This window comes from Bacillales bacterium, from assembly GCA_035700025.1.
Lineage (GTDB): Bacteria > Bacillota > Bacilli > Bacillales > DASSOY01 > DASSOY01.
In genome coordinates this window covers 1-55,175 of record DASSOY010000070.1, presented here as the reverse complement: position 1 = coordinate 55,175, position 55,175 = coordinate 1, and the positions used below count along the sequence as shown (strand labels likewise).

The 55,175-nt window shown below is 50.0% G+C and carries 71 protein-coding genes, 9 tRNA genes, 1 rRNA gene and 2 other annotated features (1 of these 83 running past the window's edge); all 81 genes read right to left on the bottom strand.

What is annotated here, in order from left to right:
* On the bottom strand, positions 1-180 hold the beginning of the coding sequence (locus VFK44_11700; protein ID HET7629025.1) for an Mrp/NBP35 family ATP-binding protein. It extends 876 nt beyond the left edge of the window; 180 of the gene's 1,056 nt are visible here — the first part of the coding sequence; the start codon lies at positions 178-180; the stop codon falls past the left edge of the window.
* Between the two features lie 73 nt (positions 181-253).
* Positions 254-976, bottom strand: coding sequence for an N-acetylmuramoyl-L-alanine amidase CwlD (cwlD, locus tag VFK44_11695; GenBank protein HET7629024.1), 723 nt, complete (start codon positions 974-976; stop codon positions 254-256).
* A 57-nt stretch (positions 977-1,033) separates the two neighbouring features.
* Positions 1,034-1,477: a DUF2521 family protein gene (locus VFK44_11690; protein ID HET7629023.1), complete on the bottom strand. Its 444-nt coding sequence runs from the start codon at positions 1,475-1,477 to the stop codon at positions 1,034-1,036.
* 121 nt (positions 1,478-1,598) lie between these two features.
* Complete coding sequence (gene rpsI / locus VFK44_11685) at positions 1,599-1,991, bottom strand: 30S ribosomal protein S9 (protein HET7629022.1); 393 nt, start codon at positions 1,989-1,991, stop codon at positions 1,599-1,601.
* Positions 1,992-2,007: 16 nt separating this feature from the next.
* Entirely contained in the window at positions 2,008-2,445 is a 438-nt protein-coding gene (rplM, locus tag VFK44_11680; GenBank protein HET7629021.1) for a 50S ribosomal protein L13, read from the bottom strand.
* A 99-nt stretch (positions 2,446-2,544) separates the two neighbouring features.
* The gene (gene truA / locus VFK44_11675) at positions 2,545-3,288 is read right to left on the bottom strand and encodes a tRNA pseudouridine(38-40) synthase TruA (GenBank protein HET7629020.1); all 744 of its coding nucleotides are present in this window, start codon (positions 3,286-3,288) and stop codon (positions 2,545-2,547) included.
* Between the two features lie 19 nt (positions 3,289-3,307).
* Positions 3,308-4,102 (bottom strand): energy-coupling factor transporter transmembrane protein EcfT, encoded by a 795-nt coding sequence (locus tag VFK44_11670; GenBank protein HET7629019.1) that lies wholly within the window; start codon positions 4,100-4,102, stop codon positions 3,308-3,310.
* Positions 4,099-4,971, bottom strand: coding sequence for an energy-coupling factor ABC transporter ATP-binding protein (locus VFK44_11665; protein HET7629018.1), 873 nt, complete (start codon positions 4,969-4,971; stop codon positions 4,099-4,101). The genes VFK44_11670 and VFK44_11665 overlap by 4 nt, the downstream gene beginning before the upstream one ends.
* Entirely contained in the window at positions 4,947-5,789 is an 843-nt protein-coding gene (locus tag VFK44_11660; protein HET7629017.1) for an energy-coupling factor ABC transporter ATP-binding protein, read from the bottom strand. Before VFK44_11660 ends, VFK44_11665 begins: the two co-directional genes overlap by 25 nt.
* Before the next feature lie 105 nt (positions 5,790-5,894).
* Positions 5,895-6,257 (bottom strand): 50S ribosomal protein L17, encoded by a 363-nt coding sequence (gene rplQ / locus VFK44_11655; GenBank protein ID HET7629016.1) that lies wholly within the window; start codon positions 6,255-6,257, stop codon positions 5,895-5,897.
* 88 nt (positions 6,258-6,345) lie between these two features.
* Positions 6,346-7,290 carry a DNA-directed RNA polymerase subunit alpha gene (locus tag VFK44_11650; protein ID HET7629015.1) on the bottom strand — a complete coding sequence of 315 codons (945 nt, stop codon included), beginning with the start codon at positions 7,288-7,290 and terminating at the stop codon, positions 6,346-6,348.
* 125 nt (positions 7,291-7,415) lie between these two features.
* A complete protein-coding gene (gene rpsK / locus VFK44_11645) occupies positions 7,416-7,814 on the bottom strand; it encodes a 30S ribosomal protein S11 (GenBank protein ID HET7629014.1) in 399 nt (132 codons plus the stop codon).
* Between the two features lie 22 nt (positions 7,815-7,836).
* Positions 7,837-8,202 (bottom strand): 30S ribosomal protein S13, encoded by a 366-nt coding sequence (gene rpsM / locus VFK44_11640; protein ID HET7629013.1) that lies wholly within the window; start codon positions 8,200-8,202, stop codon positions 7,837-7,839.
* Between the two features lie 18 nt (positions 8,203-8,220).
* On the bottom strand, positions 8,221-8,334 hold the full coding sequence (rpmJ, locus tag VFK44_11635; protein HET7629012.1) for a 50S ribosomal protein L36: 114 nt from the start codon (positions 8,332-8,334) through the stop codon (positions 8,221-8,223).
* Positions 8,335-8,418: 84 nt separating this feature from the next.
* Positions 8,419-8,637, bottom strand: coding sequence for a translation initiation factor IF-1 (infA, locus tag VFK44_11630; protein HET7629011.1), 219 nt, complete (start codon positions 8,635-8,637; stop codon positions 8,419-8,421).
* An 18-nt stretch (positions 8,638-8,655) separates the two neighbouring features.
* Positions 8,656-8,949 carry a KOW domain-containing RNA-binding protein gene (locus VFK44_11625; protein ID HET7629010.1) on the bottom strand — a complete coding sequence of 98 codons (294 nt, stop codon included), beginning with the start codon at positions 8,947-8,949 and terminating at the stop codon, positions 8,656-8,658.
* A 107-nt stretch (positions 8,950-9,056) separates the two neighbouring features.
* Positions 9,057-9,698 (bottom strand): adenylate kinase, encoded by a 642-nt coding sequence (locus VFK44_11620; GenBank protein HET7629009.1) that lies wholly within the window; start codon positions 9,696-9,698, stop codon positions 9,057-9,059.
* A gap of 58 nt (positions 9,699-9,756) precedes the next feature.
* Complete coding sequence (gene secY / locus VFK44_11615) at positions 9,757-11,052, bottom strand: preprotein translocase subunit SecY (GenBank protein ID HET7629008.1); 1,296 nt, start codon at positions 11,050-11,052, stop codon at positions 9,757-9,759.
* Positions 11,052-11,492, bottom strand: coding sequence for a 50S ribosomal protein L15 (gene rplO / locus VFK44_11610; protein HET7629007.1), 441 nt, complete (start codon positions 11,490-11,492; stop codon positions 11,052-11,054). The genes secY and rplO overlap by 1 nt, the downstream gene beginning before the upstream one ends.
* A gap of 13 nt (positions 11,493-11,505) precedes the next feature.
* The gene (gene rpmD, locus VFK44_11605; GenBank protein ID HET7629006.1) at positions 11,506-11,694 is read right to left on the bottom strand and encodes a 50S ribosomal protein L30; all 189 of its coding nucleotides are present in this window, start codon (positions 11,692-11,694) and stop codon (positions 11,506-11,508) included.
* A gap of 30 nt (positions 11,695-11,724) precedes the next feature.
* Complete coding sequence (rpsE, locus tag VFK44_11600; protein ID HET7629005.1) at positions 11,725-12,219, bottom strand: 30S ribosomal protein S5; 495 nt, start codon at positions 12,217-12,219, stop codon at positions 11,725-11,727.
* Positions 12,220-12,239: 20 nt separating this feature from the next.
* Positions 12,240-12,602 (bottom strand): 50S ribosomal protein L18, encoded by a 363-nt coding sequence (rplR, locus tag VFK44_11595; GenBank protein HET7629004.1) that lies wholly within the window; start codon positions 12,600-12,602, stop codon positions 12,240-12,242.
* Between the two features lie 132 nt (positions 12,603-12,734).
* Positions 12,735-13,271, bottom strand: coding sequence for a 50S ribosomal protein L6 (rplF, locus tag VFK44_11590; protein ID HET7629003.1), 537 nt, complete (start codon positions 13,269-13,271; stop codon positions 12,735-12,737).
* Positions 13,272-13,297: 26 nt separating this feature from the next.
* Entirely contained in the window at positions 13,298-13,696 is a 399-nt protein-coding gene (rpsH, locus tag VFK44_11585) for a 30S ribosomal protein S8 (GenBank protein ID HET7629002.1), read from the bottom strand.
* A 21-nt stretch (positions 13,697-13,717) separates the two neighbouring features.
* The gene (locus VFK44_11580) at positions 13,718-13,903 is read right to left on the bottom strand and encodes a type Z 30S ribosomal protein S14 (protein ID HET7629001.1); all 186 of its coding nucleotides are present in this window, start codon (positions 13,901-13,903) and stop codon (positions 13,718-13,720) included.
* A gap of 20 nt (positions 13,904-13,923) precedes the next feature.
* Positions 13,924-14,463: a 50S ribosomal protein L5 gene (rplE, locus tag VFK44_11575; GenBank protein HET7629000.1), complete on the bottom strand. Its 540-nt coding sequence runs from the start codon at positions 14,461-14,463 to the stop codon at positions 13,924-13,926.
* A 20-nt stretch (positions 14,464-14,483) separates the two neighbouring features.
* Positions 14,484-14,792: a 50S ribosomal protein L24 gene (gene rplX / locus VFK44_11570; GenBank protein HET7628999.1), complete on the bottom strand. Its 309-nt coding sequence runs from the start codon at positions 14,790-14,792 to the stop codon at positions 14,484-14,486.
* A 20-nt stretch (positions 14,793-14,812) separates the two neighbouring features.
* On the bottom strand, positions 14,813-15,181 hold the full coding sequence (gene rplN / locus VFK44_11565; GenBank protein ID HET7628998.1) for a 50S ribosomal protein L14: 369 nt from the start codon (positions 15,179-15,181) through the stop codon (positions 14,813-14,815).
* A 19-nt stretch (positions 15,182-15,200) separates the two neighbouring features.
* A complete protein-coding gene (rpsQ, locus tag VFK44_11560) occupies positions 15,201-15,464 on the bottom strand; it encodes a 30S ribosomal protein S17 (protein ID HET7628997.1) in 264 nt (87 codons plus the stop codon).
* A 17-nt stretch (positions 15,465-15,481) separates the two neighbouring features.
* Positions 15,482-15,685 (bottom strand): 50S ribosomal protein L29, encoded by a 204-nt coding sequence (rpmC, locus tag VFK44_11555; protein ID HET7628996.1) that lies wholly within the window; start codon positions 15,683-15,685, stop codon positions 15,482-15,484.
* The gene (gene rplP, locus VFK44_11550; protein ID HET7628995.1) at positions 15,675-16,109 is read right to left on the bottom strand and encodes a 50S ribosomal protein L16; all 435 of its coding nucleotides are present in this window, start codon (positions 16,107-16,109) and stop codon (positions 15,675-15,677) included. Before rplP ends, rpmC begins: the two co-directional genes overlap by 11 nt.
* Positions 16,110-16,111: 2 nt before the next feature.
* A complete protein-coding gene (rpsC, locus tag VFK44_11545) occupies positions 16,112-16,771 on the bottom strand; it encodes a 30S ribosomal protein S3 (protein ID HET7628994.1) in 660 nt (219 codons plus the stop codon).
* Between the two features lie 3 nt (positions 16,772-16,774).
* The gene (rplV, locus tag VFK44_11540; GenBank protein ID HET7628993.1) at positions 16,775-17,116 is read right to left on the bottom strand and encodes a 50S ribosomal protein L22; all 342 of its coding nucleotides are present in this window, start codon (positions 17,114-17,116) and stop codon (positions 16,775-16,777) included.
* A gap of 20 nt (positions 17,117-17,136) precedes the next feature.
* A complete protein-coding gene (gene rpsS, locus VFK44_11535) occupies positions 17,137-17,415 on the bottom strand; it encodes a 30S ribosomal protein S19 (GenBank protein ID HET7628992.1) in 279 nt (92 codons plus the stop codon).
* A gap of 18 nt (positions 17,416-17,433) precedes the next feature.
* On the bottom strand, positions 17,434-18,273 hold the full coding sequence (gene rplB, locus VFK44_11530; GenBank protein ID HET7628991.1) for a 50S ribosomal protein L2: 840 nt from the start codon (positions 18,271-18,273) through the stop codon (positions 17,434-17,436).
* Positions 18,274-18,371: 98 nt separating this feature from the next.
* Positions 18,372-18,662, bottom strand: coding sequence for a 50S ribosomal protein L23 (gene rplW / locus VFK44_11525; GenBank protein HET7628990.1), 291 nt, complete (start codon positions 18,660-18,662; stop codon positions 18,372-18,374).
* Positions 18,659-19,285, bottom strand: a complete 627-nt coding sequence (gene rplD / locus VFK44_11520; GenBank protein ID HET7628989.1) for a 50S ribosomal protein L4 — start codon at positions 19,283-19,285, stop codon at positions 18,659-18,661. The genes rplW and rplD overlap by 4 nt, the downstream gene beginning before the upstream one ends.
* Before the next feature lie 21 nt (positions 19,286-19,306).
* Entirely contained in the window at positions 19,307-19,945 is a 639-nt protein-coding gene (gene rplC, locus VFK44_11515; protein ID HET7628988.1) for a 50S ribosomal protein L3, read from the bottom strand.
* A 30-nt stretch (positions 19,946-19,975) separates the two neighbouring features.
* Positions 19,976-20,284 carry a 30S ribosomal protein S10 gene (gene rpsJ, locus VFK44_11510; GenBank protein HET7628987.1) on the bottom strand — a complete coding sequence of 103 codons (309 nt, stop codon included), beginning with the start codon at positions 20,282-20,284 and terminating at the stop codon, positions 19,976-19,978.
* 328 nt (positions 20,285-20,612) lie between these two features.
* Complete coding sequence (gene tuf, locus VFK44_11505) at positions 20,613-21,800, bottom strand: elongation factor Tu (protein ID HET7628986.1); 1,188 nt, start codon at positions 21,798-21,800, stop codon at positions 20,613-20,615.
* A 106-nt stretch (positions 21,801-21,906) separates the two neighbouring features.
* Entirely contained in the window at positions 21,907-23,985 is a 2,079-nt protein-coding gene (gene fusA, locus VFK44_11500; protein HET7628985.1) for an elongation factor G, read from the bottom strand.
* Between the two features lie 40 nt (positions 23,986-24,025).
* Positions 24,026-24,496 carry a 30S ribosomal protein S7 gene (gene rpsG / locus VFK44_11495; GenBank protein ID HET7628984.1) on the bottom strand — a complete coding sequence of 157 codons (471 nt, stop codon included), beginning with the start codon at positions 24,494-24,496 and terminating at the stop codon, positions 24,026-24,028.
* 45 nt (positions 24,497-24,541) lie between these two features.
* Positions 24,542-24,955 (bottom strand): 30S ribosomal protein S12, encoded by a 414-nt coding sequence (rpsL, locus tag VFK44_11490; GenBank protein HET7628983.1) that lies wholly within the window; start codon positions 24,953-24,955, stop codon positions 24,542-24,544.
* 97 nt (positions 24,956-25,052) lie between these two features.
* On the bottom strand, positions 25,053-25,307 hold the full coding sequence (locus tag VFK44_11485) for a 50S ribosomal protein L7ae-like protein (protein HET7628982.1): 255 nt from the start codon (positions 25,305-25,307) through the stop codon (positions 25,053-25,055).
* Positions 25,308-25,419: 112 nt separating this feature from the next.
* Positions 25,420-29,055 carry a DNA-directed RNA polymerase subunit beta' gene (gene rpoC / locus VFK44_11480; GenBank protein HET7628981.1) on the bottom strand — a complete coding sequence of 1,212 codons (3,636 nt, stop codon included), beginning with the start codon at positions 29,053-29,055 and terminating at the stop codon, positions 25,420-25,422.
* Between the two features lie 34 nt (positions 29,056-29,089).
* A complete protein-coding gene (gene rpoB / locus VFK44_11475; GenBank protein HET7628980.1) occupies positions 29,090-32,635 on the bottom strand; it encodes a DNA-directed RNA polymerase subunit beta in 3,546 nt (1,181 codons plus the stop codon).
* 192 nt (positions 32,636-32,827) lie between these two features.
* Positions 32,828-33,427: a class I SAM-dependent methyltransferase gene (locus VFK44_11470; GenBank protein ID HET7628979.1), complete on the bottom strand. Its 600-nt coding sequence runs from the start codon at positions 33,425-33,427 to the stop codon at positions 32,828-32,830.
* A 73-nt stretch (positions 33,428-33,500) separates the two neighbouring features.
* On the bottom strand, positions 33,501-33,866 hold the full coding sequence (gene rplL, locus VFK44_11465) for a 50S ribosomal protein L7/L12 (GenBank protein HET7628978.1): 366 nt from the start codon (positions 33,864-33,866) through the stop codon (positions 33,501-33,503).
* 71 nt (positions 33,867-33,937) lie between these two features.
* A complete protein-coding gene (gene rplJ / locus VFK44_11460) occupies positions 33,938-34,438 on the bottom strand; it encodes a 50S ribosomal protein L10 (protein HET7628977.1) in 501 nt (166 codons plus the stop codon).
* 31 nt (positions 34,439-34,469) lie between these two features.
* Positions 34,470-34,603: a sequence feature (ribosomal protein L10 leader region), on the bottom strand.
* Positions 34,604-34,658: 55 nt separating this feature from the next.
* Positions 34,659-35,354: a 50S ribosomal protein L1 gene (rplA, locus tag VFK44_11455; protein ID HET7628976.1), complete on the bottom strand. Its 696-nt coding sequence runs from the start codon at positions 35,352-35,354 to the stop codon at positions 34,659-34,661.
* A 79-nt stretch (positions 35,355-35,433) separates the two neighbouring features.
* Positions 35,434-35,859 carry a 50S ribosomal protein L11 gene (gene rplK / locus VFK44_11450; protein ID HET7628975.1) on the bottom strand — a complete coding sequence of 142 codons (426 nt, stop codon included), beginning with the start codon at positions 35,857-35,859 and terminating at the stop codon, positions 35,434-35,436.
* 103 nt (positions 35,860-35,962) lie between these two features.
* Complete coding sequence (gene nusG, locus VFK44_11445) at positions 35,963-36,499, bottom strand: transcription termination/antitermination protein NusG (protein ID HET7628974.1); 537 nt, start codon at positions 36,497-36,499, stop codon at positions 35,963-35,965.
* A gap of 85 nt (positions 36,500-36,584) precedes the next feature.
* Entirely contained in the window at positions 36,585-36,776 is a 192-nt protein-coding gene (gene secE / locus VFK44_11440; protein HET7628973.1) for a preprotein translocase subunit SecE, read from the bottom strand.
* Positions 36,777-36,803: 27 nt separating this feature from the next.
* Positions 36,804-36,956 (bottom strand): 50S ribosomal protein L33, encoded by a 153-nt coding sequence (gene rpmG / locus VFK44_11435; protein HET7628972.1) that lies wholly within the window; start codon positions 36,954-36,956, stop codon positions 36,804-36,806.
* Between the two features lie 122 nt (positions 36,957-37,078).
* Positions 37,079-37,738: an RNA polymerase sporulation sigma factor SigH gene (gene sigH, locus VFK44_11430; GenBank protein ID HET7628971.1), complete on the bottom strand. Its 660-nt coding sequence runs from the start codon at positions 37,736-37,738 to the stop codon at positions 37,079-37,081.
* Positions 37,739-37,810: 72 nt separating this feature from the next.
* Positions 37,811-38,320, bottom strand: coding sequence for an NYN domain-containing protein (locus VFK44_11425; protein ID HET7628970.1), 510 nt, complete (start codon positions 38,318-38,320; stop codon positions 37,811-37,813).
* Positions 38,321-38,323: 3 nt separating this feature from the next.
* Complete coding sequence (gene rlmB, locus VFK44_11420; protein ID HET7628969.1) at positions 38,324-39,067, bottom strand: 23S rRNA (guanosine(2251)-2'-O)-methyltransferase RlmB; 744 nt, start codon at positions 39,065-39,067, stop codon at positions 38,324-38,326.
* Positions 39,064-39,462, bottom strand: a complete 399-nt coding sequence (locus tag VFK44_11415; GenBank protein ID HET7628968.1) for a ribonuclease III domain-containing protein — start codon at positions 39,460-39,462, stop codon at positions 39,064-39,066. Before VFK44_11415 ends, rlmB begins: the two co-directional genes overlap by 4 nt.
* Positions 39,459-40,850 (bottom strand): cysteine--tRNA ligase, encoded by a 1,392-nt coding sequence (gene cysS, locus VFK44_11410; protein HET7628967.1) that lies wholly within the window; start codon positions 40,848-40,850, stop codon positions 39,459-39,461. The genes VFK44_11415 and cysS overlap by 4 nt, the downstream gene beginning before the upstream one ends.
* Entirely contained in the window at positions 40,831-41,490 is a 660-nt protein-coding gene (gene cysE, locus VFK44_11405) for a serine O-acetyltransferase (GenBank protein HET7628966.1), read from the bottom strand. The genes cysS and cysE overlap by 20 nt, the downstream gene beginning before the upstream one ends.
* A gap of 169 nt (positions 41,491-41,659) precedes the next feature.
* Positions 41,660-41,875: a binding site (T-box leader), on the bottom strand.
* 49 nt (positions 41,876-41,924) lie between these two features.
* A complete protein-coding gene (gene gltX / locus VFK44_11400; GenBank protein HET7628965.1) occupies positions 41,925-43,391 on the bottom strand; it encodes a glutamate--tRNA ligase in 1,467 nt (488 codons plus the stop codon).
* A gap of 14 nt (positions 43,392-43,405) precedes the next feature.
* Entirely contained in the window at positions 43,406-43,885 is a 480-nt protein-coding gene (gene ispF, locus VFK44_11395) for a 2-C-methyl-D-erythritol 2,4-cyclodiphosphate synthase (protein ID HET7628964.1), read from the bottom strand.
* Positions 43,882-44,580 (bottom strand): 2-C-methyl-D-erythritol 4-phosphate cytidylyltransferase, encoded by a 699-nt coding sequence (gene ispD / locus VFK44_11390; protein ID HET7628963.1) that lies wholly within the window; start codon positions 44,578-44,580, stop codon positions 43,882-43,884. The genes ispF and ispD overlap by 4 nt, the downstream gene beginning before the upstream one ends.
* Positions 44,581-44,672: 92 nt before the next feature.
* Positions 44,673-45,761, bottom strand: coding sequence for a PIN/TRAM domain-containing protein (locus VFK44_11385; GenBank protein HET7628962.1), 1,089 nt, complete (start codon positions 45,759-45,761; stop codon positions 44,673-44,675).
* 245 nt (positions 45,762-46,006) lie between these two features.
* Positions 46,007-47,065, bottom strand: a complete 1,059-nt coding sequence (gene disA, locus VFK44_11380) for a DNA integrity scanning diadenylate cyclase DisA (GenBank protein ID HET7628961.1) — start codon at positions 47,063-47,065, stop codon at positions 46,007-46,009.
* A gap of 3 nt (positions 47,066-47,068) precedes the next feature.
* On the bottom strand, positions 47,069-48,439 hold the full coding sequence (gene radA / locus VFK44_11375) for a DNA repair protein RadA (protein HET7628960.1): 1,371 nt from the start codon (positions 48,437-48,439) through the stop codon (positions 47,069-47,071).
* Positions 48,440-48,506: 67 nt separating this feature from the next.
* Positions 48,507-50,954, bottom strand: a complete 2,448-nt coding sequence (gene clpC / locus VFK44_11370) for an ATP-dependent protease ATP-binding subunit ClpC (GenBank protein ID HET7628959.1) — start codon at positions 50,952-50,954, stop codon at positions 48,507-48,509.
* Between the two features lie 18 nt (positions 50,955-50,972).
* Complete coding sequence (locus VFK44_11365; protein HET7628958.1) at positions 50,973-52,058, bottom strand: protein arginine kinase; 1,086 nt, start codon at positions 52,056-52,058, stop codon at positions 50,973-50,975.
* 3 nt (positions 52,059-52,061) lie between these two features.
* Positions 52,062-52,583, bottom strand: coding sequence for a UvrB/UvrC motif-containing protein (locus VFK44_11360; GenBank protein ID HET7628957.1), 522 nt, complete (start codon positions 52,581-52,583; stop codon positions 52,062-52,064).
* 22 nt (positions 52,584-52,605) lie between these two features.
* Positions 52,606-53,070 carry a CtsR family transcriptional regulator gene (locus tag VFK44_11355; protein HET7628956.1) on the bottom strand — a complete coding sequence of 155 codons (465 nt, stop codon included), beginning with the start codon at positions 53,068-53,070 and terminating at the stop codon, positions 52,606-52,608.
* 112 nt (positions 53,071-53,182) lie between these two features.
* The gene (locus VFK44_11350; GenBank protein HET7628955.1) at positions 53,183-53,881 is read right to left on the bottom strand and encodes an MgtC/SapB family protein; all 699 of its coding nucleotides are present in this window, start codon (positions 53,879-53,881) and stop codon (positions 53,183-53,185) included.
* Positions 53,882-54,045: 164 nt separating this feature from the next.
* Positions 54,046-54,121 (bottom strand) — tRNA-Ala (locus VFK44_11345).
* Positions 54,122-54,137: 16 nt separating this feature from the next.
* Positions 54,138-54,214: transfer RNA gene (locus tag VFK44_11340), tRNA-Pro, on the bottom strand.
* Positions 54,215-54,307: 93 nt separating this feature from the next.
* Positions 54,308-54,384 (bottom strand) — tRNA-Arg (locus tag VFK44_11335).
* 21 nt (positions 54,385-54,405) lie between these two features.
* A tRNA-Leu gene (locus tag VFK44_11330) sits at positions 54,406-54,491 on the bottom strand.
* A gap of 10 nt (positions 54,492-54,501) precedes the next feature.
* A tRNA-Gly gene (locus VFK44_11325) sits at positions 54,502-54,576 on the bottom strand.
* Positions 54,577-54,590: 14 nt separating this feature from the next.
* Positions 54,591-54,674 (bottom strand) — tRNA-Leu (locus VFK44_11320).
* Positions 54,675-54,699: 25 nt separating this feature from the next.
* Positions 54,700-54,775: transfer RNA gene (locus VFK44_11315), tRNA-Lys, on the bottom strand.
* A gap of 93 nt (positions 54,776-54,868) precedes the next feature.
* Positions 54,869-54,941: transfer RNA gene (locus tag VFK44_11310), tRNA-Thr, on the bottom strand.
* Positions 54,942-54,948: 7 nt separating this feature from the next.
* Positions 54,949-55,024 (bottom strand) — tRNA-Val (locus VFK44_11305).
* Between the two features lie 10 nt (positions 55,025-55,034).
* Positions 55,035-55,150 (bottom strand): 5S ribosomal RNA (gene rrf / locus VFK44_11300).
* Between the last annotated feature and the right edge of the window lie 25 nt (positions 55,151-55,175).

Below are 55,175 nucleotides of genomic sequence, written 5' to 3'. Positions count from 1 at the left end.
AATTTCCTGCTGCACTTGCATTTGTTCGGCAGTATTGATTTGCGCGAGTGCGATTTTCAAACCGACGTAACCTTCTTTGATCTTGACCTCGCGAATGCCGCCAGTTTCGACGAGGCTTTTATGTAAATCAGGGTCTTGTACACTTTTCAGTTGCTCGCGTACCGTCTCTTCGTTCAACATAGGTACATCCCACCTTTTAGCCCATTGTTTTTTCCGTTAACAGTATAACATAGATAGCCGCCAAAACCCGTTCCTACTGTTCCGGAACGGGTTCTTTGCCGTAATAGCGCATGATGCCTTGATAGATCGACGCGGCCACCTGATATTGATAGTTTTCCGTCTTCAGTAAATCCGTCTCTTCCGGATTGGACAAAAATCCGACTTCGACAAGTGCTGCGGGAACATCGACCGTCTTCAACAAATATATGTTGCTGATCGCTTTTGCATAGCGGTCAGTGTTTTCAAGGTGGTAGCGAAGAGAATCTTGGATGAATTTGGCCACCTTTTCGCTATCCGCCATATGTGGATCAAAAAAAGTCTGCGCCCCTCTCCACCTTGGTGAAGGAATCGCGTTTAAATGAATGCTGATGAGCAAATCGGGCTTCGTTTGTTTCACGAAAGCGACCCTTTGCCGCAAATCGCGAGTTTTTCGCCGGCTATAGTCTTCATTGTTTTCATCGGCCAAGTCTTTGTCGACTTCTCTCGTCATGAGCACGAGCGCACCGGCTTGCTGCAAATAATGTTTCACTTGATGGGAGATCGCCAGAGCAATGTCTTTCTCCGTGACATCCCCTTTGCCTACGGCTCCTCCATCCGGTCCCCCATGACCGGCGTCAAGCACAATCACTTTGCCCGAAAGCGGCGTTTTCCAAGACAAATCGGAATGGGAATCGTGAAACTCCACTTGATAAAAAATAATGAAAACAAGTATGAGTGCCCCTGCAATCATCGCGGTCGGTTTCCAATAGGCTTTCACTGGCCGTCTCCCCTTGTGTGTTTGTACATATATATGGGACAAGGGAGACAAATATGATTAGTGAAGGCGAAGCCGGTAACGTTTTTCGCCGGTTTCGAATCCGTTGCGCCACCATTGATCGACGTACAATTCCGAAGCGGTGTAGATCGATTCGAGCATCAGCTCGTCGGCGTGGCTCCAGTACGTCCAATAGTCATACAAGTCGTCGGTGAGTTTCTTCTTGGCTTCGCGGCTTTTTTTCTCGACCTGTTCGATCGGCTCCCCGTAATAACCGAGCCGGCTGTAAGAGGCCCCGAGCAAAAAAGCTTCCACCGCGTAATCGACGCAAACTTCTTCAAGCGGCGACTGATAGCCCGAAGTCGTTTTTAAATACGGCGAAAACGTCAACTCGACCGTTTTTTCAATTTCGGTAAACGACAAATCGCGCAACACTTTCCGCTCGAATTCCACTTGTTTATGCCGTTGTTTTTCCGTAAAAGACGTGATGACGTTCAATCGCATCCCCTCTCTTTCCTTTTCCCCTTAGTTTCGACAGGTCAGAGAGGTTCATGCACGCAATTTAAATTTCCAAATGAAAAAGACCTTAAATCGATTCGATTTAAGGTCTTGAACAGGACTGGCTTTAACGTTTCGAGAACTGAGGTGCGCGGCGCGCGCCTTTGAGTCCGTATTTTTTACGTTCTTTCATACGCGGGTCGCGAGTCAAGTAGCCTGCGCGCTTAAGCGGAGCGCGGAAGTCAGGATCGACTTCAAGCAATGCGCGGGCCACGCCGTGGCGAATCGCGCCGGCTTGACCGGTGTATCCGCCGCCGTCAACGTTAACGAGGACGTCGTAAGTACCAACCGTTTCCGTTTCAACGAGCGGTTGTCTCACAATCGCGCGCAACGTTTCAAGGTTGAAATATTCTTCGATGTCACGGCCGTTCACAACAATCTTTCCGTCGCCGGGAACGAGGCGTACGCGCGCAACAGACTTCTTACGGCGCCCTGTTCCGTAATATTGTACTTTAGCCAAAGTATGTCACCTTCCTTTATCCGCGAAGTTCGTAAGCTTCAGGTTTTTGCGCCTCGTGGCGATGTTCCGGTCCTGCGTATACGTGCAGTTTCTTCGCCATTTGGCGGCCGAGGCTGTTATGCGGCAGCATGCCTTTGATCGTCAATTCGAGCATTTTCACGGGACGGGTCGTTCTCATTTCGAGAGCCGTTCTTTCTTTCAAACCGCCCGGGTGGCCGCTGTGATGGTAGTATTTTTTGTTTTGCAATTTTTTACCGGTTAAATGAATTTTCTCAGCGTTCACAATGATCACATGATCACCGGTATCGACGTGCGGAGTGTAAGTCGGTTTATGCTTTCCGCGCAAAATCGACGCCACCTCACTAGCGAGGCGTCCGAGGGTTTGACCTTCAGCATCAACCACGTACCACTTCCGCTCGACTTCACTTGCCTTTGCCATGTAAGTCGTGCGCATGAAGATATCCTCCTTATTGCGTGCATTCATCTATTTCATTCCATTCGGGGCGTGGAAAAGAAATACCAAACTATATCTTATTACAGACCATCTCTCATGTCAAGAATGATACGACACTTCCCATAAAAACAAGCCGTGACCCGGGGCGGTTTTCCCGGCCAGCGTCCGGTCACGTCCGTGAAGAATGGCGCTTACCTCGTTCGGCTCGCGCCTTCCCGTTCCAACCTCAAGTAATGTGCCGACGATAATCCGCACCATCTGATACAGAAACCCGTTGCCTTGCAGGCGAAACATCAACTCGTCGCCGTTTTCGATAACGTCAACGGCAAAAAGCGTGCGAATTTTATCGGCGGCCGACGCATTCGCTGCGCAAAACGACGAAAAATCATGCGTGCCGACCAACGAAACCCCCGCTTGTCTCATTCGCTCGACATCAAGCTTATGCGGCATGTATAACGTATAACGGCGGCGAAAGACGTCGGCCTCCGGCGCGAGAAGCACACGGTAACGGTATTCTTTCTTCTTCACATCGAATCGGGCATGAAATTGCGGATCTACAGGCACAACGGAGCGAATCAGCACATCATCGGGAAGCCCTGCGTTCAATGCCCTGCGCCAACCCTCAGCGGGAATGTCCAACTCCGTATCAAAATGAAACATTTGTCCGTGTGCATGAACATGTGCATCCGTTCTTCCCGAACCGTGAATGCGAACGGACCGTCCTTTATGAATGCGTGCAAGCGCGGATTCAATTTCCGCTTGCACCGTCCGAGCGTTCGGCTGGACTTGCCAACCTGAGTATTCCGTACCGTCATAAGCGGTTTTGCATAACATGCGTATCAACCGTATTCACGCCCTTTCATCAAAAGCGCAAGCCGATCAGCGCAACCGTCAAAACGAAGAGTACCGCGAGAACGAGCGTATCGCGCAATTCCCAGCGCAAAAGCCGAATACGCGTCCTTCCTTCGCCGCCGCGGTAACCGCGCGCTTCCATCGCCAGAGCAAGGTCCTCGGCACGTTTGAATGCGCTTATGAACAACGGAACGAGCAACGGAACGAAAGCGCGCACGCGTTCTTTCAACGATCCCGCCGAAAAATCCGTTCCCCGCGCTTGCTGGGCTTTCATGATTTTTTCCGTTTCCTCCAATAATGTAGGAATAAATCGCAAAGCAATCGATATCATTAAAGCAAACTCGTGAACCGGCAAACGCACTTTTTTAAAAGGGGCAAGCAGATCTTCCATCCCGTCGGTGATGTCAATCGGCGTTGTTGTCAACGTCAACAATGTCGTGACAAGGATGAGAAACAAAATTCGCATGGAAATGAACAGGCCGCGAATAATGCCGCCTTCGTAAATGCGAATGATGCCCCAATGAAAAAGCAGTTCCCCTTCATGAGTCATGAACACATGCAAGAAAAACGTCAGCAGCACGATCCAAACAATCGGCCGCAACCCTTTGTATAAGTACGGAAACGGAACCTTGGAAAGCGCCACGGAAACCATCGTGAAAACGGCGAGCAAACCATAAGACCATACATTGTCTGCGAGAAAAACAATCAACACAAACAACATGACGGCAACGAGTTTCGCTCTCGGATCGAGCCGGTGTATGACTGATTGCCCGGGTACGTATTGACCGATGATAAGCGAATTCATTCTCCGACCGCCTCCCCGCGCCAAAGCTGCTCGATCAAGTCGGCCGTTTCTTCGATGGAAAACCGATCTTTCGGCAAGCGCATGCCAAAGCGGGCTTCCAGCTTCTGAATGAACCTCGTCGATTCGGGAACATCAAGCCCTAGAGATTGCAGCTCTTCGGGTTGTGAAAAAATACACTCCGGAGCCCCTTGCCGATAGATCGAACCTTCTTTCATAACGACTACATGATCAGCATAGGACGCAACGTCCTCCATGCTGTGACTGACGAGAATCGTCGTTAATCGCTTGTCGCGATGCAAAGCCGCAAACATCTCCATGATCTCGCGCTGCCCGCGTGGATCCAAACCCGCCGTCGGCTCATCGAGGATGAGCACTTCCGGCTCCATTGCCAGCACCCCGGCGATGGCGACACGCCTCATCTGGCCGCCGCTCAACTCAAACGGCGGCTGATCAAGCAACGAACGGTCGAGACCGACCATTTCGATCGCTTTATGCGCTTTTTTCACCGCTTCTTCCTTTGTATCCCCGAAATTCAGCGGCCCGTAACAAACGTCTTTTTCCACGGTTTCCTCGAACAACTGATGTTCCGGATATTGAAACACCATGCCGACTTTGCTGCGTAACGCTTTCAGCCGTTTTTGCTTTTCTCCCGCCCGTATCGTGAAATCACCGACGGTGATGGAACCCGATGTCGGCTGTAAAAGGCCGTTGATGTGTTGAACCAACGTAGATTTCCCGGAACCTGTGTGCCCGACGAAGGCGACGTAGGTTCCCGAAGGAATCGAAAGATCAATCTCTCGCAAAGCTTCATGCTCAAACGGCGTTCCGACACCGTATCGATGCGCTAATTGCTTGAACGTAATGTCCATAATTCCTCCACCAGTTCCTCTTCGGTTATCGCCTGTTTCGAAACGGGAATCCCTTTTTGAATCAAACGGTTCCGCAAATGAATGGGAAACGGTACGTCCAAACCGATCTGCTGCAATTGTTCTTCTCTTTGAAAGATGTCCCGGGGAGAACCGGAAGCGATCATTTCCCCTTCATTCATGACACAGATCCGGTCGGCTTTCAAAACCTCGCTTAAATCGTGGGTGATCGACAAAATCGTGATGTTCTCATTGCGGTTCAGTTCGCGAACCGTTTCCAATACTTCCATTCTCCCTTTCGGATCAAGCATCGAAGTGGCTTCATCCAAAATGACGATAGAAGGACGCACGGCTAATATGCCCGCGATCGCGACTCGCTGTTTTTGACCTCCGGAAAGCCGATGCGGTTCTTTCATCAAAAAGTCGCGCATGTTGACCTTCTCGATCGCTTCGTCGATCCGGCGAAGCATTTCCTCACGCGGGATGCCGCGGTTTTCCATGCCGAAGGCAATGTCATCGCGGACCGTCGTCCCGACAAATTGATTGTCGGGGTTTTGAAAGACGAGACCGACACGCCTCCGCACTTCCCAAAGCCCATCGTCGTCCGTGGTTTTGAAGCCTTCGACCGTCACCGATCCTTTATCCGGTTGCAACAAACCGTTCAACAACTTTGCCAGCGTCGATTTACCGGAACCGTTATGTCCGACAATCGCCAGCCACTCTCCTTCGTAAACCGACAGATCAACCTCCCGTATCACCCACTCGTCTTCGTGGTGATAACGAAACGAAAGCTGATCGACATCAATCAAGCGTTTTTCCATGCCGCACACCCCAAACGTAGCCACATTACGATATCGGCCGCAAAAGCCATCCTTTCTTCCCATGCAAAAAAAGGCGGTTCCGTTCCGCCCTTTTGCTCACCAGACCTATACGAATTCAATAACAGCCATTTCCGCCGCATCGCCTTTGCGAGGGCCGAGCTTCAGTACACGCGTGTAACCGCCCTGACGATCTTCGTAACGCGGGCCGATCTCGCTGAATAACTTTTGAACCGCGTCTTGCTTCGTTTCCTCGTTGGCGATTTCTTTGCGAATAAATGCTGCTGCCTGACGGCGGGCATGCAAGTCTCCACGCTTGGCGAGAGTCACCATTTTTTCGGCGATCGGACGAAGTTCTTTCGCTTTCGCCACCGTCGTTTCGATCCGTTCGTTAATGATCAAGTCCGTTGCTAAATCGCGAAACAGCGCACGTCTTGCCGCTTTGTCGCGTCCTAATTTTGCATATGCCACGATAAGTCCTCCCTTCGTCTAATCAATTCCCATGCGGTTGCCGAGAAATGCGTCTTCGCAAACTGAACAGGTGCCAAATGATAGCGTCCTAGTCTTCTTGACGCAGCCCCAATCCCAGTTCATGAAGTTTCTCCTGCACTTCTTCAAGGGATTTCCGTCCGAGATTCCGCACCTTCATCATGTCTTCTTCCGACTTTTGCGCAAGTTCGTGAACCGTGTTGATCCCGGCTCGCTTCAAACAATTGTAAGAACGCACGGAAAGATCGAGTTCTTCGATCGTCATTTCAAGAACTTTTTCTTTCTGGTCTTCTTCTTTCTCGATCATAATTTCCGCTTTTTGTGCTTGGTCGGTTAAGCCGACGAAGATATTCAAATGCTCGGTCAAAATTTTCGCTCCGAGTGAAACAGCTTCCTCCGGTTGAATGCTTCCGTCGGTCCATACATCGAGGGTTAGTTTATCAAAGTTGGTGACCTGGCCGACACGGGTGTTCTCCACTTGATAATTCACACGGGTAACCGGTGTGTAAATGGAATCAACGGGAATGATTCCAATCGGCTGATCATCATGCTTGTTAGCCTCTGCAGGAACGTAACCGCGGCCGCGTTTTGCCGTAATTCTCATATGAAGATGAGCATTTTTCGACAATGTCGCAATATGGAGATCCGGATTCAAAACTTCAACATCACTGTCGTGAATGATGTCCGCTGCCGTGACCTCGCCTTCGCCCTGCACGTCGATCTCCAACGTTTTTTCCTCGTCGGAATAAATCTTCATGGCAAGATTCTTGATATTCAAGATGATCGCCGTGACATCTTCCCTAACGCCGTCAATCGTTGAAAACTCATGAAGAACATTGTCAAATTGAACCGCCGTTACCGCAGCTCCCGGTAAGGAAGAGAGCAATATGCGGCGAAGCGAATTCCCGAGAGTCGTTCCGTATCCACGTTCGAGCGGTTCAACAACAAATTTCCCGTAGGAGGCATCATCGCTCGTTTCAACCGTTTCAATTTTTGGTTTTTCGATTTCGATCATTCCACAAACCCTCCTTGAAAACGTCAAAATCCCGGTCAGAAGCCTGTGGTCCCGACCGAAATTCACCTAACGAACACCCGTAACCATTATGGACAGCAAGTTGTGCGGGTATACGAGTGCCGCAATCAGACACGACGGCGTTTGGGCGGTCGACATCCGTTATGAGGAACCGGAGTTACATCACGAATGGCCGTGACTTCCAATCCGGTCGCTTGCAGCGAACGAATGGCGGCTTCACGTCCGGCACCCGGGCCTTTGACGGAAACTTCGACCGTTTTCATTCCGTGTTCCATTGCTGTTTTGCCTGCGGCTTCCGCTGCCGTTTGCGCGGCAAACGGCGTCGATTTCCGGGATCCTTTGAATCCGAGTCCACCGGCGCTTGCCCAGGAAACAGCATTTCCTTGCGTATCGGTGATCGTCACGATCGTATTGTTAAACGTTGAACGGATGTGAGCGATGCCGCTTTCAATATTTTTACGCACGCGGCGTTTTCTCGATTTCGTGTTACGTTGCTGTTTTGCCATGCCTTTTCGACCTCCTCACTTGTTATTTTTTCTTATTCGCAATCGTACGGCGCGGACCTTTGCGCGTACGGGAGTTGTTTTTCGTATGTTGTCCGCGAGTCGGCAATCCGCGACGATGACGCAATCCGCGGTAAGATCCGATCTCGATGAGACGCTTGATGTTCATGCGGACTTCTCGGCGAAGATCCCCTTCCACTTTGTACTGGTTGATTACTTCGCGAATGCGTCCGAGCTCTTCTTCCGTCAAATCACGAACACGCGTATCTTCGGAAACGCCGGCTTCTTTCAATATTTTTTGAGACATCGGTTTGCCAATCCCATAAATGTAAGTGAGCGAAATGACTACCCGTTTGTCTCTCGGAATATCAACACCTGCAATACGTGCCATGCTTGCACCTCCTTAAGTTTACCCTTGCTTTTGCTTATGCTTCGGGTTTTCACAAATCACCATTACAATGCCTTTACGACGAATGACCTTGCATTTTTCACAAATCGGTTTGACCGACGCTCTCACTTTCATTGCGATTACCTCCTTAAGCTCGGACTCTCCGCACATTGCCATGCGTGCCCCCCATGCCGCAGGAGGCTCGGCGATGAAGTCGGATTACTTGTAGCGATACGTAATGCGACCCCGGGACAAGTCGTACGGAGACAGTTCAACCGTAACTTTATCCCCCGGCAATATACGAATGTAGTGCATGCGAATTTTTCCCGAGACGTGAGCCAAAATTTTATGGCCGTTTTCGAGTTCTACACGAAACATCGCATTCGGCAAAGGATCAATGACCGTACCTTCTACCTCAATGACATCTTCTTTTGCCATCGACTCTGGTCTCCTTTCCTAATCAATAGCTTGTTGCTCCAAAAATTTCGCAATCGCGAAACGCAGTTTGCCGTTCGTCACGCGCCCCGCTTCTGACATACTTCGGGTGATTTCCGGAGAAATAAAGTCCAGCAACTCAAGATGGATGACGTTCTTTTTCTTGGCCCGATCATATTTTCGTTGATCACCGTCAGCAATCCGAACGAATCGTTCGCTGAGGACCTCAACAATCACACTATATTGACCGGCATCTTTTCCCCTAAGGATTTTGACGAGTTGTCCGACCCTCGGAGACGGATCCGGATCGCTCAACAGACATCACCTTCATTTTCAGATTGTGCCTATCCATAAAAGTGGCGCACACATTTTACCACGCCGTTCGGCCGCTGTCCAATCATTCACCCGGCAACAGCGGATGGTCAACCGATGAGTTGACGAATGCCGGAAAACACGGCCTTGATTTCACGATCGCCGTTCACGCTGTGCAGCAACCCGCGTTTTTTATAAAAATCGAGCAAGGGCTGCAACTGTTTGTTGTTTACCTGCAAACGGTTTTTCACCGTTTCCTTTTGATCGTCTTCGCGTTGGTACAACGCTCCGCCGCATTTATCGCAAATCCCCTCTGCGCTCGGGGGATTGAATATCACGTGATAGGTGGCTCCGCAATCTTGACAAATCCTGCGTCCGGACAGGCGTTTCAGAAGATTTTCTTCCTTTACGTCAATATACAAGACGTAATCCAACCCGCGTCCGTCATCCGCTAAAATTTGCTCAAGCGCTTCGGCCTGTTCAATCGTACGAGGAAACCCGTCAAGCAAGAAGCCTTCCTTGCAATCATCCTTACCTAAACGTTCCTTTACGATACCCACCGTTACCTCATCCGGTACGAGTTCGCCGGCGTCCATAAACGACTTCGCCTTCAATCCGAGGGCCGTTTCTTCCTTGATCGCGGCCCGAAACATATCGCCCGTCGAAATGTGAGGAATGCCGAATTCGGATGTGATCATTTCCGCCTGCGTACCTTTTCCGGCACCCGGCAATCCCATCAAAATAAGATTCATTCTACCTCTCCTATCTTTCACTCACGTTATCGCACGCCTAAGCGACGAAGAGGTCGACCTAGCGTTTGATAAAACCTTTATAGTGTCGTTTAATCAGCTGGCTCTCGATTTGTTTCATTGAATCGAGGGCAACGCCGACGACGATCAAAAGACTCGTTCCTCCGATTCGGACCGATGCCGGCAATTGCGCGATATTGATGAACAACATCGGCAAAATCGCCACGACGGCCAAGAAAAGTGAGCCGACCGCAGTGAGTCGATAGAGAATCCTCGTGATGTACGTTAGCGTATTGTTGCCGGGTCGGATTCCGGGGATGTATCCCCCTTGTTTTCTTAAATTATCGGCCATTTGTTCAGGATTTACTTGAACAAACGTGTAAAAATACGTAAAGGCAATGATCAGTAAGGCATAAACCACCATGCCGGAGACGGTCGTATAGTTAAAGACGTTTTCGATCCAATTCGTGACCGCGTTCGGCGAAAAGAAACTGGCAATGGTTCTCGGCGTAATCATTAACGAAATGGCAAAAATAACCGGGATTACGCCGGCGGCGTTTACCTTGATCGGCAAGTGCGTTGCCTCTCCGCCAACCGATTTGTTATGGCCGACGACCCTTTTCGCATACTGGATCGGGATCTTGCGCAACCCTTGTTGAACAAAAATGATCCCGACAACCACGGCAACCGTGACCAGCAAGAGCAAGCCGATGACGACGAACGACAAGAACAAGTTGCCTTCGGCTCCTTGAATTTTGGTCGCATAAACCTGGTTTACCATGGATGGAATACGGGCTACGATACCGGCGAAGATCAAAATCGAGATGCCGTTCCCGATCCCATTCGCCGTAATTTGTTCACCCAGCCACATCAAGTATGTCGTTCCTGCAGTCAATACAAGCGCAATCAACAAGTACTTCCAGATCGTAGGGTTCGGGATCAACCCGCGGAACATGTTGTTGAATCCGATCGAAAGACCGATCGCTTGAATAAAACCGAGCCCGACGGTGGCGTAACGCGTCACTTGCGTCAACTTACGCCGGCCCATTTCCCCCTGTTTCGACCACTCCGTAAATTTCGGCACGACATCCATCTGCAGCAGCTGAACGATGATCGAGGCGGTGATGTAAGGCATGATGCCCATTGCAAAAATCGAGAAATTTTGCAGGGCGCCGCCTCCGAACGTGTTAATGATTCCGAACACGTTGTTCTGATCTTGAAAATTTAATGCTTCCGCATTTACTCCCGGTACCGGAACGAAACTTCCGATCCGAAAGACGACAAGCGCAAGAAGTGTGTAAATCACTTTGTTGCGCAAGTCCGGGATTCGAAAAATGTTCGAGATTGTCTGGAACATTAAACCACCTCGGGTTTTCCGCCCGCGTTTTCAATGGCTTCTTTCGCTGAAGCCGAGAACTTGTGGGCTTTTACCGTCAGAGACACTTTAAGTTCGCCGTCGCCGAGAATTTTGATCCCGTCTTTCAGCTTTCTTACAAGGCGCGTCTCCAGCAGCAATTCCGGGGTGACCTCCGTTCCTTCGTCAAAACGGTTGAGCGCCTCGACATTCACCGTTGCATATTCTTTTCTCGTTGGGTTTTTGAAGCCTCTTTTCGGCAAGCGCTTGATCAAAGGCATTTGACCGCCTTCGAATCCAGGGCGCACGCCGCCTCCGGAACGGGAATTTTGTCCTTTTTGACCACGGCCGGACGTTTTTCCGAGTCCCGAACCGTTTCCACGTCCGACACGCTTCCTGTTCTTGCGAGATCCTTTCGCAGGATGCAATTCATGCAGTTTCATTTACGGCACCTCCTTAACCTGAAATTTCCTTCACCGTCACAAGATGAGATACCTTGTTAACCATTCCGCGAACCGCGGGTGTGTCTTGCCGCACGACTTGTTGACGGATCTTTCTCAAGCCCAACGCTTTGACAACATCGCGTTGCGTTTGAGGACGTCCGATGACGCTGCGGGTGAGGGTGATTTCTAATTGTTTGGCCATCTCATTCCCTCCTTCATCTTCAATCGTTCGTTAGCCTAACAGTTCTTCAACCGTTTTGCCGCGCAATTTTGCGACGTCTTCAGCGCGCTTCAGGTTTTGCAAACCTTCCACCGTTGCGCGAACCATGTTGATCGGGTTGTTCGAACCAAGAGATTTCGACAAAATGTCGCCGACACCGGCAAGTTCCAATACGGCACGCACCGGTCCGCCTGCGATGACTCCAGTACCTTCCGATGCAGGTTTCAGCAACACGCTGCCTGCCCCGTATTTTCCCGTAATTTCATGAGGAATCGTCGTCCCGACCATCGGTACGGGAAACAAATTCTTTTTCGCATTCTCAACGCCTTTGCGGATCGCTTCCGGCACTTCCTGAGCTTTTCCAGTTCCGAATCCGACGTTGCCTTTTTTGTCTCCGACTACGACGAGTGCAGCAAAGCGAAAACGACGTCCGCCGCGCACAACTTTGGAGACACGATTTATGGAAACCACGCGTTCTTCAAATTCTTTGTCCATGCGTTGTTGCATCAAGTTCCCTCCTTTATGGGTTAAAATTCGAGACCTGCTTCGCGGGCGGCATCTGCGAGGGCTTTGACCCGTCCGTGATACAAATAACCGCCTCGATCAAACACGACTTTTTTTATGCCGTTCTCAACCGCGCGCTCGGCAATTTTTTGCCCGACTTGACGAGCAGCTTCAACGTTCCCGCCGTTTTCAAGGTTCGCATCTTTTTCGTTCGTCGATGCCGAAACGAGCGTTACCTGCTTATCGTCATCAATCAATTGCGCGTAAATGTGTTTCGATGAACGAAAAACATTCAAACGCGGACGTTCGGCAGTACCGAATACGGAACGGCGCACGTGTTTATGACGTTTTTTACGGATTACGTTTTTGTCCGTCTTCGTGATCATGTATGTCACTCCTCCTTCATACAGAGTCGATGGGTACTCCAGCGCCTACCCGGCTCGGCCGTTGCGCTTAACGCTTCCTTGAGACCATTTGCTCAAGATGCGAGATGGAGCACTCCTGTCGGAAGGTTTACCCTATTTCCCGGTTTTTCCTTCTTTACGGCGTACGCGTTCGTTTTCGTAGCGAATGCCTTTCCCTTTGTAAGGCTCAGGCAACCGTACAGAACGAATGTTGGCCGCGACTGCACCGACGCGTTCTTTGTCGATTCCTTTTACAAGAACCTTCGTATTTTCCGGTACTTCAATATCGATGCCGTCTTCGGCATCAATTTCTACCGGATGGGAGTACCCTACGTTCAAAACAAGCTTTTGTCCTTGTTTGTTAGCACGGTATCCGACACCGACCAATTGAAGGGATTTTTGATAACCATTCGTTACTCCTTCAATCATGTTTCCAATCAGACTGTTCGTCGTGCCGTGCAAGGAACGATGTTTCTTGCTGTCGCTCGGACGTTCTACGGTCACAACGTTATCTTCCAATTTGATTTTCATTTCCGGATCGAATGTACGGGTGAGTTCCCCTTTCGGGCCTTTAACGGATACAGCGTTCTTGTCGATGCTCACCGTCACGCCTTCAGGCACCGTCAGAGCTCTTTTTCCGATACGAGACATGTTGACACCTCCGTTTCACTCAATTTCTACCAGATGTAAGCCAATACTTCTCCGCCGACTTGTTGCTTGCGAGCCTCTTTATCCGTCATCAATCCTTTCGAAGTCGAAACGATTGCGATGCCGAGACCGCCGAGCACACGAGGGAGTTCCTGGGATTTGGCGTACACGCGAAGACCGGGTTTGCTGATGCGCTTCAAACCGGTAATGACGCGTTCTTGTTTCGAACCGTACTTCAGGAAAATGCGAATAATCCCTTGTTTGTCGTCCTCAATGTATTCAACGTCGCGAATAAACCCTTCTTGCTTCAGGATTTCTGCGATTTCTTTTTTAATGTTCGATCCAGGCAGTTCCAACTTTTCATGCCTGACCATGTTTGCATTGCGAATGCGAGTAAGCATATCTGCAATAGGATCTGTCATCACCATTAAACGTACCTCCCTTCCCTATTACCAGCTGGCTTTTTTCACGCCGGGAATTTGACCTTTGTAAGCAAGTTCACGGAAACAAATGCGGCACAGTCCGAACTTACGCAAAACGGAGTGCGGGCGACCGCAACGCTGACAACGCGTATATTCTTGCACTTTGAACTTCTTCTTCCGTTGCTGTTTGGCGATCATCGATTTTTTTGCCAAGGTCATACCTCCTTAATACGTTATTTTTTGAACGGCATGCCGAGCAGTTTCAACAGTTCACGCGATTCTTCGTCCGTGTTGGCCGTCGTTACGATAACGATGTCCATGCCTCGCACTTTGTTCACTTTGTCGTATTCGATTTCCGGGAAAATCAATTGTTCACGAATGCCGAGTGTATAATTTCCACGCCCGTCGAACGACTTGTTGGATACCCCTCGAAAGTCGCGGACGCGTGGCAACGATACAGCGATCAACTTGTCGAGGAAATCATACATCCGTTCACCGCGAATGGTTACTTTCGTTCCGATTGGATTTCCTTCACGCAATTTAAATCCGGCGATCGATTTTTTCGCTTTCGTAATGACCGGCTTCTGACCGGAAATGACGGTCAACTCCTCAACGGCGTCGTCCAGCAGTTTCGCGTTTTGAACCGCTTCGCCGACTCCCATGTTGATGACGACCTTCTCCACCTTCGGTACTTCCATGACCGAGTCATAGTTGAACTTCTCCATCATTGCCGGGACGATTTCTTCTTGGTAATGTTTCTGCAAACGATTCATTCAGGGTGAACCTCCTTTCACTAATCCAGGGCTTTCCCGGATTTTTTCGCAATACGCAGTTTCGTTCCGTTCTTTATTTGATAACCGACGCGCGTCGGTTCATTGGAATCCGGATCCAGCGGCATCACATTGGAAACATGAATCGGCGCTTCTAGATCGATAATTCCGCCTTGCGGATTGTCTTGAGAAGGCTTGGCGTGTTTCTTTACGATGTTCACGCCTTCGACAATCACGCGATTTTGCTTCGGCAGTGCCTGCAAAATGACGCCCTGTTTGCCTTTGTCTTTACCGCTGATGACCTGGACTTTATCGCCTTTCTTCACATGCAACGTCAGTGCACCTCCTTCTTTTATAGAACCTCGGGAGCGAGAGAAATGATTTTCATAAATTCCTTTTCACGAAGTTCACGCGCAACCGGTCCGAAAATACGGGTACCGCGCGGGCTTTTGTCATCCCGTACAATGACCGCTGCGTTCTCATCAAAACGGATGTAAGAGCCATCCGTACGGCGCACACCGCTCTTGGAACGGACGATAACGGCTTTTACAACTTCGCCTTTTTTGACAACGCCCCCTGGTGTTGCATTTTTTACCGTGCAGACAATCATGTCTCCGATATTGGCCGTCTTCCGACCGGATCCTCCTAATACTTTTACGCAGAGAACCTCACGGGCACCAGAGTTATCAGCCACTTTTAATCGGCTTTCCTGCTGTATCATGGACGTACCTCCTTTCGGACTAAATCACGACGGATTCTTCAACGATCTCGACAAGCCGGAAACGCTTATCCTTTGAAAGCGGTCGGGTTTCCATCACCTTGACGATATCGCCGATTTTCGCCTGATTGTTCTCGTCATGCGCTTTGTATTTTTTCGAATACTTCACGCGTTTGTTGTATTTAGGGACAGTTTTGTAAGTCTCGACTTTGACCGTAATGGTTTTATCCATTTTGTCCGATACGACACGGCCGACATACACCTTACGATTGTTACGTTCGCTCACTAGAAAGGCCTCCTTTCCTAACCGTGTTTAATTCCGAGCTCTCTTTCACGCAAAACGGTCTTGGCGCGGGCAATCGATTTCCGTACATCGCGAAGCCGGGCCGGGTTCTCCAATTGACCCGTCGCCAATTGAAAACGCAAATTGAACAATTCTTCTTTCAAAGCTTTGATTTTTTGTTCGACTTCGGCAGTGGTTAAGTCACGAACTTCATTAGCTTTCATCTGCCTCACCACCCATTTCTTCGCGTTGTACGAACTTGGTTCTGACCGGGAGTTTGTGAGAAGCCAAACGCAAAGCCTCACGAGCGACCTCTTCGGGAACTCCGTCAATTTCAAACATGATTTTGCCCGGTTTGACAACGGCTACCCAACCTTCGGGTGCCCCTTTACCGGAACCCATTCGAACTTCAAGCGGCTTAGCCGTATACGGCTTTTGAGGAAAAATTTTGATCCAAACTTTCCCGCCGCGTTTCATATAACGTGTCATCGCAATACGAGCAGCTTCGATTTGCCGGCTTGTGATCCAAGCCGAATCGAGCGATTGGAGACCGTAAGAACCAAAGACAATTTCCGTTCCGCCTTTCGCACGGCCTTTCATGACTCCGCGATGTTCTTTACGGTATTTCGTACGCTTTGGCATTAACATGATTATTTTCCTCCTTCCTCTTGCTTCGTTCCTTTCGTCGGAAGGACCTCGCCGCGGTAAATCCACACTTTTACGCCCAATTTGCCGTAAGTGGTGTCCGCTTCAGCAGTTCCGTAATCGATATCGGCACGAAGGGTGTGCAACGGAACGGTTCCTTCGCTGTAATCTTCCGTTCTCGCGATATCAGCACCTCCGAGGCGGCCGGCCACTTGTGTCCGAACCCCTTTAGCGCCTGCGCGCATGCAACGTCCGAGTGATTGTTTTTGAGCTCGGCGCCACGCTACGCGGTTTTCCAACTGACGCGCGATGTTGTCGGCGACAAGCTTGGCATCAAGGTCCGCTTTCTTAATTTCGAAAATGTTGACGTGAACGCGTTTTCCCGTAAGCTCATTCAACGCTTTGCGCAATGCTTCTACTTCGGATCCGCCTTTCCCGATCACCATTCCCGGTTTCGCGGTCTTAATGGTAATGTTCACGCGATTTGCCGCACGTTCAATTTCAACAGAAGACACGGCTGCGTCTTTCAAGCGTTTCTCGATGTATTCACGAATTTTGATATCTTCATGCAGGAGTTCCGCATAGTTCTTATCCGCATACCATTTCGATTCCCAGTCGCGGATGACACCGATGCGAAGTCCTACCGGATTGACTTTTTGACCCACGCATTATCCCTCCTTCGAATCTGATACAACGACCGTAATATGGCTCGTGCGTTTGTTGATCCGTCCTGCACGACCCATGGCGCGCGGCCGCATGCGTTTCATAGTTGCGCCTTCATCGACATAAATCGTTTCAACCGAAAGTTCTTCGGGTTCCATGTCATAATTGTGCTCCGCGTTGGCTATGGCGGATTTCAACACCTTTTCGACAATCGGAGAAGCCGCACGAGGCGTATTCTTCAAAATCGCAAAGGCTTCGCCGACTTTCTTGCCTCGAATGAGATCTACGACTAAACGAGCCTTTCGAGGAGAAATGCGGACTTGTTTAGCGACAGCTTTTGCCTGCATCAACTGTACCTCCTCTCTGCTTAACGAGATGTTTTCTTGTCGTTGCCCGAGTGTCCTCGGAACGTACGAGTCGGCGCAAATTCACCGAGCTTGTGACCGACCATATCTTCGGAAATGTATACCGGTACATGCTTTCTGCCGTCATGAACAGCAATCGTATGTCCGATGAAATCCGGGAAAATGGTTGAACGGCGCGACCAAGTTTTGATCACTTTCTTATCATTGTTTTCGTTCAGTTTTTCGACCTTTTTCATTAAGTGGTCATCCACGAAAGGTCCTTTTTTTAAGCTGCGACCCAATCGAGAAACCTCCTTTCCTTACCGTTTCTTACGTTTGCGGCTGCGAACGATGTATTTATCCGACGGTTTGTTGCGTTTTCTCGTCTTGAGACCGAGCGTTGGTTTACCCCAAGGAGACATCGGGGATTTACGTCCAATCGGCGCGCGGCCTTCACCACCACCGTGCGGGTGATCATTCGGGTTCATAACCGAACCGCGAACGGTAGGTCTCTTGCCTTTCCAGCGGTTACGTCCGGCTTTCCCGATATTAATGAGTTCATGCTCAACGTTACCGACTTGACCGACAGTCGCGCGGCAAGTAGCCAAAATCATGCGAGTTTCTCCAGAGCGAAGACGGACAAGCACGTATTTTCCTTCTTTGCCGAGCAGTTGGGCTTCGGATCCGGCAGCACGTACAAGCTGTCCTCCGCGTCCAGGCTTCAATTCAATGTTATGAATGGTCGTACCGACAGGAATATCTTTCAACGGAAGGGCATTCCCTACTTGGATGTCTGCATCCGATCCAGATTCAACTGTCATGTCGACTTTAAGCCCTTTCGGAGCCAAAATGTAACGTTTTTCTCCGTCGCGATAATGGATCAAGGCGATGTTCGCCGAGCGGTTCGGATCATATTCTATCGTAGCAACGCGGCCTGGTATGCCGTCTTTGTTGCGTTTGAAATCAATGACGCGGTACTTGCGCTTATGGCCGCCGCCCTGATGACGAACCGTCAACCGACCTTGATTGTTGCGTCCGCCTTTTTTCGGCAGCGATTCGAGCAGCGATTTCTCGGGCTTATCCGTCGTGATTTCGGCGAAATCAGAAACGGACATGCCGCGCCGACCGTTGGAAGTCGGTTTATACTTTCGAATGGCCATATTCGGTACCCTCCTTCTTAAGATTTTCGCACTGTGAGGCAACCGTAATCAGCCTAGGGTGCGAGGTTTTCAATCATGTTTTATGAAAAATGGACGCCTTAAACGCCTTCGAAAAATTCGAGTTCCTTGCTGTCCGGAGTCAAAGTGACGATCGCCTTTTTCCGGTTCGGCTTATACCCGGAATAACGACCGAAGCGCTTCGGCTTACCTTTGATGTTCATCGTGTTCACTTTCGAAACGCGAACTTCGAAAATCGTTTCGACGGCATTTTTGATCTCCGTTTTGTTCGCACGGCGATCCACTTCAAACGTATATTTCTTGTCAGCCATTTGTTCAGTCGAACGTTCCGTAATGACGGGGCGCTTTATCACATCACGCGGGTCTTTCATGATCCAAGCACCTCCTCGACTTTTTTCACGGCGTCTTGCGTCATGATGAGGTTTTCGTAATTAATGACGTCCAATACGTTCACGTTATCGGCCGTGATCACTTTCACACCTTGCAGGTTGCGCGCGGAAAGCTCGACCGCTTCATTGCTGTCCGCCGTAACAATCAACGCCTTTTTTTCTACTGAAAGGTTGTTCAAGAAATTCACGATCTCTTTCGTTTTCGGTTTATCGATCGCCAAATCCTCAATCACAACAAGTTCGTTTTCTTTCACTTTCAAAGACAACGCGGATTTCAACGCAAGCCGGCGAACTTTCTTCGGCAGCTTATAGCTGTAGCTGCGCGGGCTCGGTCCGAACACGACACCGCCGCCTACCCATTGCGGTGAACGAATCGAACCTTGACGGGCACGGCCTGTGCCTTTTTGACGCCACGGCTTTGCTCCGCCGCCTCGTACCGCCGAGCGGTTCTTCGTTGCATGCGTTCCTTGACGCAGCGATGCTTGCTGCATGACGACGGCTTCATAAAGTACGTGCTCATTTGGTTCGATGCCGAACACGCCGTCTTGGATATCCAAATCTCCGACTTGGGAGCCGCTTTGATTATATAAAGCTACTTTAGGCATTCTGTGTTCCTCCTTTCCGGGTTACTTCGCTTCCGTCGCTTTAATCGCGCTCTGAATCGTGACAACGCTTTTCTTCGGTCCGGGAATGTTCCCTTTAATCAACAAAAGGTTCCGTTCAGTATCTACTTTCACGATCGACAGGTTTTGAACCGTAACGCGTTCTCCACCCATACGTCCCGGAAGTTTCTTCCCTTTAAATACACGCATCGGGTCGATCGCACCCATCGTACCGGGGCGACGATGATAACGAGAGCCGTGCGACATCGGTCCGCGTTGCTGATTGTGACGTTTGATCGCGCCTTGAAAACCTTTCCCTTTGGAGGTTCCCGTTACGTCGATCACATCACCCTCGGCAAACGTGTCAACTTTCACTTCTTGACCCACTTCATAATCGTCAAGGTTGACGCCGCGGATTTCTTTGACGAAGCGCTTGGCTTTTGTGTTTGCTTTTTCAGCATGGCCTTTTTCCGGTTGAATCGTCCGCGATTCTTTCTTGTCGGCATAGCCGATTTGGATCGCTTCGTATCCGTCGGTTTCGACCGTTTTCTTTTGCAGAACAACATTCGGCTCGGCTTCAACAACCGTCACCGGGATGACTTGCCCGTTTTCGGAAAAAATTTGCGTCATGCCGATTTTTTTACCCAAGATTCCTTTTCTCATTTGTCACACCTCCTCAATAGTGCTGCTGGATTACAATTTTATTTCGATGTCGACACCGGACGGCAGATCCAAACGCATAAGCGAATCCACCGTTTGCGGAGTCGGATTGAGTATGTCAATCAACCGCTTATGTGTGCGCATCTCAAACTGTTCACGGGAGTCTTTGTACTTGTGTACCGCCCGAAGAACGGTGTAAATCGCTTTTTCCGTCGGCAACGGAATCGGTCCCGAAACTTTTGCTCCTGCGCGTTTTGCCGTTTCAACGATTTTCTCGGCCGACTGATCCAAAATCCGATGATCATAAGCTTTCAAACGAATGCGTATCTTTTGCTTTGCCATGTTTTTCCCTCCTTTACGTCCATTTTTCGAAAACAGACTCACTCCGCGGAAATTTCCGGACCACCCGTCATGGCAAAGGAGCCGGGTGTGTCAGCAACCTTCCGCATCATTGCTGAGACCAACATTTTCTATTATATAAAAATATGCGCACGAATGCAAGGAATCGCGCGTCAGATCAAGAACGAACGACGCTTTTTACAGGCCATTGATGCCGCAGCCTGCCATCCATGCACACTTTTTCTATTATACAGACCTTGGCTTAAGATTTCAAGGATAAAAAGAAAAACACCTCCGCAAAAAGCGGAGGCGTTTCATGTTCGCTCTGGAACTACTCGATGATTTGCGATACGACACCTGCGCCGACGGTACGTCCGCCTTCACGAATCGAAAACTTCGTGCCGTCTTCGATGGCGATCGGTGCAATCAATTCAACAGTCATTTCGACGTTGTCGCCGGGCATAACCATTTCCGTTCCTTCCGGGAGCGAGATCGTTCCGGTTACGTCAGTCGTACGGAAATAGAATTGCGGGCGGTAGTTCGAGAAGAAAGGAGTATGACGTCCGCCTTCTTCTTTCGACAATACGTACACTTCCGCTTTAAATTTCGTATGAGCTGTAACCGTACCCGGTTGTACGAGAACTTGGCCGCGTTCGATGTCTTCACGGGCAACACCGCGAAGCAACGCACCAATGTTATCGCCAGCTTCAGCGTATTCAAGCAATTTCTTGAACATTTCTACGCCGGTAACCGTCGTTTTCTTCGATTCTTTAATACCAAGAATTTCAACTTCGTCGCCGACTTTAACTTTACCGCGTTCAACACGGCCGGTAGCAACCGTACCGCGGCCGGTGATCGAGAATACGTCCTCAACCGGCATCATGAACGGCTTGTCATGGTCGCGTTCCGGAGTCGGAATGTAAGTGTCGACCGCTTCCATCAGTTCAAGGATTGCCTTTTCATGCTGGTCGTCGCCTTCGATGGCTTTCAAAGCAGAACCTTTGATAACCGGTACGTCATCGCCAGGGAATTCATACTCGGAAAGAAGGTCGCGAACCTCCATTTCTACGAGTTCAAGCAATTCTTCGTCGTCGACCATGTCCGTTTTGTTCAAGAACACGACGATCGACGGTACGCCGACTTGGCGGGAAAGCAAGATGTGTTCGCGCGTTTGCGGCATCGGTCCATCCGCAGCGGAAACAACGAGAATCGCACCGTCCATTTGAGCTGCGCCGGTAATCATGTTTTTGACATAGTCCGCGTGACCCGGGCAGTCAACGTGTGCATAGTGGCGGTTGTCCGTCTCGTACTCCGCATGGGAAGTAGCGATCGTAATCCCGCGTTCTTTTTCTTCAGGAGCGTTGTCGATGCTGTCGTAAGCACGAACTTCTCCTCGATTGTAAGTTTTGTGAAGAACCGTCGTAATTGCAGCAGTCAAAGTCGTTTTACCATGGTCAACGTGACCGATCGTTCCGATGTTCACGTGTGGCTTGGAACGATCAAATTTTTCTTTTGCCATGTGTATATCCTCCTTTATTTGCATTATGTTTTATTTAGCAGAGAGCGGCCGTTCCTCCTCACGGATTCGCCGTCCTCAGCTTACAACAATTTCATGATCGGGACAACTACTCTCCCGAAACTTTCTTAATGATCTCTTCAGAGATACTCTTCGGCACTTCTTCATAGTGATCAAAGTGCATCGTGTAGACACCGCGGCCTTGTGTGCTGGAACGCAGCGTCGTTGCGTAACCGAACATTTCCGAAAGCGGAACGAAGGCCTTGACAACCTGCGCGTTGGCGCGGCTTTCCATCCCTTCGACGCGTCCGCGCCGTCCGGTGATGTCACCCATGATGTCGCCCATGTATTCTTCGGGAACGACGACTTCGACCTTCATCATCGGTTCGAGAATGACCGGATCACAAATCGTTTTCGCTTTTTTCAGCGCCATCGATGCCGCAATTTTAAAGGCCATTTCACTCGAATCGACATCGTGGTAGGACCCGTCATACAGGGTCGCTCTGACATCAATCAACGGATAACCCGCTAACAAACCGTTTTGCAACGCATCTTCCAATCCAGCCTGAACGGAAGGAATGTATTCCCTCGGCACGACACCGCCGACAATTTTGTTAACGAATTCAAAGCCTTCACCGCGTTCGAGCGGTTCGAATTCAATCCATACGTGACCGTATTGGCCGCGTCCGCCGGATTGACGAATGAACTTGCCTTCCGCCTTGCCGGCCTGGCGAATCGTTTCGCGATAGGCTACCTGCGGGGCGCCGACGTTTGCGTCCACTTTGAATTCACGACGCAGGCGATCGACAATGATATCCAAGTGCAGTTCGCCCATACCGGAGATGATCGTCTGACCGGTTTCCTCGTTTGTCTCGGTTTTGAAAGTCGGATCCTCTTCCGCAAGCTTACCGAGTGCGATGGACATTTTGTCCTGGTCGGCTTTTGATTTCGGCTCAATTGCCACCGAAATGACCGGATCCGGGAATTCCATCGATTCGAGGATCACTTGATTCTTTTCATCACAAAGCGTGTCGCCGGTCGAAGTGTCTTTCAATCCGACACCAGCGGCGATGTCGCCGGAATAAACCGTTTTGATTTCTTCACGAGAATTCGCATGCATTTGCAAAATTCGTCCAAGGCGTTCACGCTTGCCTTTCGTGGAGTTTTGCACATACGATCCCGAATCGACCGTTCCTGAGTAAACACGGAAAAACGTAAGTTTACCGACATACGGATCGGTCATGACTTTAAAGGCGAGAGCCGCAAACGGCCCGTTGTCGTCCGCTTTCCGTTCAACTTCCTCTTCGCTGTCTGGAAGAAAACCTTTGATCGGAGGAACGTCGATCGGCGACGGCAGATAATCAACCACTGCGTCAAGCAGGAGCTGAATGCCTTTGTTTTTGAAGGCAGAACCGCATAGAACCGGATAAAATTCGACGTCACATGTCGCTTTCCGGATCGCGTTCTTCAATTCTTCCTTCGAAATTTCTTCGCCCTCTAAATATTTCTCCATCAACGTTTCATCGAGCTCAGAGAGCGCTTCGATCAATTTTTCGTGGTATTCCTCCGCTTGCTCCTTGTATTCCTCGGGGATTTCCTTTGCGGACGTCCTCGTGCCGAGATCGTCCTCATAGTAATAGGCTTCCATTCCAACGAGATCTATAATGCCTTCGAACTCGTCTTCGGCCCCGATCGGGAGCTGTATCGGATGGGCGTTCGCACCGAGTCGCTCATGAAGCGTCTTGGTGGAATAAAGGAAATCCGCGCCAATTTTGTCCATCTTGTTAACGAACACGATTCGCGGAACCCCATAGTTCGTTGCTTGACGCCATACCGTTTCCGTTTGCGGTTCGACGCCGGATTGCGCATCAAGCACGGCTACGGAGCCATCCAATACGCGTAAAGAACGTTCAACTTCAACCGTGAAATCGACGTGACCGGGTGTATCAATAATATTGACGCGATGTCCCTTCCATTGAGCCGTTGTGGCAGCGGAAGTAATCGTAATCCCACGCTCCTGTTCCTGCTCCATCCAGTCCATCTGCGAAGCCCCTTCATGGGTTTCGCCGATCTTATGAATCCGGCCGGAATAAAACAAGATCCGTTCAGTGGCTGTGGTTTTACCGGCATCAATATGCGCCATAATCCCGATGTTACGCGTTTCTTTTAAGGAGAAGTCTCTAGCCATTTTTTATTCTCCTTTCTGTGTAAATATCGAGCGTCGCCGTTTACCAGCGGTAATGCGCGAACGCTTTGTTGGCTTCGGCCATTCTGTGGCTGTCTTCGCGACGTTTCACAGCCTGACCGGTGTTGTTTGCTGCATCGATTATTTCGTTTGCCAAACGCTCTTCCATCATCTTTTCTCCGCGAAGGCGGGAATAGTTCACCAACCACCGGAGAGCCAGGGAAGTTCTGCGTTCCGGGCGAACTTCAACGGGAACTTGATAGTTCGCTCCGCCTACCCGGCGAGCTTTAACTTCAAGCACCGGCATGACGTTTTTCAACGCTTGTTCAAAGATGTCCATCGGGTCTTTGTTCGTCCGTTCTTTGATGATTTCAAAAGCACGATACAAGATTTTTTGCGCTTTTCCGCGTTTGCCGTCGATCATGATGCGGTTGATCAAACGCGTGACCAACTTCGACTTGTAAATCGGATCGGGCAATACGTCGCGACGCGCCACAGGTCCTTTACGAGGCATGTTGTTTCCTCCCTTCTCGTTGCAATTCCGCACGAATTATGCGATTTATTCTTTCGGTTTCTTGGTTCCGTATTTGGAACGGCCTTGCTTCCTGTCCTGAACACCAGCAGTGTCAAGTGCACCGCGTACGATGTGGTAACGCACACCAGGCAAGTCTTTGACACGTCCTCCGCGAATGAGGACGACACTATGTTCTTGCAAATTGTGTCCGATCCCGGGGATGTATGCCGTAACTTCAATTCCGTTGGTCAACCGTACACGCGCGTATTTGCGAAGCGCGGAGTTCGGTTTCTTCGGAGTCAATGTGCCCACACGCGTGCACACACCGCGTTTTTGAGGAGACGCCACGTTCGTTTGCGCCTTCTTGAAGCTGTTGTACCCTTTATTAAGAGCCGGTGAGTCCGATTTCTTCGTTCTCGTTTGCCGGCCTTTTCGGATTAATTGGTTAATCGTCGGCATGTTGTTTCCTCCTTTCTGCTCTTATGATTTTAAACCCACAGTTCCAGGTGGTTCATAAGCGGGCAAAAGAAAACCCGCCGTTAAAACAAGCAGGATGCTAACCATTCAATTTGATCGCGACCGCCGAAGCGCCGACGTCAATCCCGCACGCTTTGCCGAGTTTATCCATCGAATCGACCCTGCAAACAGGGACGTTGTTTTGTTGTGCAAGCGCGAGAACTTCGTCGAGTATATGCCCATCGGCATCATCAGCCACGACGAGTTCTTTGATTTCTCCTGCCCTTAAGGCTTTAATAGTCTGTTTTGTACCGACTACGACACCACTTGCCTGTGTTACTTTTTCATAAGACATTAGGTTTCATATCCTCCAAAGCAACAAGGATTCTGGAAGCACTTCGATATCATATCATCGAGTGCTCCCCCTTGTCAACTGAAAAAAGCGGTTTTACACAGTGCCGGATTCGTTATTCTTGGCTGACGAGCGTCTCCGCTTCCCCGGTGTCGACTTCTTCCGACTCCGCCCGCGCTTCTTCCGTTTTCTTCGAATTAACCGCAATCGAGCGGTAACGGTTCATTCCGGTTCCAGCCGGTACGAGCTTGCCGATAATTACGTTCTCTTTCAAACCGAGCAACTCATCCCGCTTGCCTTTGATAGCCGCGTCGGTAAGCACTCTCGTCGTTTCCTGGAACGATGCGGCCGACAAGAACGATTCGGTCTCGAGAGACGCTTTCGTGATTCCGAGCAACACCGGAAATCCTTTGGCCGGATTGCCGCCGTTGACCAATACTCTCTTGTTTTCGTCTTTGAAGTGGTGAATGTCGATCAGTGATCCCGGTAAGATGTCGGTATCTCCGGATTCCGTCACGCGAATCTTGCGCAGCATTTGCCGCACCATCACTTCCACGTGCTTATCGCCGATTTCGACGCCTTGCATGCGATAAACCTTTTGCACCTCACGAAGCAAGTAATTTTCGACACCTTCGATGCCGGTAACTTTCAACAATTCTTTCGGATCAATCGATCCTTCGGTCAATTCCTGACCCGCTTTGATTTCATCGCCGACGGCCACTTTCATGCGCGCGCCGAGCGGCATCGTATAGGAACGCGTTTCGATCTCGCCTTGGACTGTCACTTCCCGCTTGTCTTTCAACTCGCTGATATCGACGACTTTTCCATCGATTTCAGAAATCGGCGCCTGCCCTTTCGGATTGCGTGCTTCAAACAACTCTTGCACACGCGGCAAACCTTGCGTAATGTCGTCTCCGGCAACGCCTCCGGTGTGGAATGTCCGCATGGTCAGCTGCGTGCCCGGTTCCCCGATCGATTGCGCGGCAATAATGCCTACCGATTCACCGACTTCGACTTCGGAACCTGTCGCCAAGTTCCGTCCGTAACATTTCTTGCATACGCCGTGACGCGTATCGCAAGTAAACGCAGACCGAATCACCGTTTGCTCAATGCCCGCGTCGACAATCGCTTTGGCGAGGTCTTCGGTCACGAGCTCATTTTTCTCAATGATGACTTCCCCGGTATCCGGATGAACAACGGTTTCGAAAATGGTACGTCCGACAAGACGGTCATACAGATTTTCGATCACTTCGTTGCCTTCTTTGATCGGTTCAACCATTAATCCGCGATCAGTGCCGCAATCGTCTTCGCGAACGATAACATCTTGCGCGACATCGACAAGACGGCGGGTCAAATATCCCGAGTCGGCTGTTTTCAACGCAGTATCGGCAAGGCCCTTACGAGCACCGTGCGTAGAAATAAAGTACTCTAACACGCTTAAGCCCTCACGGAAACTCGAACGAATCGGCAATTCGATGATTCGTCCCGACGGATTCGCCATGAGTCCGCGCATGCCTGCCAATTGCGTAAAGTTCGATGCGTTTCCGCGGGCACCCGAATCACTCATCATGAAAATCGGATTGTGGTTGTCAAGCGATTGCATCAGTTTGTCTTGAATTGTGTCTTTCGCCTGACTCCAGATCGAGATTACGCGTTCGTAACGTTCCTCTTCGGTGATCAAACCTCTGCGGAACTGCTTTAACACTTTCGTGACTTTCTCTTCCGCTTGTTCAAGAATTTCTTGTTTCTCGGGCAAGACGACCACATCGGCGATGCCCATCGTGATTCCCGCTTTTGTCGAGTAGTGGAACCCGAGGTCTTTCATACGGTCCAACATTTTCGATGTAGCGGTGATCTTGAAACGTTTGAACACTTCGGCGATGATGTCACCGAGTATGCCTTTCTTGAACGGAGGAATTTCCTCGCGGGTTTCAAATTCCTTTTTCACGTCGGTAGACGTCGAAACGAAATACTTCTCGGGTGTCGCCACTTCGAGATTATAGTTCGTCGGTTCGTTGATATACGGAAACGACTTCGGCATAATTTCGTTAAAAATCAACTTGCCAACCGTCGTAAGCAGCAATTTGTCGCGTTGTTCCTCGGTAAACGAAGTTTTGTCCAAGGATGACACCGGAACGGCGATGCGCGTATGAAGATGGACATAACCGCTCTGATAAGCAATCAAAGCCTCATCCGCATCTTTAAAAATTGAGCCTTCCCCAATGGCGCCTTTACGTTCCAAGGTTAAATAGTAGTTGCCCAAAACCATGTCCTGGGAAGGCGTAACTACCGGTTTGCCGTCCTTCGGATTCAAGATGTTTTGCGCAGCAAGCATAAGCAAACGAGCTTCCGCCTGCGCTTCGGCGGACAACGGCACGTGGACAGCCATCTGGTCACCGTCAAAGTCGGCGTTGTATGCCGTACATACGAGCGGGTGAAGACGAATCGCCCGTCCTTCGACGAGGATAGGCTCGAACGCCTGAATGCCGAGGCGGTGCAAGGTCGGTGCACGGTTCAGCAATACCGGGTGTTCTTTAATCACTTCTTCAAGAACGTCCCATACCTCAGGGTGGACTTTCTCGACTTTCCGCTTGGCACTTTTGATGTTATGGGAAATCCCTTGCGCCACAAGTTCCTTCATGACGAAAGGCTTGAACAATTCAAGCGCCATTTCTTTCGGCAACCCGCATTGATACATTTTCAAATTCGGGCCGACGACGATAACGGAACGACCGGAGTAGTCCACACGTTTACCGAGCAAGTTTTGACGGAAACGCCCTTGCTTCCCTTTCAACATATGAGAAAGAGATTTCAACGGACGGTTGCCCGGTCCTGTAACCGGACGTCCGCGGCGGCCGTTGTCGATCAACGCGTCGACAGCTTCCTGCAGCATCCTTTTTTCATTTTGCACGATAATGCTCGGTGCCCCGAGGTCGAGCAAACGCTTCAAGCGGTTGTTCCGGTTGATGACCCTGCGGTACAAGTCATTCAAATCGGAAGTCGCAAAACGTCCGCCGTCGAGCTGAACCATTGGACGAAGTTCCGGAGGAATGACCGGTAAAACTTCCATGATCATCCACGACGGATCGTTCGTGGAATTACGGAAAGCCTCGAGTACCTCAAGTCTTTTGATAGCACGCGTGCGGCGTTGACCTTGAGCAGTCTTCAATTCCTCACGCAACGCTTCGGATTCTTTATCAAGATCGATGTCGTTTAACAGTTTGCGAATCGCTTCGGCACCCATTTGAGCTGAGAACGTCCGTCCATATTTCTCGTAATACGTGCGATACTCCTTCTCGGAAAGCAGCTGCTTCTTCTCAAGCGGAGTATTCCCGGGATCCGTGACGATGTAAGAAGCAAAGTAAATTACCTCTTCAAGCGCGCGCGGGGAAATGTCGAGGACCAGCCCCATGCGGCTCGGAATTCCTTTAAAATACCAAATGTGAGAGACAGGGGCAGCTAGTTCGATATGCCCCATCCGCTCGCGGCGCACTTTCGCCCGCGTCACTTCGACGCCGCAGCGATCGCAAACGACGCCTTTGTAGCGAACGCGTTTATATTTTCCGCAGTGACACTCCCAGTCTTTCGTCGGGCCGAAGATTCTTTCGCAAAACAGACCGTCTTTTTCCGGTTTCAGCGTCCGGTAATTAATCGTCTCAGGCTTCTTCACTTCTCCGCGCGACCATGAACGGATTTTGTTCGGCGAAGCCAGACCGATTTTCATAAATTCAAAGTTATTGACATCCAACAAGGGGTCGACCTCCCTTTTCGTTTCGGGTTATCCCTTATTTGACCGTTTCCTTTTTCTCCGAATTGAGATTGAATTTGTCGGTTGATGTGTCGTCTTCGTCATCGAGCTCACGCATTTCGATTTCTTGCTCGTCGCCTGAGAGAATTTTCACGTCCATGCCGAGGCTTTGCAATTCTTTAATCAAAACCTTGAACGATTCAGGCACTCCGGGTTCCGGTACGTTTTCCCCTTTAACAATGGATTCATAAGCTTTGACGCGTCCCACGACGTCGTCAGATTTGACCGTCAAAATTTCTTGGAGCGTATACGCGGCTCCATAAGCTTCGAGCGCCCAAACCTCCATTTCTCCGAATCTTTGTCCGCCGAACTGCGCTTTTCCTCCGAGAGGTTGCTGCGTAACGAGCGAATAAGGCCCGGTTGAGCGGGCATGGAGCTTGTCGTCCACCATGTGAGCAAGCTTAATCATATACATAACGCCGACGGAAACCCGATTATCAAAAGGATCTCCCGTCCGGCCGTCATAGAGGACCGTTTTCCCGTCTCTGGAAAGACCGGCTTCTTCAAGCGTCGCCCAAACGTCTTCTTCTCGCGCACCGTCGAATACCGGCGTTGCTACGTGAATGCCGAGTTTACGAGCGGCCATGCCGAGATGCAATTCGAGCACTTGCCCGATGTTCATCCTTGACGGAACCCCAAGCGGATTCAACATGATGTCGATCGGCGTGCCGTCAGGCAAATAAGGCATGTCTTCTTCCGGAAGAATCCGGGAAATAACACCTTTGTTTCCGTGGCGGCCGGCCATTTTGTCGCCTTCATGAATTTTGCGCTTTTGCACGATGTAGACACGGACGAGCTGATTTACGCCCGGAGGCAGCTCATCGCCGTCCTCGCGGTTGAACACTTTCACATCGAGGATGATGCCGTCTCCGCCGTGCGGAACGCGTAAAGAGGTGTCGCGAACTTCGCGAGCTTTCTCGCCGAAAATGGCATGAAGCAAACGCTCTTCCGCCGTAAGCTCGGTAACCCCTTTCGGCGTCACTTTGCCGACAAGGATGTCCCCGTCTTTCACTTCCGCGCCAACGCGGATGATGCCGCGTTCGTCAAGATTCTTAAGAGCATCTTCTCCGACGTTCGGAATGTCCCGCGTGATTTCCTCCGGTCCGAGCTTCGTGTCGCGAGCCTCCGATTCATATTCTTCTATATGAATGGAAGTATAAACATCATCTTTCACGAGACGTTCACTCATAATGATCGCGTCCTCGTAGTTGTAACCTTCCCAGGTCATGAAACCGACGAGAACATTTCTTCCAAGCGCGAGTTCGCCGTCTTCCATTGAAGGACCGTCGGCAAGAATCTCGCCCTTTTCGACAATGTCCCCTTCCCTCACGATCGGACGCTGGTTATAACACGTTCCTTGGTTGGAACGAATAAATTTCAACAGCTTGTAAGGAGGTTCTAAGTCACCCTTGACTTCTTTCCCGTCGACTTCCTCCAATTTACGTACGCGAATTTCTTTCGCTGAAACGTATTCAACGACGCCCCGGTTTCTCGCGATCACCGCAGCACCTGAGTCTTTCGCGGAAACGTGCTCCATTCCGGTGCCGACGAGCGGTGCTTCCGGCATCAAAAGCGGCACCGATTGCCGTTGCATGTTGGCACCCATCAATGAACGGTTCGAGTCATCGTTTTCCAAAAAAGGAATGCACGCAGTCGCAGCGGAAACAACTTGTTTCGGCGAAACGTCCATGTAATCGATGCGATCGCGGTTGACGACGAGGTTGTTGCTGTGAAAACGCGCGATGATCTGCTCATCGACGAACGACCCGTCTTCGGTCAATTTCGCGTTTGCCTGGGCGACGACGTAATGATCCTCTTCGTCTGCCGTTAAATAGTCGATTTGATCGGTAACCTTGCCGGTTTCCGGATCGACGCGGCGGTACGGCGTTTCAATAAACCCGAATTTGTTTACCTTCGCATACGATGACAAGGAGTTGATCAGCCCGATGTTCGGACCTTCCGGTGTTTCGATCGGACACATCCGCCCGTAGTGGGAATAGTGAACATCACGAACTTCAAAGCCGGCACGTTCCCTCGTCAAGCCGCCGGGTCCAAGTGCAGACAAACGGCGTTTATGCGTCAATTCCGCCAACGGATTCGTCTGATCCATAAATTGGGACAGCTGCGAACTTCCGAAAAACTCTTTAATGGAAGCGATCACAGGGCGAATATTGATCAACGCTTGCGGCGTAATGGTATTCGCATCTTGAATCGACATTCTCTCGCGCACAACGCGTTCCATGCGGGAAAGGCCGATTCGAAACTGATTTTGCAACAACTCACCTACGGAACGCAGGCGGCGGTTGCCAAGGTGGTCGATATCGTCGATTTCACCGACGCCGTGAAGAAGATTAAAGAAATAGTTAACGGCGGCGATCATGTCTGCCGGCGTAATGTTCTTTATCCCGCGTTCCACTTGCCCGTTTCCGATCACGCGGAGAACCGCTTCTCCCTCAGGATCACTGGGATCATAAATCAAAACGGTCGGAAGGGACACGGATTGGTCTTCCACAACGCCGTCCCTCATGGTAAAATCACGGTAACAGGCTCCTTTTTCAAGGTACGGAAGCACGCGGTCAAGCGCGCGGCGGTCCAGGACCGTCCCTTTTTCCGCAATGACTTCGCCGGTTTCCGGATCGACGATGTTTTCGGCAAGTTTCTGGTTAAACAAACGGTGTTTGATGTGAAGCTTTTTGTTGATTTTATAACGTCCGACATTCGCTAAGTCGTAACGCTTCGGATCAAAAAAGCGGGTTTGGAGCAAACTCTTTGCATTGTCTACGGTCGGAGGTTCACCCGGGCGCAGCCTTTCGTAGATTTCGAGAAGCGCCTTTTCGGTCCCTTCGGTATTGTCTTTTTCCAATGTGTTGTTAAGGAACTCATTTTCTCCCAACAATTCAATGATTTCTTGATCAGAACCAAACCCAAGCGCACGCAAAAGCACCGTAATCGGAATTTTCCTTGTACGGTCAATGCGGACGTAAGCAATGTCTTTGGCGTCCGTCTCGAACTCCAGCCAGGCTCCGCGGTTTGGAATCACGGTGGCCGTATGGCCTCTTTTCCCGTTCTTGTCGAACTTTTCATTATAATAGACGCTTGGCGAACGAACGAGCTGTGATACGATGACCCTCTCGGCTCCGTTTATGATAAACGTCCCCGATTCCGTCATCAACGGGAAATCTCCCATAAATACCTCTTGTTCTTTCAATTCGCCGGTTTCCTTGTTCATCAAACGAACTTTGACGCGAAGCGGTGCTGCATATGTCACGTCACGTTCTTTCGACTCATCGACACTATATTTCGGCTCACCGAGACTGTAATCCACAAACTCTAACACGAGGTTGCCGGTAAAATCTTCAATCGGCGAAATGTCCTGGAACATTTCGCGCAAACCCTCATCAAGAAACCACTGATACGATGAAGTTTGGATCTCGATCAAATTCGGCAGTTCCAAAACTTCGTTAATTCGTGCATAACTTCTGCGTTGGCGGTGGCGCCCATATTGAACTAGTTGACCTGTCAACTGATTCACCCCTCGAATCCACGATTTAACAATAAAAAGAAAGTGCGGCATGCGAATGCCACATATTCCTTTTATCCGTTGCCGATTCTTTAAGCCTTTCCAATCGGTTGTCTTTTTACACTCAGCAAAAAAGACAAACAATCGAAACGGTGGCATTTTAATATCATAGCACATCAAGAAAAGCGAGTCAACTTACTTAACCGCTTTTATGACAACATATCCTTTTTTCTTGAAAATGACGCTCGTTTCCCTGAAGACCGACTGAAGTTTCTTCAACGCGGACGCAGCTCCTTGCTGTTTGCGAATCACGATCCAAAGCTCACCGCCGTCGACGAGCCGATCATAAGCCGATTCGAACAAGCAGTATACGACGTTTTTTCCAGCGCGAATCGGAGGATTGGAAACAATCGCAGCAAAGGGCTCGGCAGGAACGTCGGCAAACAAGTCGCTTTGCATCACGAGAACATTGCCGGCATCATTCGCCTTGGCGTTGGTGACGGCCAGTGCAACGGCTCTTTCATTGATATCAACCATCACGATTCGGCGTTCCGGATATTGTTTCGCGAGGCAGATTCCGATCGGCCCGTAGCCGCAACCGACATCAAGAATCGAACCGTCCGCACCGGGCATTTCAAATGCCTCGATCAGCCATTCCGTCCCGGGGTCGATTCCGTGTTTTGCGAACACTCCTTCATCGGAAGTGAATCGAAACCGACGGCCTTTCAAAACGGCGTCCCACGTTTTCGGGCGACTTTTTGCATTCGGTTGTTTCGTAAAATAATGATCCGCCATGACTGCCCACACTTTTCTTCAGGTTAGAAAAGGACCCGCCAGTTCAGCGAGCCCCTCTTATCTCTTGTTCGGACTACTTAAGTTCGACGGAAGCACCGACTTCCTCAAGTTTGCCTTTCAGTTCTTCAGCTTCTTCTTTCGCGACGCCTTCTTTAACCGGTTTCGGTGCGCCGTCGACAAGTGCTTTCGCGTCTTTCAAACCGAGACCGGTGATTTCGCGAACGACTTTGATAACTTTGATTTTCGAGCTTCCTGCATCTGCAAGAACAACGTCGAATTCCGATTTTTCTTCTGCCGCTTCGGCTCCGCCTCCGGCACCTGGTGCCGCAACCGGTGCAGCTGCAGTTACTCCGAATTCTTCTTCAATAGCCTTGACAAGGTCGTTCAATTCCAAAACCGACATTTCTTTAATCGCGTCGATCATTTCTTCTTTCGTCATTTTATGTTCCTCCTTATGATAGGTGTTTCATCGTTTGGCCGCCGATTACGAAACGGCACGGAAATTCACACTTACGCACTTTCTTCTTTTTGATCGGCAACGGCTTTCGTCGCCAACGCAAAGTTGCGAATCGGCGCTTGCAACACGCTGCAAAGCATGGACAAAAGCCCTTCCCGCGAAGGAAGATCCGCAAGTTCCTTGATTTGCTCGATGCTTGAAACTTCACCTTCGATCACACCGGATTTGATTTCCAAAGCCTTATGATCTTTGGCAAAGTTGTTGATGATTTTCGCAGGAGCGACGACATCCTCATTGCTGAAAGCAATCGCGGTCGGTCCGACGAGTTGCTCGTCGAGACCGGACAATTCAGTCTCAGCGGTCGCCCGGCGCACCATCGAATTTTTATAGACTTTAAAATCGATTCCGGCTTCGCGAAGCTGCTTGCGCAATTCCGTAATCTCCGCTACGTTCAATCCGCGATAATCGACAACAACGGTCGATTTGCTCTCGCGAAGTTTTTCGGCAATCTCGGAAACGAGCTGTTTTTTCTTTTCAATGACTTTGTTGGCCATTTTTCCACCTCCTCAACAACTACCGCAGCATGCATCCGATAAAAAACGCCTCCATGCGTAGACATGAAGGCGCAACAATCCCACGGTTCGTCGGATGAAATCACCTCGGCAGGAAATTAAGCGCACATGCGCACCTGCTGTCTACGGTAAATCGTTTATGATCGTTTCATTTTCAAGCAACCCTTAGTATACCATGCCTAGTCGTCTTGTCAAATGATGATTAAAGTGCAAAGTTGGCACGGTCGACTTTAACGCCGGGTCCCATTGTTGAAGACAAGGACAAGTTTTTCAAATACGTCCCTTTTGATGCTGCCGGTTTCGCTTTAATCAGCGTATCGACAACCGTTTGGAAATTCTCAGCAAGCTTTTCGTCGTCAAAAGAAACTTTGCCGACAGGAACGTGAACATTCCCTTGACGGTCAGCGCGGTACTCAACTTTACCGGCTTTAATTTCTTTAACGGCTTTGGCCACATCCGGCGTAACCGTTCCGGTTTTCGGATTCGGCATAAGCCCTTTCGGTCCGAGAACACGGCCGATCTTGCCGACCTCGGCCATCATGTCGGGCGTCGCCACGACGACGTCAAAATCAAACCAGCCTTGGTTGATTTTGTTGATGTACTCTTGATCGCCAACGTAATCAGCACCGGCTTCTTCAGCTTCCTTCACTTTGTCTCCTTTAGCGAAGACAAGCACGCGAACCTTCTTGCCGGTTCCGTTCGGAAGCACTACAGCACCGCGAACTTGTTGGTCATTCTTACGCGTGTCGATGCCGAGACGAATCGCCGCCTCCACCGTTTCATCGAAATTGGCGGTCGCCGTCTTTTTCACGAGTTCGATCGCCTCATTCACATCGTAAGCTTTTTCCGGGTCGATCAACTTCAAAGCTTCTTGATACTTTTTTCCTTTTTTCGCCATTTCTGTTCTATCCTCCTTCGTGGTTAACGGAAAAGCCCTCCCACAATAGTAGAGGTTGGTTCATGTATTTTCCATTAAATTAATCTTCAATCGTAATGCCCATGCTGCGAGCGGTTCCTTCCACCATCCGCATCGCGGCTTCAACGTCTGCCGCATTCAAATCCGGCATTTTCAACTCAGCAATCGCACGGACTTTGTCACGCTTCAACGTCGCCACTTTGTTGCGGTTCGGTTCGCCCGACCCGGATTCAATGCCGGCTTCTTTCTTCAAAAGCACGGCCGCGGGCGGCGTTTTCGTAATGAACGTAAAGGAACGGTCTTCGAATACCGAGATTTCGACGGGAATGATCATGCCCGCTTGATCTTGCGTGCGCGCATTGAACTCCTTACAAAATCCCATGATATTGACACCGGCTTGACCCAACGCTGGACCGACTGGCGGCGCAGGGTTCGCTTTACCTGCCGGTATTTGCAACTTTACGACTTTGATGACTTTCTTTGCCACGAAACACACCTCCTTACTTCCTTAAATGTGGTCACAGGGAAAGTCCCTCCCACGCGAGGCTTTCGACCAAACATTAAAATTCTATCACCGTTTCCCGAGAATTTCAAGCTTTCTCGACTTGGTCGAATTCCAATTCAACCGGCGTTTCCCGGCCGAACATGTTCACATGCACTTTCAGCTTTTGCTTTTCAGCATCGATTTCTTCGATCGAACCTACAAAATCGGCAAACGGTCCTTCTTTCACTTTCACTTTTTCCTTCAATTGGAAATCGACTTCCACTTTCTTCTTCTCTTTGATGCCCATTTGCCGCAAAATTCCGTCGATCTCATCCGGAAGCAGCGGAGTCGGCTTGGAGCCGGCACCAGTGGAACCAACGAATCCCGTTACGCCCGGTGTATTACGAACGACATACCACGAATCGTCTGTCATCACCATCTCAGCGAGGACATAGCCGGGAAACACTTTTTTAATGGCAGACTTCTTTTTTCCGTTCTTCATCTCGGTTTCTTCTTCGACCGGGACGAGGATGCGGAAAATTTTATCAGTCATGCCCATCGATTCAACGCGTTTCTCTAAATTTGTTTTCACTTTATTTTCATAGCCTGAATACGTGTGCACGACATACCAATTTTTCTCCATTTGTGTTGGGTTTTCCCTCCCCAAAGCTTTTGCCTTACCATCGTTACCTTATGCGGGGCGATTTAACCTTATCCGAAATCGATTGCTATAAAATGACGCGAATCAGTTTGGAAATGCCTAAATCGATTAACGCAAAAAAAACGGCTATAAACGTAACCGTAATCAAAACGGTGACCGTATAACTAATGAGTTGCCGGCGAGTCGGCCATGTCACTCGTTTCAACTCGATGAGGACATTACGAATAAATCTCGTCGAACGTTCAATTGGGTTCGCCATCTTCAGTGTACCTCCAGCTTCCAATGCTTACTTAGTTTCACGATGAATCGTATGAGACTTGCAATACTTGCAATACTTCTTCCATTCTGCCCGTTCCGTCCGGGAACGGCTTTTCGGGAATGAATAGTTTCTTCTCCCGCATTCCGCACAGGCCAAGGCGACCTTGTTCTTGTTAGCCATCTGTTTCACCTGCTTGTCCGCACTCTAATACCACTTTTACCACTCTATCACACGCTTCGCAACAGTGTCAACGCGAAGGCAAGGCCCGGTCGCCGAAAAAGAAAAAACAGGGTTTCCCCTGCTTAGATGCGGACTTCCTTCAGTTCCAAATATCGTTCGAATTTCCGTTTGACTCTTTGCAGCGCATTATCAATTGATTTCACGTGACGATTTAAATCTACCGAGATTTCTTGGTAGGAACGTCCATCCAAGTAGAGCATGAGCACATTTTGTTCTAAATCGCTCAAAATTTCCGACATTTTTCCCTCTATATTGTCGAATTCTTCCTGATGAATGATTGTTTCTTCCGGATCGCTCACCTTTGAACCGCAAATGACGTCGAGCAGCGTGCGGTCCGAATCTTCGTCATAAATGGGCTTGTCCAACGAAACATAAGAGTTGAGAGGAATGTGCTTTTGCCGGGTCGCCGTTTTGATCGCGGTAATCATCTGCCTTGTTATGCAAAGTTCAGCAAACGCCTTGAACGAGGATAATTTATCGTCTTGAAAATCGCGGATCGCTTTAAACAGGCCGATCATGCCTTCTTGAATGATGTCTTCCCTGTCGGCTCCGACGAGAAAATACGACCTCGCTTTCGCTTTCACGAAATTCTTGTACTTATCAATTAAATATTCCAGGGCCTTGTTATCGCCTTTATGCACACAATCGACCAAACGCTCGTCTTCCAATGTATCGTACATAACAGCATGGGACTTCAACTTGAGGTCAAAACTCACAACCATCCCCCCGACTCATAACCTGGTAGCAGTCTAGTAGCAATATTATACAGTAAATTTTTCGACACGGTCAAGGGTCTATTTGCCTTCGCGCCGCCACTTTTCAAATATATCGGCGATTTTCGAAGGAAAGTTTATTTTTCCGAATGGTTTTTTTTGGCACTCTTCGATTAATTTGGCGGTAATTTGCCTTTCCATGCGGCAGACTTCGTTGTACAACTCGCGGGCGGATTTCCGCAATGCCCCTTGCCCGAAGATCGCCCATTGTTCGGTCGCGTCGGAAGTCGCCACGTGAACTTGCGTGTTCGCATTCTTCAAAGAAATCGCGAGCTTCTCGATTCTTTCATCGGCCGTTTCATTTTGCCTTGTAAAAATAACTTCGACGGAGCGGCCGTCTTCCCGCCGCAACCCCGCCGCAGCGGAATGGGCATCGAAGACGACGATCACCCGGAATCCGGTTATCGCTTGATACTCTTCCATTTTCTCAATCAGCAAATCGCGGGCTGCCGCAAAATCGGTTTCTTTCAGTTTCTTCAAATCCGGCCAAGCCCCAATCATGTTGTAACCGTCAACTAATAAAATATCCACCGGCTACACTCCCGAAGGGCGTCGTTTCCTGTAGACCTCGTACATGAGCAGCGCCGCAGCAACCGAAGCGTTCAGCGAAGACACCTTGCCGGCCATCGGCAGCCGTACGAGGAAATCGCATTTTTCTTTCACAAGCCGACTGACGCCTTTTCCCTCATTCCCGATGACGAGACCAATGGCCATGTCCAACGGTGCCTCCCGGTAATCCTGTTCCGCCTCACCGGCCGCACCCGCGAACCAAATCCCTCTTTTTTTCAACGCATCCATCGTTCGCGCGAGATTCGTAACGCGCACGACGGGAACGTATTCAATCGCCCCGGCAGACGTCTTTGCTACAACGGATGTCAACCCCGATGAACGCCGCTTCGGAATGATCACACCGTGCACGCCCGTCGCGTCCGCCGTACGCAAGATGGCACCGAGATTATGCGGGTCTTCGAGCTCGTCCAAAAGCACGAAGAAAGGGGGCTCGTCCCGTTCTTCGGCTCGACGAAACAAGTCTTCGAGTTCCGCATAGCGGTGTGCCGCGACAGAAGCAATTACGCCTTGGTGATTTTTGCCGTCCGCCATCTGATCGAGCTTTTGCTTCGGAACCACCTGAACGAACACGCCTTGTTCTTTCGCAAGCCCAAGCAATGCCCGCATCGAACCGCGCGCGTGGTCAGCCATCCAAATTTTATTGATTTCCCGCCCGGCTTTTAACGCTTCACGGACCGGGTTGCGTCCGATGATCCATTCACTCGTCAACGAAAATCACCTGCTTCCACCCAAGCAAACATCCGGTCGACGATCTCCATGACGCGCGCCTCGTTTTCGTTCAAATGGTGATAGCCAATGAGCGCTTCGAACGCCGTACCGTACCGGTACGTTTGCACCTCCGTATTCTTCGGAATCGTCGCCGATTTCGCATTGCGCCCCCGCCGCACGACCGCCGTTTCCTCGTCATCAAGCAAATCCGAGGCCAACAACCGATGCAGCACGTCCGCCTGCGCCTCGGCGGACACGTATTGCACGGCACTCTGGTGCAAATCGTTCGGCTTTGTCAAGCCTTGCTCAAGCAAGCGTCTGCGTACGTACAGCTCGATCACCGCATCGCCGATGTAAGCAAGCGTGAGTGCGTTCATTTGTTTCACATCGATCATGGCTGCCTTCGCCACCTTACTCCTTGCGGCGTGTCTTCCAAAAGAACACCTTGCGCTTTCAAGTCGTCGCGTATTTGATCGGCCAACTGAAAATCGCGATCCTTCCGGGCCGCCTCTCTCTTTTCGATGAGCGTTTCAATTTCCTCATCAAGCACGCCTTGCTCTTCCCTTAACGGCACTCCAAGCACCGTTTCCGCCTCGCCAAACAAAGCGAGAATGTCCTCCAGCACTTGTTTCGAACTATTATCCTCTTGCAAATAAACGTTCGTTTCCTTGGCGAGATCAAACAGAACCGCGATCGCGTTTGCTGTATTGAAGTCGTCATCCATGGCTGCGATAAACCGATCCCTGTACCCGTCAAACCGATCTGTCGGTTCGCCTAGATCCGTACTCATTTGCAGACGATCAGCGGCATTCGCGACCGCCGTACGAATTCGTTGCAGCCCTTGTGCAGCGCTGTCGATCAATTCGGCATTGAAGTTGATCGGGTTTCGGTAATGAACGCTCAACATGAAAAAGCGGATCACTTCAGGATCGCGTTCTTTGATCAAATCGTGGACAAGCACGAAGTTCCCGAGCGATTTCGACATTTTTTCATTATTGATGTTGATGTAGCCGTTATGAAGCCAATATTTCGCCATCGGTTCGTCGTTCAGAGCTTCCGATTGCGCGATTTCGTTTTCGTGATGGGGAAAAATTAAATCTTGGCCGCCGGCATGAATGTCGATCGTGTCGCCTAAATATTTCTTCACCATCGCCGAGCATTCGATATGCCAGCCGGGACGTCCTTTCCCCCACGGACTTTCCCAAGAAATTTCGCCTTCCTTCGCCGCTTTCCAAAGCGTGAAATCAAGCGGATCTTCTTTATGTTCCCCGATTTCGATGCGCGCGCCCGAGCGCAGCTCATCCACTGCCTGATGGGAAAGCTTGCCGTATTGATCGAATTTTCTCGTGCGAAAATATACGTCGCCGCCGGAAGCGTAAGCGTATCCTTTCTGCTCGAGTTTCTCGATGAAAGTGATAATGTCGTCCATCGTTTCCGTCACGCGCGGATGCAAATCCGCTTGTTCGACGCCGAGCGCACCTACGTCCTTGTGATAAGCCTCGATGAACCGGTCGGTCAGCGCAAACACTTCCTCGCCGGCTTCCGCGGCTGCGCGGATAATTTTATCATCGACATCTGTAAAGTTCGACACAAAATTCACGTCATATCCGCGGTACTGTAAATAACGGCGCACCATGTCGAACACAATGGCCGGGCGGGCGTTTCCGATATGAATATAGTTATATACCGTCGGTCCGCAAAAATACATTTTCACTTTTCCTTCTTCAAGCGGCCGAAATGTTTCCTTTTGCTGCGTTAACGTATTATAAACGCGTATGCTCACGACTTTTCTCTCCCTTCAACTGTTCGAGTTCACGCTGCAGGCGGCGAATATCTTCTTCCATTTGCGCACATTTCGCATCGACCGGATCAGGGAAATGGTGATCGAGGTCTTTGCGTACGCGCACTCCGTCCTGCTTGACGACTCTGCCGGGAATGCCGACTACCGTCGAGTTTGGAGGAACGTCATCCAGCACCACCGAACCTCCGCCGACTTTTGAATTCGCCCCAATCGTGATCGAGCCGAGAATTTTCGCTCCTGTCGAAATAAGGACGTTGTCCTCAATCGTCGGGTGACGCTTGCCTTTTTCCTTGCCGGTTCCGCCGAGGGTGACGCCTTGATAAATCGTAACATTGTCGCCGATTTCGCACGTCTCGCCAATGACGACGCCCATGCCGTGATCGATGAAAAACCGGCTTCCGATCTTCGCCCCGGGGTGGATCTCAATTCCGGTGAAGAAACGACTAATTTGACTAATCAAACGGGCGAGAAAGAACCGCTTCCGTCGCCATAACCAATGGGCGAATCGATGCGACCAAACGGCGTGCACGCCGGAATAAGTAAAAATGACCTCGAAGTAATTGCGTGCTGCCGGATCTTGATCAAACACAACATCTATATCCTCTCGAAATTTCTTAAACATCTTTGCTCCCTCCTGAAGCAAAACAACATGTGGTCTCGTTGCCCTTAACAATCCCTTGGATCAACCGCATTGTCGCGCTCCATTCCTGTCGACATACAAACGTCGATGCACTTCTAAGCGGACACAATATCCTTCCCGTTCCGAAATAAAAACGCCCCCGTGCCGATGACACAGAGACGTCAATAACGTGGTCCCACTCTGCTTGGAATGCGCCGCGCACATTCCCGCTCATAAGGATAACGGGCCGAACCCGCCCTTCTTTACTCCGTTCAAGAAGGGACTCGAAGGGGCATTCGAATGCTGCCGGTTGAAACCTCTTTCAGCCAACGGAGGTTCTCTCTGGACAATCGATCAGCACTCTACTTTTCCTTTTCAACGTTTTCACCTGTGGATTTTTCTTTACTATATTACATCAACCAGAAAATGTGAAGCAATCAGCCCAACTGTGCCAACGCCTCGCGCAGTCGCTTGGAGACCGTGTCTTTTCCTAACAAATACAAGGCTTTTGGCAATTCCGGACCATGCGTTTGCCCCGTCGCTGCTACGCGAACCGGCATGAACAATTTTTTCCCTTTATGGCCCGTTTCTTTTTGCACGGCTTTTACCGCTTGAAAAATCGCTTTCGGTTCATAGGCAGCCAGCGCTTCCAATTGGCGATCGAGCTCCTCTAGCACTTCAGGCACTTGGTCTTGGCGAAGCACTTCCATTGCCTCGTCGTCATAAACAAGCGATTCGCGGAAAAACAAGTCGGTGAGTTCCACAATTTCGGCTCCGAAGGACAATTGCTCATGATACAAAGCAATCAATTCCCGCGCCCAGGCACGTCTTTCGTCGTCGAGATCGGCAGGCAGTTTTCCGGCTTCGATCAAATGCGGCAGCGCCAAGTCAACAACACGATCCAAAGAAGACTTCTTAATGTATTGGTTATTCATCCATTTCAGCTTATGTGTGTCAAAAACGGCGGGAGAGGTCGATAATCGTTCCGGATCAAAAAGTTGAATGAATGCCTCCCGGGAGAACAGCTCTTCCTCGCCTTTTGGAGACCATCCGAGCAACGTAATAAAATTAAACAACGCTTCCGGCAAATAGCCGAGCGCTTTATATTGTTCGATGAACTGAATGATGGACTCGTCGCGTTTGCTCAATTTTTTATGATTCTCATTGACGATGAGCGTCATATGGCCGAATGTCGGCGGTTCCCAACCGAACGCTTCGTAAACCATCAATTGCTTCGGCGTGTTCGAAATGTGGTCATCGCCGCGGAGGACGTGGGAAATGGCCATCAAATGGTCGTCGACCGCCACGGCAAAATTGTACGTCGGCACCCCGTCTTTTTTCACAATCACAAAATCCCCGATGCCGTCCGATTCAAACGAGACTTCTTTTTTTACGATGTCGTTGAAGCGGTACACCTTGCCCGGAGTTACCTTGAACCGCACGCTCGGCTTACGCCCCTCGGCGTCCAACGTTTTTCGATCTTCGTCGCTCAAATGACGGCATTTGCCGGAATACCTCGGCGCAATCCCTTTTGCCAGCTGCGCTTCCCGCTCTTGCTGAAGCTCTTCTTCCGTGCAATAACATTTGTACGCATGGCCGCGCTCGAACAACTCGTCTACATGTTTGGCATAGATATCGAGCCGCTCCATTTGCCGGTACGGCCCGTATTCGCCGCCGACATCGACGCTTTCGTCCCAATCAATGCCGAGCCATTTCAAGTTTTCCAGCTGATTGTATTCCCCGCCCTCGATGTTCCGTTTCCGGTCGGTATCCTCAACACGAATAACGAATGTTCCACCGCGGCTTCTTGCAAACAAGTAATTAAACAATGCCGTTCGTGCGTTTCCTATATGTAAATGCCCGGTCGGGCTTGGCGCATACCGCACCCTAACTTCTTTTCCCATTTCCTGTTCACCTCTTAACGTTGCTTTTCCTCAATCAATACGACCGCTTCCGCGGCGATGCCTTCCCCGCGCCCCGGAAAACCGAGTTTTTCCGTCGTCGTCGCTTTCACGTTTACGCGCTCGACGTCGGTCTCAAGGGCCGCCGCAATGGTTTCGCGCATTTGCCGTATATGCGGATTCATTTTCGGCTGTTGCGCAATGATCGTTGCATCCACGTTCGAACAACGATAGCCTTTGTCGGAAACAAGTTCGCGCACCCTCTCGAGTAATTTATACGAATCAGCGTCTTTGTATGCCGGATCTGTGTCCGGAAAATGCGTGCCAATATCACCGAGTGCAGCGGCTCCGAGCAGCGCATCGCTTACAGCGTGCAAAAGTACATCAGCGTCGGAATGGCCGAGCAACCCTAATTCATAAGGGATCTCGATGCCGCCCAGAATCAACGGACGTCCTTTGCCGAAGCGATGGACGTCGAAACCGTGTCCGATTCTCATCGAAGCTCCTCCCGTCGTTTCATCATGATCGCCCTGGCGATCACGAGATCCTCGGGCGTCGTTACTTTTAAATTATCGTAATCGCTCGTTACGACGGTAACCTCGTGTCCCGACCATTCAACGAGCGAAGCATCGTCCGTGCCGACTTTCCCCTTTTGGGCGGCCTCCTCGTGCGCTTGTAAAATCAACGACAGCCGAAACGCCTGAGGCGTTTGCACTGCCCACAAGCTCGAACGTTCAAGCGTTTCCGCTACACGCCCTTCGTTCACCCGCTTCACCGTATCTTTGACGGGGACCGCCGGTATCGCCGCTCCGCTCTTGTCCGCAGCCTCCGTCAGCCGGCGAATGAGCCGGTGTGTAACGAAGGGGCGGGCACCGTCATGGATAAGCACGATGGCATCACTAGCGCGTGCGCACGCTTTTAAACCGGCATGCACACTATGTTGCCGCTCCGCCCCTCCCGATACGAGTCGTTCCACCTTTGATAACCCGTACCGCGTGAACAACGCGGCCATATCCGCTTGCTCCGATGGAGCAACGGCCGTGATTACACCCTCGCACTCGGGATCCGCCTGAAACACTTCGATCGCATGGACGATGAGCGGTTTTCCGCCGATTTCGAGCCATAACTTGTTTTTTCCGGCTTTCATGCGTTTCCCTTCTCCCGCGGCCGGAATAACGACTTTATAGTTCATCGATTGGTTTCCCCTGCCATGATGCGTTTTTCATTCGTTTTCTACAATAAAGGGAAACCGCCGAAAATGCAAAAGATGAAGCGGGGTTGTCATTACAACGCCCGCTCCATCAGCTTCGGTTTCGCGAAAATCATTCGTCCTGCCGAAGTTTGCAGTACACTTGTCACAAGCACTTCGATCGTCTTTCCGATGTAATCTCTTCCTTCTTCGACGACGATCATCGTTCCGTCATCCAGATAGCCGACACCTTGGTTATGCTCTTTCCCGTCTTTGATGACTTGAACTTTCAACTCTTCACCCGGCAGGACGACTGGTTTAACCGCATTCGCCAGATCATTGATGTTCAAGACGGCCACGCCTTGCAATTCACAAACTTTGTTTAAATTGAAATCGTTCGTCACAACTATGCCCGAAACAAGCTTCGCAAGTTTGACCAGCTTGCTGTCGACCTCGGAGATCTCCTCGAAATCACCTTCGTAAATTTCCACTTTCACATCGAGCTCTTTTTGAATCCGGTTTAAGATATCAAGTCCGCGTCTTCCACGATTTCGTTTCAACACATCCGACGAATCGGCGATATGCTGCAATTCTTCAAGGACAAATCGAGGAATCACTAATGTGCCTTCGAGGAAGCCGGTTTGACAGATGTCTGCGATCCGCCCGTCGATGATCACGCTTGTGTCGAGAATTTTCATTTTCACGCTTGCCGGCGACAGCGGGTCGTCCGGATCTTTCTTCTTTTCCTTCGTTTTCGCCGAAACTGTAAAAACGCCGATCAGTTCGTCACGTTTCTTGAAACCGACGCGAAAACCGAAATAAGCGAACAAACAGGCAAGCAAAAAGGAAATCGCCCATTTCAAGGCCGGATAATCCATCGGCGGTAAAGGAATTAAAATAGCAACAATAAGACCGAAAACAAGCCCGAAAGTTCCGAACATTACATCTCCGACCGGAGCTTTGACGAGACGCTCTTCAAGCATCTTGATCCAGTTCACGACCGAATCCGCCATCCAAATCGTAAGCACATAGAACAACAGCGCCCCGATAATGGCCCCCGTATAAGAGTCAGTCACCCACGGCGGCGTGTCGCCGAAATTCAAAATTCGAATAAGCTGCGGGATAAAAGCAAAACCGATGGTCGCACCGATTATGACAAAAAACAATTGTACGATTCTTTTCATCGTTATTCACCTCCTCAACCATTATGACCAAAACAGCAAATTTGAAACCCTATGATTTTAATTTAATATGAACGGGTGCATTTTCACACCCTTTATGCCCCATTGTAACCAAATCTTCACTCGAATGTTACACGGATGACTCATAAAATTTTCCATAAGCCGGTTGATTATACGGTAACATAGGCCTTTAATGGTGTCAATGAAGGGAATTTAGTATTTTAACACATCATTTCAGTTTTCGTCAATTATAGATTCCGATCGACAAATAATTGCTCTTGGATCCGTTCAAGGCCGTGTTTGATTTTTCTGGCGCGAATTTCTCCGATACCATCGACGTCATCCAACTGATTGATCGTGGCCTTCATGATGTGGTTCAAATGGTCGAACTCGTTCGTTAAATTTTCGACGATCGCGGAAGGCAAGCGGGGGATTTTGTGCAAAATCCGGTACCCGCGCGGATAAATGCTTTCTTCGGATGGGGTGCCTTGCGGATAACCGAGAAGCTTCATAATGACGCGCTCCTGCATTAATTCATCGTTCGACAGTTTGCCCAACTGTTCCATGATATGATTCGGATCCATGTCTTTATTCCGTGCATAATCGCGGATGAGCCATATCGTTTCCTTCTCCACTCCAGCCACGAGCTCTTGCATTTGCATCTTTATGAGACGACCTTCCGTTCCCAGTTCATTGACGTATTTGCCGATTTCGTTTTTGATTTTCAAAACCATTCCAATGCGGTGAAGAACTTGGGTGACTTCTTGAAACGTGACCAACTCCTCGAATTCAAGTGCGCCAAGATCGGTGACGCCTTGATCGAGCACCGTTTTATATTTTTCTAAGGTTTGAATCGCCTGATTCGCTTTCGCGAGCATTACGCCGATTTCATTCAACGTGTAACGAAAATGTTCCCGGTAAAGGGTCACGACATCCCTGCGCTGCGAGATCGAAATGACGAGCGTTGCCGTTTGAATCGCCACTCGTTCCGCGCTTCGGTGGCGAATGCCTGTTTCGTTCGAAGGAACCGAAGAATCCGGAATCAATTGCGTGTTGGCCCGCAATATCCGCGTTCCATTTCCATTTAAAATAATCGCCCCGTCCATTTTCGCCAGCTCGTACAAAGCCGCCGGGGAGAACGGGCAGTCGATGGAAAAACCCCCCTCGACCACTTTTTCCACGCGATCATTGAAGCCGACGACGATCAACCCGCCCGTTTTTGCACGCAGCACGTTGTCAATGCCTTCCCGCAGTGGAGTGCCTGGAGCGACGAATTGCAATATTTCACTGATTTGGTTTTGATCCATGTGCTAGCCTCCCAACGTATGCTGTAATGCTTCAGCAACAGTACGGACTCCGACGACTTCAATGCCTGCCGGAGCCGACCAGCCCCCGAGGTTTTTCGCGGAGATGATCGCCCTCGTGAATCCGAGCTTTGCTGCTTCATGAATGCGCTGTTCGATTCTCGATACCCTTCGCACTTCGCCGGTGAGTCCGACTTCGCCGATGACCACATCGCTCGGATTTGCCGCTCGATCACGAAAACTTGAAGCAATGCTGACGGCTATCGCGAGATCAATGGCAGGTTCGTCTAGACGCACACCGCCGGCAACTTTCAAATAGGCATCTTGGTTTTGAAGCAGCATCCCTACACGTTTTTCAAGAACCGCCATAAGCAAAGATACGCGATTATGGTCTATACCGGTCGCCATTCTGCGCGGATTGCCAAAACTCGTCGGTGTAATCAGCGCCTGCACTTCGACAAGAACCGTACGGGTTCCTTCCATAGAAGCAACAACAGTCGAACCGGCTGCGCCTTTCGACCGCTCTTCGAGAAAAATCTCCGAAGGATTAAGCACTTCCGCAAGTCCCGCTTCTTTCATTTCAAACACACCGATTTCATTCGTCGAACCAAATCGATTTTTGACCGCACGCAAAATCCGGTATGTATGATGGCGTTCCCCTTCAAAGTACAGCACCGCATCAACCATATGTTCAAGCAGCCGCGGCCCGGCAATCGAACCTTCTTTTGTAACATGGCCGACGATAAAAGTCGCGACGCCGCTCATCTTTGCAATTTTCATCAATCCGCCTGTACATTCCCTCACCTGTGAAACACTGCCGGGAGCGGAAGACAAATCATTTCGATGGATGGTCTGAATCGAATCGACGATTAAAAAATTCGGCTTCAGCTCGCCCACAGCTTTTTCGATTAAGTCAAGGTCGGTTTCTGCCATCACATACAATTCTGCTGCGTTGATGCCAAAACGCTCAGCACGCAGCTTTGTTTGTTTTGCTGATTCTTCGCCGGAAATGTACAACACTTTATATCCTTTACGTGCCAATTGATCGGACGTTTGCAGGAGCAGCGTCGATTTGCCAATACCCGGATCGCCTCCCACGAGCACAAGCGATCCAGGGACAATTCCACCGCCGAGCACGCGGTTCAGCTCGCTCATTTCCGTTGTCACCCGGGGTTCTTTTTCGCCTTTTACGTCCGAAATCGCAATTGGTTTTCCGCCCGCCGCCTGCGTCAGGCCGGCTCGAGAAGAAGGCGTCGCCTGCCGGAACGTTTCTTCGACCATCGTATTCCACGTTTGGCATCCAGGGCAACGCCCCATCCATTTCGGAGACTCATAACCGCACTCTTGACAAATATATTTCACTTTCGTTTTCGCCATGACCGATCCCCCCCGCTGAATCAAAGAAAGAAAACCCGAAAGACTGGCGTCTTCCGGGGAAACGGCTTTAAGAGCCGGTTTTCACGGTTGTTTCTACAGAGAATTCGCCGTTTTTTATGCCGATTTTGACTTTCTTTCCTTTTTCGATGTTTCCTTTCAACAACTCTTCAGACAAACGATCCTCGATTTGCTTCTGAAGCGCACGGCGCAACGGACGTGCTCCGTATTCGGGATCATAGCCGAGTTCGACAATTTTCTCTTCCGCTTTCGGCGTCAATTCAAGATCGATATCTTGTTCTTTCAAACGCCGTTTCAGCTGTTCGGACATCAAGGAAACAATCTTCTTCAAATGTTCCCTTTCAAGGGCGTGGAACACGATGATTTCATCGATTCGATTAAGAAACTCAGGACGGAACGTGCGCTTTAACTCGCTCATCACTTTTTCTTTCATTTTGCTGTATTCCGCTTTCGTTTCGGTTTCGACATTGAACCCGACATGACTGTTACGCTTCAGTTCTTGCGCGCCAACGTTTGACGTCATGATCAATACGGTGTTTCGGAAATCGACCGTGCGTCCTTTCGAATCCGTCAACCGCCCGTCTTCAAGCACTTGCAGCAAAATGTTGAACACTTCCGGATGCGCTTTCTCGATTTCGTCGAGCAAGATGACCGAATACGGTTTTTGTCGTACTTTTTCCGTCAACTGTCCGCCTTCTTCATGACCAACATAACCCGGAGGCGAACCGACCAGTCGCGAAGTCGTATGCTTCTCCATGTATTCCGACATGTCGATGCGAAGGATCGCTTCGTCGTCACCAAACAACACTTCTGCAACCGCTCGCGCCAATTCCGTTTTGCCGACACCTGTTGGTCCGAGGAAGATGAACGAACCGATCGGCCGCTTCGGATCTTTCAGCCCCGCACGTGCACGGCGAATGGCCTGCGAAACCGACTTCACAGCTTCTTCCTGCCCGACGACGCGATTATGCAGGATTTCTTCCATTTTCAACAACCGCTCGCTCTCTTCCTGTTCGAGCTTCTTGACCGGAATACCGGTCCAGTTCGCGACAACTTGCGCAATATCTTCCGGTGTCACTTCCGTATTTTCCTGCCCTTGCTTCGCCTTCCATTCTTTGTTCGTCGCTTCCAGCTGCTCGCGCAACCTCTGCTCGCTGTCGCGCAACGACGCCGCTTTCTCGAATTCCTGTCCTTGCACCGCCGCATCTTTCTCCTTGCGGATTTCTTCGAGCTTTTGCTCCAACTCTTTCAAATTCGGCGGCGCCGTGTACGAACGCAGCCGTACTTTCGATGCCCCTTCATCGATCAAGTCAATGGCTTTATCGGGAAGGAAGCGGTCGGAAATGTAACGGGCCGAAAGCTGAACCGCTGCCTCGATAGCTTCGTCTGTGATCGTGACGCGATGGTGCGCTTCATAGCGGTCACGCAATCCTTTTAAAATTTGTACCGATTCCTCTTTCGACGGTTCATCGACCGTAATCGGTTGGAACCGGCGTTCCAACGCGGCATCTTTTTCGATATATTTCCTGTACTCGTCAAGCGTTGTCGCACCGATGCACTGCAGTTCTCCGCGCGCGAGCGCAGGCTTCAAAATGTTCGACGCATCGATCGCGCCTTCGGCACCGCCCGCACCAATCAACGTATGCAATTCATCGATGAACAAAATAATATTTCCAGCCTGGCGAATTTCGTCCATCACCTTTTTCAAGCGGTCCTCGAACTCACCGCGGTACTTCGTACCGGCGACGACCGTCCCCATATCCAATGTCATGACACGCTTATCGCGCAAAATCTCGGGAACTTCATTGTTGACGATTTGCTGCGCCAACCCTTCAGCAATGGCCGTCTTACCGACGCCCGGCTCGCCGATCAGCACGGGATTGTTTTTCGTCCGGCGGCTCAACACCTCAACGACGCGCTCGATTTCCTTGCTGCGTCCAATAACCGGATCGAGTCCGCCTTCTTGCGCCAATTGCGTGAGATCGCGTGCCAAGCTGTCCAGCGTCGGCGTGTTAGCGCCGCCAGCTCCACGTGTACCTTGGTGCCCGGCAGACGACGATTCACTGCTTCCCAGGAGCTGCAACACTTGTTGGCGCGCTTTATTCAAGCTGATGCCGAGGTTGTTTAACACTCTCGCGGCTACGCCCTCACCTTCGCGAATAAGCCCGAGCAAGATGTGTTCCGTACCGACATAGGAATGCCCGAGCTTGCGCGCTTCGTCCATCGACAATTCAATCACTTTTTTCGCACGCGGGGTGTAATGGATCGTCTGCACCGCGTCCTGCCCTCGGCCAATCAGCGTCTCCACTTCTTTTTGAATTTTTTCGGTTTCGAGTCCTAAAGCTGCGAGCGCTTTTGCGGCAATGCCTTCGCCTTCTCGAACAAGACCGAGCAAAATATGTTCGGTGCCGACATTATTATGGCCTAAGCGCACGGCCTCTTCTTGAGAAAGGGCCAGCACTTTTTGTGCGCGTTCCGTAAATCTTCCAAACATCATAGCGTTTCTCGCCTCCTGTTAATCGGATGTCTCGTGCTTGTTTTCCAATTTTAATCTCTTTCTAATAAGAGTGGCTCTCAGTACGTCTCTTTCTTCAGAGCTGAGTGTTTTTCCTGCGTATTGCTGCAAAAATCCCGGCTGGGTCAAGATCATTAATTCATTTAAAATTTCCCGCGAGACCCCTTCAATCAGGCCCATGTCGATGCCGAGACGCAAATCGGACAAACAGGTGGCTGCTTCTTTCGATTGAATCACCCGGCTGTGCGCCAATGTCCCATACGAACGCCAAACCCTGTCTTCCATTCGGATTTTCAACGAATCCAAAAGCGATTTGCGGGCACTTCTTTCTTGTTGGATCAACTGCATCGCGACACCACGCAAATCTTCGACGATGTCTTGTTCGGATTTTCCTAATGTGATTTGGTTCGAAATTTGAAAGACGTTGCCGAGTGCTTCGCTTCCTTCTCCGTAAATGCCTCTAACGACCAATCCGAGCTGGTTAATAGCCGGAGCGATGCGATTCATTTGTTGCGTCATCACTAGCGCAGGCAAGTGCATCATCACGGATGCGCGCATACCTGTACCGACGTTTGTTGGGCAACTCGTTAAATAGCCCCTTTTTTCATCAAAGGCGTAGTCGAGTTTTTGCTCAAGCCAATCATCAATGCCGTTCGCCAGCGTAAGAGCCTCGTTCAGTTGAAATCCCGGAAACAAGCATTGGATGCGAAGATGATCTTCCTCGTTAATCATAATGCCGACGGATTCGCTTTCGTTGATGAGCAACGCGCCGTGTACCGAATCTTCCGCGAGATACGGACTAATCATATGCTTTTCCACGAGTGCACGTTTCTCGATCGGGTTGAGTTCGGAAATCGTGACCATGTCAAATTTCCCGAGGTCACTGTACGATTTTCCATTCACCTTTTCCTTTAATTCATTATAGACGTGAAGACTCGTTTCGGAAGAAGCATAAATGGGGAATGGATACGAATGCAAATTGCGAGCCAAGCGAATCCGGCTCGACAATACGATATCGGCATCTGGGCCTTTTGCGCTCATCCACGGGCTGACTGCATCAGCCATAAACCGTTCCAAAGAGGACATCGGCTATTCCCCCTTTTTTTCCAATGAACGAATCTGATCCCGCACTTGGGCGGCTTTCTCAAACTCTTCTTTTCGAATATGTTCTTGCAGCCGGGCTCTCAATTCCTCCAATTGCTGCTTTACTTTGATGCCGCTTCCGGCGCGTTTCGGAATCTTCCCCGTATGACGAACATTTCCGCCGTGAACCCTTCGGAAGATGGGGTCGAGTTTTTCCTCGAACACTTCGTAACAACGGGAGCAGCCAAACTTTCCGCTTTTCGTGAATTGCCCGTAAGTCATGCCGCAATTCGGGCATTTGTCAGGCTCCTCGTTCTGTAAGGGCATCGCCCCTTGGCTGCCGACCGAATCTTCAAAGCCGAGCAGTCCCGACAACAAGTGATGAATCGAAAAACTGTTCGAAGCCGGATGAAAATCCCCTTTTTCCTTCGCGCACTGCTCACATATATGAATTTCGTTTTTTTCGCCATTAACGATTTTCGTAAAATGAAGCGTCGCGGGTCTTACATGGCATTCTTGACATTCCATAGGACTCCCACTCCCTCCCGCGTTAATTTTTATACTTCAAGGTGATCAACATCGCTTTTAAAATTTGCGCCCTTAATTCGTCACGAAGCGGCAGTTCAACATTCAGCACCGTCCGGTCGACCGCGCTCAAGATCATTTTCGCTTCGCGTTTCGTAATCACTTCTTCTTCAAGCAACCGAAGGACGATCGCTTCCGCGGTCTGTTGGGATACACGATGGTCGATCAACGCCATCGCATCGTCGAGCAAATGCACGTCGTCTTCAGGGACGACCTTAATGATGCGGATGTATCCCCCTCCTCCTCTTTTACTTTCCACAATATAACCTTTTTCAATCGTGAAGCGCGTGTTGATCACATAATTGATTTGAGAAGGGACACATTGAAATTTTTCCGCCATTTCGCTGCGCTTGATTTCGACAACATCGTCGCCGCTCCCATGCAAAGCCTTTTTCAAATATTGCTCAATGATGTCCGAAATGTTTTTCAACTTTCCTCTTCTCCTTTTGACTTTGACTATCTTTGATCTTACTTGTATTATAGCGATTCGGCGACCGTTTGTAAATGAACTTCACTTCCATTATGGCCGGTCTTGGCAGCCTTTAATCGGTCGTATACACTTTGTAAATATAGTCGACCGAATACAAATCATCATAAATCTTCGGTGTTAACTTTCGTTCGGGGTACGAAACGACCAACGTATATTTGATCAAGTCGAGCTCCCGATGATTCGGATAATCCTCAACTAAAATTTTATGCACCTCAATGTTTTGTTTCTCAACGAGGTTGACCACCGTTGATAATTCAACCGCCTTGTTCCTGACCACGACATTCAAACGTTCCGCACTGGCACGGCCAATCCAAGTTTTTTCGAATTTGTTCAAAAAGAGTAAACTAAGGACGACGATGATCGTGGTCAATACCGCTTCAAAAAACATCCCGTTTCCGACAACGAGGCCGATACCGGCAACCACCCAAATTGATGCTGCTGTCGTTAAACCTTTCACCGTTACCCCGTGAACGAGAATCGTGCCCGCTCCCAAAAAACCAATTCCGCTGACAACATAAGCGGGAAGTCTCGCCGGATCGAGACGCGCATTTTCATTTTCTTCGATGAATTCTTGAAAACCATAAATGGATAAAAGCATCATTAAGCAGGCACCTACACCGACCAACAAATGCGTGCGAAATCCGGCCGGATGTTGTTTAACCTCTCTCTCTAGGCCGATCACACCGCTTAAAACCGCAGCAACAAACAGACGGATCGTCATCACCCATGCATCTTCAGGTAATCCCAACATGTCTCCTCACCTTTCTCGAACGAAAACATTTTTCCATAAAATCTATATGTGTTAGACTGCTTGATCCTTACACCCTTCATTCGACAAAACTTGAGCATTTCCTCGGAAATAATAAAAAAAGTGAGGTTAACTTTTTCGTTAATCTCACTCATCTCGTATGAATATGGTGGAGCCTAGCGGGATCGAACCGCTGACCTCCTGCGTGCAAAGCAGGCGCTCTCCCAGCTGAGCTAAGGCCCCTTATGAACTTGAACAATGGTCGGGAAGACAGGATTTGAACCTGCGACCCCTTGGTCCCAAACCAAGTGCTCTGCCAAGCTGAGCTACTTCCCGTTCTAGAGGTTGGAAATTGGAGGTTTGAGGTTGGAAATGCTCGAAAAAAACTTATTGCTCTTACATCCAACTTCTCACTTCTAATTTCTAAAATGGCGCGCCCTGGAGGAGTCGAACCCCCAACCTTCTGATCCGTAGTCAGACGCTCTATCCAGTTGAGCTAAGGGCGCTCGAAGAGTCATCCTGAGCAATACCGAGGGAGGGACTTGAACCCTCACGGAGATTCCTCTCCCCAGGATTTTAAGTCCTGTGCGTCTGCCGATTCCGCCACCCCGGCATAATTTAAATGGAGCGGAAGACGGGATTCGAACCCGCGACCCCCACCTTGGCAAGGTGGTGTTCTACCACTGAACTACTTCCGCGTCATTACGACAGATGGTGCGGGTGGAGGGACTTGAACCCCCACGTCAAAGACACTAGATCCTAAATCTAGCGCGTCTGCCAATTCCGCCACACCCGCGGCTGGGTACTTCAAAAAAAGAAAATGGTGAGCCATGGAGGATTCGAACCTCCGACCCTCTGATTAAAAGTCAGATGCTCTACCGACTGAGCTAATGGCTCACAAGGAAGAATATCGAATTGAAAGTACACACTCAACACCACTGCTATCGCACTCAAGCAATGAGAAATTCGACGAACTAAGTATGAGTGATATGCCGGCCAGAGGACTTGAACCCCCAACCTACTGATTACGATTCAGTTGCTCTACCAATTGAGCTAGGCCGGCAAAAGAATGGTGGAGGATGACGGGATCGAACCGCCGACCCCCTGCTTGTAAGGCAGATGCTCTCCCAGCTGAGCTAATCCTCCAATATATATCGCCCGGCGACGTCCTACTCTCACAGGGCACAAGACCCCATTACCATCGGCGCTGAAGAGCTTAACTTCCGTGTTCGGCATGGGAACGGGTGGAACCTCTTCGCCATCGTCACCGGACTTGCGCTTGCGCGCGTCCTTGGGT

What these genes read in the sequence shown, in the direction of transcription:
- rplN (HET7628998.1), bottom strand. Translation starts at nt 15,181, where the DNA reads ATGATACAGCAGGAAAGCCGATTAAAAGTGGCTGATAACTCTGGTGCC.
- rplO (HET7629007.1), bottom strand. Translation starts at nt 11,492, where the DNA reads ATGAAACTGCATGAATTGCATCCTGCGAAAGGATCTCGCAAGAACAGG.
- VFK44_11660 (HET7629017.1), bottom strand. Translation starts at nt 5,789, where the DNA reads ATGGAAAAACGCTTGATTGATGTCGATCAGCTTTCGTTTCGTTATCAC.
- rpsG (HET7628984.1), bottom strand. Translation starts at nt 24,496, where the DNA reads ATGCCTCGTAAAGGACCTGTGGCGCGTCGCGACGTATTGCCCGATCCG.
- fusA (HET7628985.1), bottom strand. Translation starts at nt 23,985, where the DNA reads ATGGCTAGAGACTTCTCCTTAAAAGAAACGCGTAACATCGGGATTATG.
- rplJ (HET7628977.1), bottom strand. Translation starts at nt 34,438, where the DNA reads ATGGCCAACAAAGTCATTGAAAAGAAAAAACAGCTCGTTTCCGAGATT.
- ispD (HET7628963.1), bottom strand. Translation starts at nt 44,580, where the DNA reads ATGAACTATAAAGTCGTTATTCCGGCCGCGGGAGAAGGGAAACGCATG.
- rplW (HET7628990.1), bottom strand. Translation starts at nt 18,662, where the DNA reads ATGAAAGACCCGCGTGATGTGATAAAGCGCCCCGTCATTACGGAACGT.
- sigH (HET7628971.1), bottom strand. Translation starts at nt 37,738, where the DNA reads ATGGTTGTGAGTTTTGACCTCAAGTTGAAGTCCCATGCTGTTATGTAC.
- rpsM (HET7629013.1), bottom strand. Translation starts at nt 8,202, where the DNA reads ATGGCACGTATTGCAGGTGTTGATATTCCGAGAGACAAACGGGTAGTC.
- rpsJ (HET7628987.1), bottom strand. Translation starts at nt 20,284, where the DNA reads ATGGCAAAGCAAAAGATACGCATTCGTTTGAAAGCTTATGATCATCGG.
- infA (HET7629011.1), bottom strand. Translation starts at nt 8,637, where the DNA reads ATGGCAAAAGAAGATGTCATTGAGGTAGAAGGTACGGTCATTGATCCT.
- rpsL (HET7628983.1), bottom strand. Translation starts at nt 24,955, where the DNA reads ATGCCGACGATTAACCAATTAATCCGAAAAGGCCGGCAAACGAGAACG.
- disA (HET7628961.1), bottom strand. Translation starts at nt 47,065, where the DNA reads ATGGATCAAAACCAAATCAGTGAAATATTGCAATTCGTCGCTCCAGGC.
- rplB (HET7628991.1), bottom strand. Translation starts at nt 18,273, where the DNA reads ATGGCCATTCGAAAGTATAAACCGACTTCCAACGGTCGGCGCGGCATG.
- rplD (HET7628989.1), bottom strand. Translation starts at nt 19,285, where the DNA reads ATGCCTAAAGTAGCTTTATATAATCAAAGCGGCTCCCAAGTCGGAGAT.
- rpmC (HET7628996.1), bottom strand. Translation starts at nt 15,685, where the DNA reads ATGAAAGCTAATGAAGTTCGTGACTTAACCACTGCCGAAGTCGAACAA.
- rpmG (HET7628972.1), bottom strand. Translation starts at nt 36,956, where the DNA reads ATGGCTAACAAGAACAAGGTCGCCTTGGCCTGTGCGGAATGCGGGAGA.
- VFK44_11620 (HET7629009.1), bottom strand. Translation starts at nt 9,698, where the DNA reads ATGAATCTTATTTTGATGGGATTGCCGGGTGCCGGAAAAGGTACGCAG.
- rpsK (HET7629014.1), bottom strand. Translation starts at nt 7,814, where the DNA reads ATGGCAAAACAGCAACGTAACACGAAATCGAGAAAACGCCGCGTGCGT.
- clpC (HET7628959.1), bottom strand. Translation starts at nt 50,954, where the DNA reads ATGATGTTTGGAAGATTTACGGAACGCGCACAAAAAGTGCTGGCCCTT.
- tuf (HET7628986.1), bottom strand. Translation starts at nt 21,800, where the DNA reads ATGGCAAAAGAAAAATTTGATCGTTCCAAGCCACACGTGAACATCGGA.
- rplP (HET7628995.1), bottom strand. Translation starts at nt 16,109, where the DNA reads ATGTTAATGCCAAAGCGTACGAAATACCGTAAAGAACATCGCGGAGTC.
- rplA (HET7628976.1), bottom strand. Translation starts at nt 35,354, where the DNA reads ATGGCGAAAAAAGGAAAAAAGTATCAAGAAGCTTTGAAGTTGATCGAC.
- nusG (HET7628974.1), bottom strand. Translation starts at nt 36,499, where the DNA reads ATGGAGAAAAATTGGTATGTCGTGCACACGTATTCAGGCTATGAAAAT.
- rpmD (HET7629006.1), bottom strand. Translation starts at nt 11,694, where the DNA reads ATGGCCAAACAATTAGAAATCACCCTCACCCGCAGCGTCATCGGACGT.
- VFK44_11385 (HET7628962.1), bottom strand. Translation starts at nt 45,761, where the DNA reads ATGAAAAGAATCGTACAATTGTTTTTTGTCATAATCGGTGCGACCATC.
- gltX (HET7628965.1), bottom strand. Translation starts at nt 43,391, where the DNA reads ATGGGAAAAGAAGTTAGGGTGCGGTATGCGCCAAGCCCGACCGGGCAT.
- rpmJ (HET7629012.1), bottom strand. Translation starts at nt 8,334, where the DNA reads ATGAAAGTGAGAGCGTCGGTCAAACCGATTTGTGAAAAATGCAAGGTC.
- rpsH (HET7629002.1), bottom strand. Translation starts at nt 13,696, where the DNA reads ATGGTGATGACAGATCCTATTGCAGATATGCTTACTCGCATTCGCAAT.
- rplF (HET7629003.1), bottom strand. Translation starts at nt 13,271, where the DNA reads ATGTCTCGTATCGGAAAAAGAGCTCTGACGGTGCCTGAAGGCGTGACG.
- secE (HET7628973.1), bottom strand. Translation starts at nt 36,776, where the DNA reads ATGGCGAACCCAATTGAACGTTCGACGAGATTTATTCGTAATGTCCTC.
- rplL (HET7628978.1), bottom strand. Translation starts at nt 33,866, where the DNA reads ATGACGAAAGAAGAAATGATCGACGCGATTAAAGAAATGTCGGTTTTG.
- secY (HET7629008.1), bottom strand. Translation starts at nt 11,052, where the DNA reads ATGTTCCAGACAATCTCGAACATTTTTCGAATCCCGGACTTGCGCAAC.
- rplV (HET7628993.1), bottom strand. Translation starts at nt 17,116, where the DNA reads ATGCAGGCAAAAGCTGTCGCTAAACAAGTCCGCATTTCTCCTCGAAAG.
- radA (HET7628960.1), bottom strand. Translation starts at nt 48,439, where the DNA reads ATGGCGAAAACGAAAGTGAAATATATTTGTCAAGAGTGCGGTTATGAG.
- rplM (HET7629021.1), bottom strand. Translation starts at nt 2,445, where the DNA reads ATGCGCACGACTTACATGGCAAAGGCAAGTGAAGTCGAGCGGAAGTGG.
- VFK44_11360 (HET7628957.1), bottom strand. Translation starts at nt 52,583, where the DNA reads ATGGAATGTCAAGAATGCCATGTAAGACCCGCGACGCTTCATTTTACG.
- VFK44_11415 (HET7628968.1), bottom strand. Translation starts at nt 39,462, where the DNA reads ATGATCGATGTGAAACAAATGAACGCACTCACGCTTGCTTACATCGGC.
- rplE (HET7629000.1), bottom strand. Translation starts at nt 14,463, where the DNA reads ATGAATCGTTTGCAGAAACATTACCAAGAAGAAATCGTCCCGGCAATG.
- VFK44_11665 (HET7629018.1), bottom strand. Translation starts at nt 4,971, where the DNA reads ATGGACATTACGTTCAAGCAATTAGCGCATCGATACGGTGTCGGAACG.
- VFK44_11470 (HET7628979.1), bottom strand. Translation starts at nt 33,427, where the DNA reads ATGGCGGATCATTATTTTACGAAACAACCGAATGCAAAAAGTCGCCCG.
- VFK44_11365 (HET7628958.1), bottom strand. Translation starts at nt 52,058, where the DNA reads ATGTCCTCTTTGGAACGGTTTATGGCTGATGCAGTCAGCCCGTGGATG.
- rplC (HET7628988.1), bottom strand. Translation starts at nt 19,945, where the DNA reads ATGAGAAAAGGAATCTTGGGTAAAAAAATCGGCATGACGCAAATTTTT.
- VFK44_11690 (HET7629023.1), bottom strand. Translation starts at nt 1,477, where the DNA reads ATGCGATTGAACGTCATCACGTCTTTTACGGAAAAACAACGGCATAAA.
- VFK44_11350 (HET7628955.1), bottom strand. Translation starts at nt 53,881, where the DNA reads ATGTTGGGATTACCTGAAGATGCATGGGTGATGACGATCCGTCTGTTT.
- rpsE (HET7629005.1), bottom strand. Translation starts at nt 12,219, where the DNA reads ATGCAACAACGCATGGACAAAGAATTTGAAGAACGCGTGGTTTCCATA.
- VFK44_11485 (HET7628982.1), bottom strand. Translation starts at nt 25,307, where the DNA reads ATGTCTTATGAAAAAGTAACACAGGCAAGTGGTGTCGTAGTCGGTACA.
- VFK44_11650 (HET7629015.1), bottom strand. Translation starts at nt 7,290, where the DNA reads ATGATCGAAATCGAAAAACCAAAAATTGAAACGGTTGAAACGAGCGAT.
- rplR (HET7629004.1), bottom strand. Translation starts at nt 12,602, where the DNA reads ATGATCACGAAGACGGACAAAAACGTAATCCGTAAAAAACGTCATAAA.
- ispF (HET7628964.1), bottom strand. Translation starts at nt 43,885, where the DNA reads ATGAGAATCGGACACGGTTTCGACGTCCATCGCTTCGGCAAAGGACGT.
- cysE (HET7628966.1), bottom strand. Translation starts at nt 41,490, where the DNA reads ATGTTTAAGAAATTTCGAGAGGATATAGATGTTGTGTTTGATCAAGAT.
- VFK44_11670 (HET7629019.1), bottom strand. Translation starts at nt 4,102, where the DNA reads ATGAATTCGCTTATCATCGGTCAATACGTACCCGGGCAATCAGTCATA.